This window comes from Mesorhizobium sp. M5C.F.Cr.IN.023.01.1.1 (assembly GCF_003997585.1).
In the GTDB taxonomy this organism is placed as follows: Bacteria; Pseudomonadota; Alphaproteobacteria; order Rhizobiales; family Rhizobiaceae; genus Mesorhizobium; species Mesorhizobium wenxiniae.
In genome coordinates this window covers 1-57,098 of the sequence record NZ_RZSU01000022.1, presented here as the reverse complement: position 1 = coordinate 57,098, position 57,098 = coordinate 1, and the positions used below count along the sequence as shown (strand labels likewise).

General features: G+C 60.8%; 52 protein-coding genes and 1 pseudogene (1 of these 53 running past the window's edge). 28 read left to right on the top strand and 25 right to left on the bottom strand.

Going from position 1 to position 57,098, the window contains the following annotated elements; translation table 11 throughout:
- The 3 genes from EOA78_RS11895 to EOA78_RS11885 form a co-directional block, all read right to left on the bottom strand.
- Positions 1-756 carry the 5' portion of a DUF692 domain-containing protein gene (locus EOA78_RS11895; RefSeq protein WP_065011868.1) on the bottom strand. Its footprint begins 270 nt before the window's first position, so only the first 756 of its 1,026 coding nucleotides appear in the window; it begins with the start codon at positions 754-756; its stop codon lies beyond the left edge, outside the window.
- 42 nt (positions 757-798) lie between these two features.
- Positions 799-1,068 (bottom strand): DUF2282 domain-containing protein, encoded by a 270-nt coding sequence (locus tag EOA78_RS11890; RefSeq protein ID WP_127315278.1) that lies wholly within the window; start codon positions 1,066-1,068, stop codon positions 799-801.
- A gap of 230 nt (positions 1,069-1,298) precedes the next feature.
- On the bottom strand, positions 1,299-2,159 hold the full coding sequence (locus EOA78_RS11885; RefSeq protein WP_127315277.1) for a hypothetical protein: 861 nt from the start codon (positions 2,157-2,159) through the stop codon (positions 1,299-1,301).
- Between the two features lie 430 nt (positions 2,160-2,589).
- Here EOA78_RS11885 and EOA78_RS11880 point away from each other — a divergent pair, with 430 nt between their 5' ends.
- The 5 genes from EOA78_RS11880 (at position 2,590) to EOA78_RS11860 (ending at position 6,578) form a co-directional block, all read left to right on the top strand.
- Positions 2,590-2,865 (top strand): hypothetical protein, encoded by a 276-nt coding sequence (locus tag EOA78_RS11880; protein ID WP_065011866.1) that lies wholly within the window; start codon positions 2,590-2,592, stop codon positions 2,863-2,865.
- A gap of 241 nt (positions 2,866-3,106) precedes the next feature.
- Entirely contained in the window at positions 3,107-4,021 is a 915-nt protein-coding gene (locus tag EOA78_RS11875; RefSeq protein WP_127315276.1) for a LysR family transcriptional regulator, read from the top strand.
- A 190-nt stretch (positions 4,022-4,211) separates the two neighbouring features.
- On the top strand, positions 4,212-4,712 hold the full coding sequence (locus EOA78_RS11870; protein WP_029348498.1) for a cupin: 501 nt from the start codon (positions 4,212-4,214) through the stop codon (positions 4,710-4,712).
- A gap of 92 nt (positions 4,713-4,804) precedes the next feature.
- The gene (locus tag EOA78_RS11865; RefSeq protein ID WP_127315275.1) at positions 4,805-6,007 is read left to right on the top strand and encodes an MFS transporter; all 1,203 of its coding nucleotides are present in this window, start codon (positions 4,805-4,807) and stop codon (positions 6,005-6,007) included.
- A 106-nt stretch (positions 6,008-6,113) separates the two neighbouring features.
- Positions 6,114-6,578 (top strand): DUF302 domain-containing protein, encoded by a 465-nt coding sequence (locus tag EOA78_RS11860; RefSeq protein WP_127315274.1) that lies wholly within the window; start codon positions 6,114-6,116, stop codon positions 6,576-6,578.
- Between the two features lie 140 nt (positions 6,579-6,718).
- Here the strand turns inward: EOA78_RS11860 and EOA78_RS11855 are convergent.
- Positions 6,719-6,864: pseudogene (locus EOA78_RS11855) on the bottom strand (LysR family transcriptional regulator); the annotation flags it as partial.
- 270 nt (positions 6,865-7,134) lie between these two features.
- Between EOA78_RS11855 and EOA78_RS11850 the strand changes: the two are divergent.
- The 5 genes from EOA78_RS11850 (at position 7,135) to EOA78_RS11830 (ending at position 12,750) form a co-directional block, all read left to right on the top strand.
- Positions 7,135-7,917, top strand: coding sequence for a 3-hydroxybutyrate dehydrogenase (locus tag EOA78_RS11850; RefSeq protein WP_127315273.1), 783 nt, complete (start codon positions 7,135-7,137; stop codon positions 7,915-7,917).
- Positions 7,918-7,943: 26 nt separating this feature from the next.
- Positions 7,944-9,101: a patatin-like phospholipase family protein gene (locus tag EOA78_RS11845; protein WP_127315272.1), complete on the top strand. Its 1,158-nt coding sequence runs from the start codon at positions 7,944-7,946 to the stop codon at positions 9,099-9,101.
- A 43-nt stretch (positions 9,102-9,144) separates the two neighbouring features.
- A complete protein-coding gene (locus EOA78_RS11840; RefSeq protein WP_127315271.1) occupies positions 9,145-10,539 on the top strand; it encodes an NAD(P)/FAD-dependent oxidoreductase in 1,395 nt (464 codons plus the stop codon).
- 18 nt (positions 10,540-10,557) lie between these two features.
- Positions 10,558-11,904, top strand: a complete 1,347-nt coding sequence (locus EOA78_RS11835; RefSeq protein ID WP_127315270.1) for an NAD(P)/FAD-dependent oxidoreductase — start codon at positions 10,558-10,560, stop codon at positions 11,902-11,904.
- Between the two features lie 141 nt (positions 11,905-12,045).
- The gene (locus tag EOA78_RS11830) at positions 12,046-12,750 is read left to right on the top strand and encodes a peroxiredoxin-like family protein (protein ID WP_127315269.1); all 705 of its coding nucleotides are present in this window, start codon (positions 12,046-12,048) and stop codon (positions 12,748-12,750) included.
- Here the strand turns inward: EOA78_RS11830 and EOA78_RS11825 are convergent.
- Positions 12,734-13,639 (bottom strand): LysR family transcriptional regulator, encoded by a 906-nt coding sequence (locus EOA78_RS11825; protein ID WP_164783725.1) that lies wholly within the window; start codon positions 13,637-13,639, stop codon positions 12,734-12,736. The genes EOA78_RS11830 and EOA78_RS11825 overlap by 17 nt on opposite strands.
- A gap of 208 nt (positions 13,640-13,847) precedes the next feature.
- On the opposite strand from EOA78_RS11825, the gene EOA78_RS11820 reads away from it, so the two are divergent.
- Entirely contained in the window at positions 13,848-14,075 is a 228-nt protein-coding gene (locus tag EOA78_RS11820; protein WP_127315267.1) for a hypothetical protein, read from the top strand.
- A gap of 766 nt (positions 14,076-14,841) precedes the next feature.
- On the top strand, positions 14,842-15,141 hold the full coding sequence (locus tag EOA78_RS11815; protein ID WP_127315294.1) for a DUF1236 domain-containing protein: 300 nt from the start codon (positions 14,842-14,844) through the stop codon (positions 15,139-15,141).
- Here the strand turns inward: EOA78_RS11815 and EOA78_RS11810 are convergent.
- Together EOA78_RS11810 and EOA78_RS11805 are read right to left on the bottom strand one after the other, a co-directional pair.
- Positions 15,132-16,013, bottom strand: a complete 882-nt coding sequence (locus EOA78_RS11810) for a transglutaminase family protein (protein WP_127315266.1) — start codon at positions 16,011-16,013, stop codon at positions 15,132-15,134. The two genes, EOA78_RS11815 and EOA78_RS11810, sit on opposite strands and share 10 nt — an antisense overlap.
- 78 nt (positions 16,014-16,091) lie before the next feature.
- The gene (locus tag EOA78_RS11805; RefSeq protein WP_127315265.1) at positions 16,092-16,988 is read right to left on the bottom strand and encodes a transglutaminase family protein; all 897 of its coding nucleotides are present in this window, start codon (positions 16,986-16,988) and stop codon (positions 16,092-16,094) included.
- Between the two features lie 218 nt (positions 16,989-17,206).
- Here EOA78_RS11805 and EOA78_RS11800 point away from each other — a divergent pair, with 218 nt between their 5' ends.
- On the top strand, positions 17,207-17,407 hold the full coding sequence (locus tag EOA78_RS11800) for a hypothetical protein (protein ID WP_127315264.1): 201 nt from the start codon (positions 17,207-17,209) through the stop codon (positions 17,405-17,407).
- A gap of 243 nt (positions 17,408-17,650) precedes the next feature.
- Here EOA78_RS11800 and EOA78_RS11795 read toward each other — a convergent pair whose 3' ends face one another.
- Positions 17,651-17,851 (bottom strand): CsbD family protein, encoded by a 201-nt coding sequence (locus EOA78_RS11795; RefSeq protein ID WP_095519089.1) that lies wholly within the window; start codon positions 17,849-17,851, stop codon positions 17,651-17,653.
- 207 nt (positions 17,852-18,058) lie between these two features.
- Positions 18,059-18,322: a hypothetical protein gene (locus EOA78_RS11790; RefSeq protein ID WP_127315263.1), complete on the bottom strand. Its 264-nt coding sequence runs from the start codon at positions 18,320-18,322 to the stop codon at positions 18,059-18,061.
- Positions 18,323-18,540: 218 nt separating this feature from the next.
- On the opposite strand from EOA78_RS11790, the gene EOA78_RS11785 reads away from it, so the two are divergent.
- Positions 18,541-18,837: a DUF3606 domain-containing protein gene (locus EOA78_RS11785; protein WP_127315262.1), complete on the top strand. Its 297-nt coding sequence runs from the start codon at positions 18,541-18,543 to the stop codon at positions 18,835-18,837.
- 39 nt (positions 18,838-18,876) lie between these two features.
- Here EOA78_RS11785 and EOA78_RS11780 read toward each other — a convergent pair whose 3' ends face one another.
- The 4 genes from EOA78_RS11780 to EOA78_RS11765 form a co-directional block, all read right to left on the bottom strand.
- Positions 18,877-19,797: a YihY/virulence factor BrkB family protein gene (locus EOA78_RS11780; RefSeq protein WP_127315261.1), complete on the bottom strand. Its 921-nt coding sequence runs from the start codon at positions 19,795-19,797 to the stop codon at positions 18,877-18,879.
- A gap of 94 nt (positions 19,798-19,891) precedes the next feature.
- The gene (locus tag EOA78_RS11775; protein ID WP_164783724.1) at positions 19,892-20,626 is read right to left on the bottom strand and encodes a hypothetical protein; all 735 of its coding nucleotides are present in this window, start codon (positions 20,624-20,626) and stop codon (positions 19,892-19,894) included.
- A 249-nt stretch (positions 20,627-20,875) separates the two neighbouring features.
- Positions 20,876-21,457, bottom strand: a complete 582-nt coding sequence (locus EOA78_RS11770) for a DUF2314 domain-containing protein (protein WP_127315259.1) — start codon at positions 21,455-21,457, stop codon at positions 20,876-20,878.
- 158 nt (positions 21,458-21,615) lie between these two features.
- Positions 21,616-22,389, bottom strand: coding sequence for a glucose 1-dehydrogenase (locus tag EOA78_RS11765; RefSeq protein WP_127315258.1), 774 nt, complete (start codon positions 22,387-22,389; stop codon positions 21,616-21,618).
- Between the two features lie 200 nt (positions 22,390-22,589).
- On the opposite strand from EOA78_RS11765, the gene EOA78_RS11760 reads away from it, so the two are divergent.
- Positions 22,590-23,903 (top strand): NAD(P)H-dependent oxidoreductase, encoded by a 1,314-nt coding sequence (locus EOA78_RS11760; protein ID WP_127315257.1) that lies wholly within the window; start codon positions 22,590-22,592, stop codon positions 23,901-23,903.
- Positions 23,904-24,063: 160 nt separating this feature from the next.
- Here EOA78_RS11760 and proC read toward each other — a convergent pair whose 3' ends face one another.
- The 3 genes from proC to EOA78_RS11745 all read right to left on the bottom strand — a co-directional run bounded on the left by proC (position 24,064) and on the right by EOA78_RS11745 (position 27,296).
- Complete coding sequence (gene proC, locus EOA78_RS11755) at positions 24,064-24,879, bottom strand: pyrroline-5-carboxylate reductase (protein ID WP_127315256.1); 816 nt, start codon at positions 24,877-24,879, stop codon at positions 24,064-24,066.
- Positions 24,880-25,009: 130 nt separating this feature from the next.
- Positions 25,010-26,329, bottom strand: a complete 1,320-nt coding sequence (locus tag EOA78_RS11750) for an O-antigen ligase (protein WP_127315255.1) — start codon at positions 26,327-26,329, stop codon at positions 25,010-25,012.
- Entirely contained in the window at positions 26,298-27,296 is a 999-nt protein-coding gene (locus EOA78_RS11745) for a glycosyltransferase (protein ID WP_127315254.1), read from the bottom strand. The genes EOA78_RS11750 and EOA78_RS11745 overlap by 32 nt, the downstream gene beginning before the upstream one ends.
- A gap of 174 nt (positions 27,297-27,470) precedes the next feature.
- On the opposite strand from EOA78_RS11745, the gene EOA78_RS11740 reads away from it, so the two are divergent.
- The 5 genes from EOA78_RS11740 to EOA78_RS11720 all read left to right on the top strand — a co-directional run bounded on the left by EOA78_RS11740 (position 27,471) and on the right by EOA78_RS11720 (position 32,006).
- Complete coding sequence (locus EOA78_RS11740; protein ID WP_127315253.1) at positions 27,471-28,643, top strand: glycosyltransferase family 4 protein; 1,173 nt, start codon at positions 27,471-27,473, stop codon at positions 28,641-28,643.
- Positions 28,640-29,458: a WecB/TagA/CpsF family glycosyltransferase gene (locus tag EOA78_RS11735; RefSeq protein WP_127315252.1), complete on the top strand. Its 819-nt coding sequence runs from the start codon at positions 28,640-28,642 to the stop codon at positions 29,456-29,458. The genes EOA78_RS11740 and EOA78_RS11735 overlap by 4 nt, the downstream gene beginning before the upstream one ends.
- A complete protein-coding gene (locus EOA78_RS11730; protein WP_127315251.1) occupies positions 29,455-30,372 on the top strand; it encodes a DUF6492 family protein in 918 nt (305 codons plus the stop codon). Before EOA78_RS11735 ends, EOA78_RS11730 begins: the two co-directional genes overlap by 4 nt.
- A gap of 451 nt (positions 30,373-30,823) precedes the next feature.
- Positions 30,824-31,483 carry a L,D-transpeptidase gene (locus EOA78_RS11725; RefSeq protein ID WP_127315250.1) on the top strand — a complete coding sequence of 220 codons (660 nt, stop codon included), beginning with the start codon at positions 30,824-30,826 and terminating at the stop codon, positions 31,481-31,483.
- Between the two features lie 10 nt (positions 31,484-31,493).
- The gene (locus tag EOA78_RS11720; RefSeq protein WP_127315249.1) at positions 31,494-32,006 is read left to right on the top strand and encodes an OmpA family protein; all 513 of its coding nucleotides are present in this window, start codon (positions 31,494-31,496) and stop codon (positions 32,004-32,006) included.
- A gap of 236 nt (positions 32,007-32,242) precedes the next feature.
- Here the strand turns inward: EOA78_RS11720 and EOA78_RS11715 are convergent, their stop codons facing one another.
- From EOA78_RS11715 to EOA78_RS11690, 6 genes are all read right to left on the bottom strand, one after another.
- Positions 32,243-33,895 (bottom strand): ABC transporter ATP-binding protein, encoded by a 1,653-nt coding sequence (locus tag EOA78_RS11715; RefSeq protein ID WP_127315248.1) that lies wholly within the window; start codon positions 33,893-33,895, stop codon positions 32,243-32,245.
- On the bottom strand, positions 33,885-34,769 hold the full coding sequence (locus tag EOA78_RS11710) for an ABC transporter permease (protein WP_127315247.1): 885 nt from the start codon (positions 34,767-34,769) through the stop codon (positions 33,885-33,887). The genes EOA78_RS11715 and EOA78_RS11710 overlap by 11 nt, the downstream gene beginning before the upstream one ends.
- A complete protein-coding gene (locus EOA78_RS11705) occupies positions 34,766-35,812 on the bottom strand; it encodes an ABC transporter permease (protein WP_127315246.1) in 1,047 nt (348 codons plus the stop codon). Before EOA78_RS11705 ends, EOA78_RS11710 begins: the two co-directional genes overlap by 4 nt.
- A 72-nt stretch (positions 35,813-35,884) precedes the next feature.
- Positions 35,885-37,492 (bottom strand): ABC transporter substrate-binding protein, encoded by a 1,608-nt coding sequence (locus EOA78_RS11700; protein WP_245477477.1) that lies wholly within the window; start codon positions 37,490-37,492, stop codon positions 35,885-35,887.
- A 113-nt stretch (positions 37,493-37,605) separates the two neighbouring features.
- Entirely contained in the window at positions 37,606-37,959 is a 354-nt protein-coding gene (locus EOA78_RS11695) for a Rieske (2Fe-2S) protein (RefSeq protein ID WP_023797723.1), read from the bottom strand.
- A gap of 12 nt (positions 37,960-37,971) precedes the next feature.
- Positions 37,972-39,054: an amidohydrolase family protein gene (locus tag EOA78_RS11690; protein ID WP_127315245.1), complete on the bottom strand. Its 1,083-nt coding sequence runs from the start codon at positions 39,052-39,054 to the stop codon at positions 37,972-37,974.
- A 133-nt stretch (positions 39,055-39,187) separates the two neighbouring features.
- Between EOA78_RS11690 and EOA78_RS11685 the strand changes: the two genes are divergently transcribed.
- A complete protein-coding gene (locus EOA78_RS11685) occupies positions 39,188-40,045 on the top strand; it encodes a LysR family transcriptional regulator (protein ID WP_127315244.1) in 858 nt (285 codons plus the stop codon).
- Between the two features lie 87 nt (positions 40,046-40,132).
- A complete protein-coding gene (locus EOA78_RS11680; RefSeq protein WP_127315243.1) occupies positions 40,133-41,218 on the top strand; it encodes a hybrid-cluster NAD(P)-dependent oxidoreductase in 1,086 nt (361 codons plus the stop codon).
- A 391-nt stretch (positions 41,219-41,609) separates the two neighbouring features.
- Here EOA78_RS11680 and EOA78_RS11675 read toward each other — a convergent pair whose 3' ends face one another.
- Positions 41,610-42,905, bottom strand: a complete 1,296-nt coding sequence (locus EOA78_RS11675; protein WP_127315242.1) for a lipopolysaccharide biosynthesis protein — start codon at positions 42,903-42,905, stop codon at positions 41,610-41,612.
- Positions 42,906-43,102: 197 nt separating this feature from the next.
- Here EOA78_RS11675 and EOA78_RS11670 point away from each other — a divergent pair, with 197 nt between their 5' ends.
- The 6 genes from EOA78_RS11670 to EOA78_RS11645 all read left to right on the top strand — a co-directional run bounded on the left by EOA78_RS11670 (position 43,103) and on the right by EOA78_RS11645 (position 54,240).
- Positions 43,103-45,583 (top strand): GumC family protein, encoded by a 2,481-nt coding sequence (locus EOA78_RS11670; protein ID WP_127315292.1) that lies wholly within the window; start codon positions 43,103-43,105, stop codon positions 45,581-45,583.
- Positions 45,584-45,705: 122 nt separating this feature from the next.
- Positions 45,706-46,605: a bifunctional methylenetetrahydrofolate dehydrogenase/methenyltetrahydrofolate cyclohydrolase FolD gene (folD, locus tag EOA78_RS11665; protein WP_127315241.1), complete on the top strand. Its 900-nt coding sequence runs from the start codon at positions 45,706-45,708 to the stop codon at positions 46,603-46,605.
- A gap of 127 nt (positions 46,606-46,732) precedes the next feature.
- Positions 46,733-47,722 carry a GlxA family transcriptional regulator gene (locus tag EOA78_RS11660; protein ID WP_127315291.1) on the top strand — a complete coding sequence of 330 codons (990 nt, stop codon included), beginning with the start codon at positions 46,733-46,735 and terminating at the stop codon, positions 47,720-47,722.
- 158 nt (positions 47,723-47,880) lie between these two features.
- Entirely contained in the window at positions 47,881-49,542 is a 1,662-nt protein-coding gene (locus tag EOA78_RS11655; protein WP_127315240.1) for a VWA domain-containing protein, read from the top strand.
- A 376-nt stretch (positions 49,543-49,918) separates the two neighbouring features.
- The gene (locus EOA78_RS11650) at positions 49,919-52,348 is read left to right on the top strand and encodes an AAA family ATPase (RefSeq protein WP_245477475.1); all 2,430 of its coding nucleotides are present in this window, start codon (positions 49,919-49,921) and stop codon (positions 52,346-52,348) included.
- Positions 52,345-54,240 carry a UvrD-helicase domain-containing protein gene (locus EOA78_RS11645; RefSeq protein ID WP_127315239.1) on the top strand — a complete coding sequence of 632 codons (1,896 nt, stop codon included), beginning with the start codon at positions 52,345-52,347 and terminating at the stop codon, positions 54,238-54,240. Before EOA78_RS11650 ends, EOA78_RS11645 begins: the two co-directional genes overlap by 4 nt.
- Before the next feature lie 361 nt (positions 54,241-54,601).
- On the opposite strand, the gene EOA78_RS11640 is transcribed toward EOA78_RS11645, so the two are convergent.
- The gene (locus tag EOA78_RS11640) at positions 54,602-56,086 is read right to left on the bottom strand and encodes a hypothetical protein (RefSeq protein WP_127315238.1); all 1,485 of its coding nucleotides are present in this window, start codon (positions 56,084-56,086) and stop codon (positions 54,602-54,604) included.
- 453 nt (positions 56,087-56,539) lie between these two features.
- The coding region (locus EOA78_RS11635; protein WP_206533432.1) for a dihydroxy-acid dehydratase at positions 56,540-57,098 on the bottom strand (559 nt) is incomplete at its 5' end.

The window sequence follows — 57,098 nt, the reverse complement described above, 5'->3', positions numbered from 1 at the left end:
GGTGGGGCGCGGTCCGAGCCGGTCTATCGCATGCTGGTAGAGCGTCCAAACAACCGGCGGCACGCGCGAACCATGATCATCGATGAGAACCGTGTCGGTCCCGACCTGATTGGTTGCATGGCCGGCAAGATGGATCTCGCCGATAGCCTCGGCAGGCAGCGTATCGATGAAAGCTCTCGCATCATATTGAAGGTTGTGCGCCGAGACCTGGACATTGTTGACGTCCAGCAGCAGACCACAGCCGGTCCGCGCTACGAGTTCGGTCAGGAATTGTGCTTCAACCATCGAGGAGTCCGCGAAGGCGACATAGGCGGACAGATTTTCAATGAGCACCTGCCGCTGCAGCGTGTCCTGGACGGCTTCGACGTTGCGCGCCACGATTTCTAGCGCCTCATCATCATAGCGCAGCGGCAGCAGATCGTTGAGGTAGGCGCCGTCGGCGACGCTCCAGGCGAGATGTTCTGAGACGAGATCGGGCTGGAAGCGCTCGCAGACCTTGCGCAGCCTTTGGAGATGGTCGTGATCCACGCCCCTTGCGCTGCCAAGGGACAGGCCGACTCCGTGGACCGACAGCGGGTATATCTCGCGCAGCCTTTCCAACGCATCGACGCCGGCGCCGTCTCCCATATAGTTCTCGGCATGCACTTCGAGCCAGCCCGCGGAGGGCCTGCGGGTCAGCATCTCACCGATGTGAGGCGAGCGAAGACCGATGCCCGCCGTTGCGGGGATCGCGAGGGGACGAAACGCATGGGGCATCGGTCTGCTCCTTCCAAAGGGTTGGCTCGAAGTCCGAATCGCTCAGGCTTTCGCCTTGTCGCTGCCGCCGGTGATCTTCGCGCAGGTGCCCGCGGGCACGTAGAGCCAGGAATCCGGCTGGTTATCGGCGGTGGAGGTGCCGGCGCATGAATGCGTTGCGGTCTGGCAGTCGTTCTGGCCAGCCTTGACGACGCCGTAGCACTTCTCGAAGGCGAAGTTGGGCTGATCGGCGGGGCCGCTATGGGCGGCCGTGGCGGCCAGCGAAGTGGCGGCCGCGAGGGCCGATCCGATGAGGGCTTTGGTGTTGATCACAGTCGTGTCTCCTGTTTGGGTTTCGAGGGAAAGACTGACCTTGCGGCCTGTCTGCAAGCAGTGTCCCCGATCAGACGGCCGAGCTGAAATGCTGTCTCGGCATGGATTTGATACGCATCGCTTCATTTACGAGCGGCAAAGAAAAAGCCCTCCGGCGGGGAACCGGAGGGCTTGGCGCCTGCGTCCGTGGAACGGGGCGAAGCAGGCGCGACTAGGCGGGAGGGAGGCGCCTAGACGTATCGGGTTTTGCCGTCGGCGGCGGAAGGTTCATTCACAACGAGATGACCGGCCAGAAGCCAATCCTCGGCTCGCTCCCGTCCTCTGTCACGCCTGTCGGTCAACTCACTCCAGTCGGTCCACGGCCTGGCGAACAGCGCTGCACCAGCCCGGTGCTGACGGTCGAATATGGTGTGGGTCAGCGGGGGCTTCGGCGCGCCATGATTGGCGGCGATGTTGCGATCCGCGCACTGCGTCGTGAACCCTGAAGGCTTGCCGGCGATGATCAGCAGATGGCCCGCTTCAACCGACCGCACCTGCCCCAAGGCCGCAAGGTCGCCGTCGCCCCAATAGGTCTCGCCGTCAATCTCAACGGCCGGGAAAAGGAATGGGACTGTGGCCGCCGCCACGATAGCGTCGATTGACACTTGATCGCCCGAGAACACCCTCACGGCGTCGGTGCGGGCGTTCGAAGCCGAAATGCTGAGTTTCACAGGGCAGCCTTTCTTGCGGAGCTCGGCGATGTCGATTGACTGTTCCAGTATCGATCGCAGCGGATTGGCTTTGCTGGTTGCGAACATCGACACGTGGCTGATGCGTCGCAAGAGGTTGGCGAGCGCCGTGCGTGCGCCACGGCGACCGGCGAGGGCGAGGCCGTAGGCCAGAACCGCCGCCTCCAGCGCGCTGAAACCCGACGCGGTGATGTTGCCGAAGGAAAGGCCAGGCTCATCCAGCAAGCGATCGAGCACGCCCCAGACAAAAGCGCCGTGCGCGTCGCTTGCCAGAACTATGTCGACGAGCTGTCCGCCGTCCATCGCAGGTCTTGCGCCGGCAATGACGGCGTTGTTGGTTTCGATTTCGGTCTGGACATGCATCTTTAGTCTCCATCCCAAAAACGCCAGCCAGGGCGTCTCATGGAGAAACTGCCACATCATTTCCTGTTGGCGAAATGCCAAGGTGGCATGAACTCCATAGGCAGGGTGCATTGCTGCAATCGCCTGCGCGGCGGAAGGTTTGTGCAAGGCAGGCAAAAATCCGCGTGCAACGACCCGGAGTGAGCGAGCGCCATGCCGCATTCTGCGCGAACGTGCTCGCTTTGGGTGGTGCCAATTGGCGTTCTGCCGCCAAGCATCCGCGGGATACAGAACCGGCATAAACTCCATACGCAGATGGCATTGGCAAGGTGGCCGCCAATCGCAGCAAAGTCGATCTCGGCAAGGGGGAACCGAAGAGTTTAAAATTGCTGCCGATCATTACGCAGTCGCCGATGGGACGACTGTTCAACCTCAGAGAAGGATCACCACCATGAATATCAAAGCTATCTGCCTTGGCGCGTTTGCACTTTCCGTTCTTGGCGGCGTGGCGTTTGCCGGCGCGCTGGATTCACCGTCCAACATGCAGCCGTTCTACGCCGATGCGAGCATGAAGACGATGAAGTCGGATGCAGAATTCAAAGCAGCCTGGAATGCGATGTCGAAGGACAAGCGGAACGCGATGAAGAGGGAGTGCAATGACGCGGCGATGAGCAAGCCGTATGCCGAGTTTTGCGTCAAGGTCCATCAGCTTGGCGGCAACAGCTAATCGCCGATTGGCCTTTTTGGCGCAACACGAGCATAATGGCGAGCAAATGCTCGCCATCATTGTTTTTAGGTCGGCCTGAGCGGGGCTCTGGCCGTAGCGCAATGATCCGCACCTCGACTTCAGAAAGCATCATGACGGGCCGCTATCGACTTTATAGCGGCAGTGCATTGGCACGACGGGACGCTTTGCGGCAGGCTCCGACGCCAGCACATGAACCATATGCAGTTCGGGGACAATCGGCATGGACATCCATCACATCCGCTATTTTCTTGCAGTCTGCGAGACACGAAATTTCACGCGCGCCGGCGAAAAATGCAACGTAACGCAACCGGCGCTGTCGCGCGCAATTCAGCAGCTTGAGGAAGAGGTCGGCGGCTTGCTTTTTCGCCGCGAGCGAAATCTCACCCATCTCACGGATCTAGGCGTTCTGCTGCGACCCCGTTTCCAGCAAATCCTCGATGAACTGACCGGCGTTCGGCAAGAGGCATCAAGGTTTCTCTGTCTGGAAAATGCGAATCTCAAGGTTGGTGTCATGTGCACCATCGGTCCGCGCCGGTTCACTGGTCTGCTGGCCGAGTTCAGCAGACGTCAGCAGGGCATCCAGCTGCAGCTTGTCGAGGGCGTGCCCACCTCACTTTCGCAATTGCTCGAATCGGGCGACATCGACGTCGCCATCATGGCATCGAGCGACAGTTTTCCCGAACGCTTCGATGTCACGCCGCTTTATCGCGAGCGCTTCGTCCTGGCATTGCCCAACGGCCATCGACTGGCCCGCAACGACAATGTTTCCATTTCCGAACTCGACGGGGAAAACTACCTCAGGCGATTGAACTGCGAGTATCGCGATCACCTCGCCGGACTTTGCAGCGATCGCGGCGTGAAGCTCAGGATTTCCTATGCCAGCGAGCGCGAGGACTGGATCCAGAACATGGTTTCCGGAGGCCTTGGAATTTGCTTCATCCCCGAATTCAGCGCGGTGATCCCCGGCTTGCAGGTCCGGCCCGTCGTCGACCCCGAGGTTTGGCGGGAAGTATGCTTGGTTGTCGTGGCAGGACGAAGATTCTCGCCGGCCGCTTCGGCCTTCGTGAGCAGCGTCAAGGCACATGGCTGGCCGATGAGCGCCATGCCATTGGCAGTCCACAAGACGGCGGCCTGAAGCATAGTCGAAGACTTTTAATTCTCGCCACGTGCTTCTCACACCTCCCATCCGTCGCCACGTGTGTAACCATAGTTTTCAGGTATCGAATTGAGAGCCAGGCAGCATTTCTCTTTCTTTGTGGATCCCGTCACTCTCCTCGTCATGCCCCGCCTCCCGCGTTTGGGCACCGACAAAGGAGAAATACAACATGGCTACCAAAACAATTGCATTGCCGGCGCCGCTGACCCTCGCGCTGACGCTCGGACTTCTTACTGCAACGGCTGCATTTTCCGTTGCCCCGGCCTTTGCCGGCGACTGCCCTGCGGGCCAAGCTGCCACGACTGATATCCAGGAGCATCCGAGCAAGCCAGTAGGCGTTACCGACGATGTCCTTTCCGCGATCGATCTGAGCCCGAAGGGCGAGGCTTGGAAAGGCAACATGCTGCGCCTGCGCAAGCTCGTCGTTCAGCCCGGCGGTGTCGTGCCCTGGCACGAGCACACTGTTCGTCCCGCCAACATCCTCGTCGTCGAAGGCTCGATCACCGAATATCGCAGCACCTGCAAGGTGGGAATTGAACACCAGGCTGGCGACGTGAGCGTCGAATTCGGCCAGCTCGCCCATTGGTGGAAGAACAATGGCAAGGTCCCGGCGGTGCTCTATTCGGCCGACATCCTGCCACCGGCAATGCGCGAAGACCACACGATGTGAGTCACGCATTGCGATGACCGTTTCCTAGCATCAGCTACTGAAAGCGCGTCCTCAGGTAATCACCTGGGGACGTGTGGCCACGGAGTCCTGCTATGACGACAAGCGAACAGACCGAACCAAGGCGGCTGCGGATGGTTGCCGCTGACAGTTGGCGCTTCGGTATTATTGCCGTGATTGCCTTCCTGACACTTGTCGATCTCTTCGCCACCCAGGCCATCTTGCCGTCGCTGGTGATAAAGTTCGGCGTCAGCCGCGCGACGATGGGCTTTGCCGTCAATGCCAGCACTTTCGGCATGGCCGTGGCCGGAATTGCGGTGGCGCTTTTTGGCAGGAACCTCGATCGCCGCAACGGCATCTGGATCAGCCTTGCGGTGCTGGCGATACCGACTATGCTGCTGTCACAAACAGACAGCATCGTCGCCTTTGGCCTGCTCCGTGTCGTCCAGGGCTTGTGCATGTCGACTGCGTTCACGCTGACGATGGCCTACCTGGCCGAGCATTTTTCCGCGCGGCAGACGACGGGTGCGCTTGCGGCCTATGTGACCGGCAATGTCGCCAGTAATTTCTTCGGACGGCTTATGTCGGCCGCCGTCGCAGATACGTTTGGCATCTCCACTAACTTCTTGACGTTCGCCGCCCTCAATCTGATTGGCGCGGCTCTTGTCTGGCTCACGCTGCAGAAGACATCCGCAATGACGCGCGCCGACGCGATAGGCGAGCCTGCCCGCGCGGCCTGGAAGGGCCCGCTGAACAACGTCGAGCTGCGCGCCTGTTTCGCGATCGGCTTCCTGATCCTCTTCGTCTTCATAGGCACTTTCACCTATGTCAACTTCCAGCTCGTCACCGCCCCGCTATCGCTGTCGCCAATGGCGCTCGGGCTGGTGTATTTCGTCTTCCTGCCTTCCATGCTGACCACGCCGCTCGCCGGGCGTCTCGCTGCGGGCCTGGGCCCAAGGATCGGCATCGATGCAACGCTTACGCTGGCGATCCTGGGTTTGCTTCTGCTGCTCACGACCAGCCTTCCCATTGTTCTCGGCGGGATGGCGCTGGTCGCTATTGGCACCTTCCTGGCGCAGGCAATAGCGACAGGACACGTCAGCCGGACGGCCTCGCGCGATCGCACCGCCGCAAGCGGCATCTACCTTGCTTCCTACTATACAGGCGGGCTCGCCGGCAGCTTCGTGATCGGACAGATCTACGACCGGATCGGCTGGACCGCATGCGTGGCCGTGCTCGCTACGGTCCTCGCCGGCGCGATCGGGGTCGCGCGGTCATTGAAGTCGCCGACCGCCTGACGATCGGGAGAACGTCGATCACAAGGCGACCTTCAGCCGACAATGAACAGAGATATCAACCCAATATCCAAAATCCACGCAACCCAGAAAACCAAAGGAGACCAACATGACCACCTACCTGAAAACCTTGATTGCCGGCGCCGCCATGCTGATGGCGATCGTCGTCCCGGCTGCCGCTTCGGATGGCGTCGTCACGGTGAAGAGCGACTATTCCGTCGCCGAAACCGTTGCCCGTATCAAGAAAGACGTCCGCAAGAAGGGCATCATGTTCTTTGGCGTCATCGACCAGGCAAGGCTTGGCAAGGACGCTGGCAACGATGTCAGGCCGTCGTCGCTGGTTATGTTCGGCAATCCGGCGCTCGGCACGACCTTCATCACGTCGAACCCCGAAGCCGGTCTCGACTGGCCGGTGCGCGTGCTGGTCTACCAGGCCACGGATGGTTCGGTTTACGCCGCCTACAGCGATTTCGACTGGATCGCCAAGCGTCATGGCATCACCGATCGCGCGCCGCAGTTCAGGATGGCGACCGAGGTCATCCGGTCCGTGACCTCGACGATCAGGAAAAACTGAGCGCGGATGATGTGCCGAAGATCCTCCGACCGCACGCGAGGCAGGTTGTTTGGCGCGGCAAGGCTACCCGGCGGCGGATAACGTGGTCCGCTCGCCGAACCCTTTTTGCATGGCCTGGCGCACCAGCGCGACAACTGCCGTCGCTCACGATGAAAAAGCGCGCCGCCAAAATCGTCCTCGAGCAGCTTGATCGCGCGTGAAAGCGCGGGCTGCGTGACGTTGCTCGGCCGCCCTGGTGAACGTTCAATTCCCTCGCGACGGCCAGGAAATATCTGACCTGACTGATCTACACGGCACGCCCCCGGCGGGCTGGCATACGGTGGGATCTTACTGGCTGCCCCAACGTCAAACAAACAAGGCAGCATGGTCGACGGCGGCGCCGGCATAGAGCTTGATGATCTGAGCGTCGGCTATCGAATCCATGTCTCAACGGCATTTCCACTGCTTCGAGTGGCCCGCCATACTTGACCCAGAATTCAGACCGTGGGCGCGGAGATCCGTTGCTCGCCGCCGATTGCCCGCCGTCAGGCCGCAGCTCCAACCGAAGGAAGCGACGATGCTCAAAGGAAAGACAGCACTTATCACAGGCTCGACCAGCGGCATCGGCCAAGGCATTGCCGAAGCCTTCGCGGCCAAAGGTTGCAACATCGTTCTGAACGGCTTCGGCGACGCCAGTGAAATCGAGCTCCTCAGGGCAAAGCTTGCAGCCGACCATGGGGTGACCGTCCGCTACGACGATGCGGACATGAGCAGGGGCGACTCTATAACCGCAATGATGGACAAGGCGATCGCCGAGTTCGGGGCAATCGACATCCTGATCAACAATGCCGGCATTCAGCACGTCGCGCCGATCGACGAGTTCCCGATCGAAAAATGGGAGGCGGTCGTGGCGATTGATCTGATGTCCTCGTTCTACACGATCAGACGCGCTCTCCACGCGATGAAGCAACGCAAGTGGGGCCGCATCATCAACGTTGCCTCGGCGCATGCTCTTGTCGCCTCGCCATACAAATCCGCTTATGTCGCCGCCAAGCATGGGGTCGCCGGCCTGACCAAGACGGTAGCGCTGGAAGTCGCGGAGCAGGGCATCACCGTCAATGCCGTCTGTCCCGGATACGTGCTGACCCCGCTTGTCGAGAAGCAAATACCGGATACGGCGAAGGCACGCGGGATTACCGAACAGCAGGTGATCAAAGACGTGCTTCTGGCTGCCCAGCCGACCAAGCAGTTCGTGACCGTGGCAGAGGTAGCGGCGCTCTGCGTGTTCCTGGCCTCGGACGACGCGGCCTCGATCACCGGCGCCATCATGCCGATCGAAGGCGGCTGGACCGCTCATTGAACGCCCGAATGAGGAGCGACAAAGCCATGAACAGGATCTCCCGAAATCTCTCAACGTCAGACCCGGTGACTGAGCCGAGCCGGATCGCCGATGGTCCGGGCCAGCGCCAGACCGTGTTGGTGCTGCAGGGGGGCGGCGCTCTCGGAGCCTATCAGGCCGGCGTCTACCAGGCGCTCGTTGAAGGCGGGATCGCACTTGATTGGGTCATCGGCACCTCGATCGGCGCCATCAACGCGGCGCTGATTGCGGGAAACGAGCCGCAAGACCGCCTGCCAAGGCTGCGGGAATTCTGGGACAGCGTCAGCCGGAGCAGCCCGCTCGACGAGTTCTTCCAGATGATGCTTCCAAGCAACGTCTTCGCCAATGTGGGCACAGTCGTGCGCGGCATACCGGGCTTCTTCGAGCCGAACCCGAGCGCGCTGCTCGGGGTGAACCGGGAGGTGGGAGTCGAAAAGGCATCCTACTACACCACCGACCCGCTGAAGCGGACTCTCGGCAACCTGATCGATTTCGATTACCTCAACCGGCGCCACACCCGCCTGACCGTCGGCGCCGTGAACGTCAACACCAGCGAACTCAAGTATTTCGACAGCCAAGAGTTGACGCTGTCGCCCGCGCACATCATGGCCTCAGGCGCCTTGCCGCCGGCCTTTCCGGCGGTCTGCATCGACGGCGAGCCGTACTGGGACGGCGGCATCTACTCCAATACGCCGATCGAGGTTGTGCTGGATGCGCGTCCACGGCGCGATGCGCTGATCTTCGCGGTCAACATGTGGCAGCCGCGCGGCACGGAGCCGAAGTCGATCTGGCAGGTCATGGGACGGCAAAAGGATCTTCAATACGCCAGCCGCGGCAAGAGTCACGTGGCTCGCCAGGAGCAATTACATCGTCTGCGGCACGTCGTGCGCGAAATGGGAAAGCTCGTTCCCGATGAGCTACGCGAAGATCCGAGGTTCAAGGAACTCGCCTCCTACGGCTGCCCCTCGGTCATGCACCTGGTTCGGCTGCTTTCACCGCGCCTCGACGGCGAGGACCACACCAAAGACATCGACTTCACCCGGGCAGGCATCCGCACGCGCTGGCAGGCAGGATACGAGCATGGAATGCGCGTTCTCTCGGAGAAGCCGTGGGAATGCGATGTCGACATGCTGCAAGGCATCGTCATCCACGAATCGCAAGAGTGATTTTCGAGCGCGGCGAGGCCGAGGAAAGTGACGGAGAATACCGATGCAGATCATCACTCCGGGAATACGACTGGTTCCAGAAGCCGTGCTCGCCAACAACGCCGCGCTTTTCCGCACGATACCGGAGACACCATCCCATGCGGATAGCTCGCTCCATCGCGTGGTGATCGTTGGTGGCGGTGCGGGCGGGCTCGAACTGGCAACACGCCTCGGTCGCAAGTTCGGCAAGCGGCGGCTTTCCATTACGCTTGTCGACCGTAACCGCATCCATATCTGGAAGCCGCTTCTGCACGAGGTCGCCTCGGGCGCACTGAGCAGATCGAACGATGCGGTGGAATACATAGCCCATGCCAGTCGCCACCATTATCGATATCGCATCGGCGAGGTTGTCGGTATCGACCGCGCCAAGCGCCAGGTCTTTGTGGCGCCCAGTTTCGACGACGACGGCAGGCAGATCATCCCGCCGCGTGTGCTGGGCTATGATACGCTGGTGCTGGCAGTCGGCAGCGTTAGCAATGATTTCGGCACACCAGGGGCGGCTCGTCACGCAATCACGCTCGATACGGCGGACCAGGCCGCCCGGTTCAACAAGCGCATGATAGACGCATGCCTGCGCGCCAACGCGCAATACGAACAGCTGTCGCCAGGCCAGCTCCATTGCGTCATCGTTGGTGCCGGGGCCACCGGCGTCGAACTGGCGGCGGAGCTGCACAAGTCGATGCGGGAAATTGCGTCGCACAACCTCGACAACATCGATTTCGAAAGGCTGATCCACATCACCCTCGTCGAGGCGGGGCCGCGCATCTTGCCGGCTTTGCCGGAACATCTGGCGCGCGCTTCGGCACACCTGCTTCGTGACCTCGGCGTCCAGATACGATGCGGGATCAAGGTCACCGAAGTGACAGAGGACGGCGTCAGGCTTGGCGAGAAGCTGTTTGTGCCGGCCGAACTCGTCGTGTGGTCCGCTGGAATCAAGGCGCCGGACCTTCTGAAAAGACTCGATGGCCTCGAGACGGACCGCATCAATCGCCTGGTCGTGGATGAAACGCTGCAAGCCAAGGGCGACGAAAACGTGTTTGCGATCGGCGACTGCGCGAGCTGTGTCCTGCCCGGCGAGAACAATCCCTTGCCGCCGCGCGCCCAGACAGCCCATCAGCAGGCTGATCACCTGGTCAAGGTGATTGCCGCGCGTCTCAAGGGACGGGCCGCGCCGGAATTCCGTTACCGCGACTACGGATCCCTTGTTTCGCTCGCAGACTACGGCTCGTTTGGCAGCCTGATTGGTGGGCTGAAGATCGAAGGTCTGCTTGCCCGGCTGATGTATCGCTCGCTCTACAAGATGCATCTCAAGGCGGTGCACGGCTTTGCGAAGACCGCGCTGGATTCGATTGGTGAGATAGTGGCCAGGCGCACCAGGCCTCGGATCAAGCTCCATTGAACATGTGCAGGTGGCGCGATGGAAAAGTATGATGTCGTGATCCTCGGTGGCGGCAATGCCGGGATGGGTGTGACTGTGCCTACGCGCGCCGCCGGGATATCGGTGGCCATGATAGAGGCACGTGACCTCGGCGGCACTTGCCCCAATCGCGACTGCACGCCGAAGAAGGTCCTCGTCGCCGCGGCCCACGCGCTCCACGAGATCGAACGGGCACATCCGCACGGAATCATGGTCGACACGCCGAGGCTCGACTGGCGAGCCCTGATCGAACGTGAAAAGGATATGATCAGGGACATTCCCTGCCGCCTGTCCGGATTGATGGCCAAGCGCGGCGTCGATGTCATCGTCGGCGAGGCCGCATTCATCGGCAGCAATACCATCAGCGTCGACGGCCGCGAGCTTGAAGCCAGGAACATTGTGATCGCAACTGGTTCGAAGCCGCGCTCACTGGCAATTCCAGGCTCTGAGCATTTGACGATTTCGGACGATGTCCTGAACGACCCGGTGCTGCCCCGAGCGGTGGTGTTCGTCGGCGGCGGCGTCATTGCCTTCGAACTGGGCCACGTTTATGCGCGCGCCGGCGTCGACGTGACGATCCTCGAAGCGCTGCCGCATTTGCTTGGAGGATTCGACGCCGATGCCGTTGCCCAGATCCGTGGCGAGAGCGAACGCATTGGCATTCATGTCCGCACCCTTGCTTGGGTCAAGAGGATCGACAAGGTCGATGGGCGATTGCGCGTTACCTTTGTGGCGGATGGCATCGAATGCACCGTGGATGCGGATAGGGTTGTGAATTGCGCCGGACGTGTCGCCAATGTCGAGGGGCTCGATCTTGGCGCCGGCGTTATCGTGCATCGCGAAGGCCGCATCGAAATCGATGATCTCCTACGCTCGCGTTCCAATCCTGACGTCTACGTCTGCGGCGATGCGGTGTGGAATTCTCCGCAGCTTTCGCCAGTAGCGACCTATGAGGGCGGCATGGTCGGACGAAACATCGTCGATGGACCGAGACACCGGCCAGACTATGGGCAGATACCGGCGTGTCTCTACACGGTCCCCGCTCTGGCCAGCGTCGGGCTGACCGAGGCCAAAGCGAAAGAGCAAGGTCTTGGCGTGAGGGCCCATGTGAACGACATACAGGGCTGGTTATCCGCGAGGACCTATGCCGAGACCGCCGCGTGGTCGAAGATTATCGTGGATGCGAAGACGGATAGAATCCTAGGTGCCCATATGGTCGGACACGCCGGCGAGGAGTTGATCCACATTTTTGCGCTTGCCATGAAACACGGCATCACGGCATCGCAGCTGTCCGACATGGTCTACGGCTTCCCTACTTTCGCCTCGGATGTCAGGAACATGATGTAACGAATTGAGCGGAGGCAGCGAACAGACTATGAATCTCGCTTGCGCTCGATGCACGTGGGACATCGAATCCATGCAAGAAAAGCATGGCCGTAGCCGAGGGGCTTCGATGATAGGCTGCACGCAAGCTATGAAAGTGCAGAAATGGCACCCGACAACCAGACAATGACACTTGAACAGTCCGTGCAGGCTGCCGTCGAACTCGATGCGTCGCTGAATGAGCGGCTGGAGGTGGTCGCAAAGGCTGTTCGCCGTCTAAACGGCGATTTTGCCGATGCGGTCGACCGCCTGGTGGCACGCTTGCAGGAGCAGGGAGCGGGGGCGATGGCGCCGGCGCCTGGCGATCTCATGCCAGCCTTCCTCTTGCCTGACGACAGCGGCAAACTGATCGGATTGGTGGACCTCCTGAAGCAGGGGCCGGCGGTAATAGCCTTCCAGCGGGGTCACTGGTGCCCTTATTGCCGCTTGAACGCGATCGGGATCGTAGAGGTCCAGGAGGAGATTGCCGCACTGGGTGGCCAAGTGGTGGTGATCATGCCCGAACGACGCAAATTTGCGAAGGCGATGAAGACTACGGTAGGTGCCCAGTTTCCATTCCTGACCGACATGGACAATGGCTATGCGCTCTCACTCAACCTCGCTATCTGGGTCGGGGCTGAAATGGAACGGTTGATGGGAGTTGGTTATGATCTCCCTAGCTATCAGGGCAACAGCAGCTGGTTCCTGCCGATCCCGGCGACTTTCATCGTCGGCACGAACGGATTGATCACAGATCGCTTCGTCGATCCCGATTACCGCCGGCGAATGGACATCGACGATCTGATTGCGGCGCTCAAGCGGGCTCGCTAACACCAAATGGTGACCAGTCGGTTGAGCGCAACAGGTTGAGCAGCGTCGTGGCGACCGGGGAACGATGCCGGCCGGCGACCGCATAGACAGCGACGGTCCGTGAGATGTTGACGTCTCGCAGCTTAAGCCTGCGGATGTTCGGCGACTGTGGTGCTGTCAGGGAGACGAAGCCCACGCCGGCGTTGGCCTCCAGCAGTGCCAGCAGATCGTGGTCAGTCTCAACTTCATGCGCGGTCCGAGGCGTAAAGCCTCTCGCTGCGAGGCAGCGCGATAGCTCCTCGCTCGTTTCCCAATCGACGCGGCTGAGCACCGGTTCTGCGGCAAGCTGGCTGAGGGCCACGTCGGATTCGTTGCGACGGGCAAGAGGGTGATCGGAATTAACGACAAGCTCGATTCCCTCCTGAAAAAGCGGCCAGGTGTCGAGCCGATCCCAGGCCCGCCCCAGAGGACCGGCAACGGCCAGCTCCACATCGCCTTTCTTGAGGGCATCGACGACGGCGGTCGGCGAGCCGCGGCTGATCTTGAGGTGAACCCCGGGATAGGCCCGGAAAAGCTCCGCGAATGGTGATACCAGCAGGGCTATGTTCACGCTGTTGGAAATGGTGACATTAAGCGGTGCCACGTCGCTGCTTTGCACTGCTTTGGCAAGTGACTTGGCGGAAGCGGCGGCATCGTAACATTGCTGCAGCAAAGGCAGCATGCGCCGGCCGAGTTCGGTCAGGTGAGAATGCTGGCGCTCGCGCCGAAGGAGCTCTCCACCCAGCTCATCCTCGAGCGTCTTAATCGCCCGGGTCAGCGCAGGTTGCGTGACATTGCATTCTTCCGCGGCCTTGGTGAAGTTGAGCGTGCTGGAGAGCGCCAGGAAATAGCGGACCTGCTGCATTTCCATGAACTCTCGCCCCCTCCGCGAATCCGATTCATCAGGCATAGCTAATTTGTGCCTATGCTAACGCAACAGGGGCCTGAGGCAAAGACGGAGGCTTGCGGCGGGGTAGGCGGTGCAAGCAGCTCCCGGAAGGTGCCCGCAGGCTCACATCGGCGGGTTAGTATGGCTCCAGTCAGAGCATACCCCGCGGCATCTTTGCGCATCACTGGCCATGGGCGCTGGTCTCGCAGCACGCTCGGCCTGGTCTTCGGCGCTGGGCTACGACGCAGCTCGCATGATCTCGCACGAGCCGCTCTATCACGCATTGTCGCGGGTGTTCTTCGCTGAGGCGGTCAGATCGGCGCAGGGCGAAGCCGTCCATGAGTGGACAGACCCACGGAGGCAATCGGCTGCGTTGGAAAACGAGCAGCGCCGCCCGAGAGTTATCCCTCCCGTGTGAGACCTTGCCAACTGAGCGACGGAGGTCATTTTGTCGGACGTTACAATGTTACAAAATTTCGTCTAAGCCTTTGATTTCATCATACATTCCCAGAGTTCAATCCTCTCTCGCAGCACCAGTTTTCCCGAAGATTTTCAATCGTGCGCTGCGCCTGGTCACTTTGCGTTTGCGAGTCGGGAGCAATCAGCCTTCCGAAACGATGACATGCGCATATCGAGATACTGACTTTTCGGCTTTCCAGCGGCCGTTGCCAGCGAGATCGCCCAATCTATGCCGGCGCACCGACGCATTCGCGTCGCCCAGCTGTGGCAACGGTGTGGAAGGTCACGAGATGCGTTCAGATCTTGCGAACCTCGCCGCAAACCTGTCGAGCGCAAGCTGATGATGGGGTCAATCCTAAGCGGGATCCTGCTATAATCCCGTATGGCCGCTCGCATAGTGGTTATCCTGGCGCTGCTTTCCGCCTTCGCCTACGGATTCGCAAAACTCGTGGAACGTTATGGCGACGCTGGCGACAAGCCCTCTCCGTGTGAAAAATGGCCACATCCTGATTGTCCAGTCCCAAACGCGCCTCCTCCGGAAGAACCTAAGCCTTGAGCGGGAGCGCGTTCGGCGGGCGGCCTCGAACGACGGCGTTGATATGCCGTGGCAGCGGGTTCGCGCACTACAAAATGGAACAAGAATTGCGCCGCATCGTTCAAATAACTATGCAACCCCGTCGCGGCAGCAATCAAGCACCGCAGCTGAAGGTTGCTTGGAGGCTATTATGGGTAAGCAACTTACATCGGCTGCGGCAGGCATCCTTCTGTTCGTTGGCGTCAGCGCCGCCGCCGCTCAGGACGTCATTATCCAACCCGAGCAGGACACTGTGATCCGCGAATACGTGAAAAAGAAACCAGTGGCATCACTCAGCCTTCCCGGCGTGGAGCTCAACATCGGCACCCCTCTGCCCGAAACAGTCGAGCTTTACGAGGTGCCGGACGTTCAATACCGCTACGTCGTCGTCGATGGCCGAACCGTCCTGGTCGATCCAGGTACCCGCAAGATTGTGAAGATCTACGACTGACTTGACCCCTCACGCTGAAGCCCGTCATGCCGAAAGGTGCGGCGGGCTGACGCCTTCTCAGGCTCGGCGTGGATTTCTTCTGTGATGACTTCGAAGCGGGTGAGCCGGGAAAGACCGAAGCTCGTTGAGATAGCGACGTCATTGGCATCGCATCCCGTCGCCATCAGGATTCTGCCTATGCGAGGCTGGTTGTGCCGTGCATCGAAGGTGAACCAATGGCCGCTGAGATAGGCTTGGAACCATGCGTTGAAATCCATGGGGTACGGCATCGGCGGTATGCCGATGTCGCCGAGATAGCCGGTGCAATATCGCGCCGGAATATTCATGCAACGGCACAGCGTGATTGCCAGATGCGCAAAATCGCGACACACGCCGGCCCGATCGGTTAGCGCGCCGTAGGCGGTCCGCAGCGTGTCCGCGGCCTGGTAGTTGAAGGTGATGTGTTCGTGAACGAAATCGCAGATCGCCTGGACGCGCGCCCATCCGGGTGCGGTATTGCCAAAATTGGCCCAAGCGAAGTCGCCAAGCCGATCGGTATCGCAATAGCGGCTGCCGAGAAGAAACCTGAGCACGTAGTCGGGCAGCTCTTTGATGTCGTGCTGGACGGCGCCCGCGGCCACAATTTCCGGCTTGCCGGTGTCATAAATTTCGAAGTTCGTTGATATCGTCGTAAGCCCGGCGGGCGCCTCTATTCTCGTGCACAAATTGCCGAAAACGTCGATGTAGCCGCGGGCGTCGACCGGGCGATCGAAGCCGATGATCTGTTCCGTCAAAAGATCGACGCGACGTGAAGGATGGATATCAAGGACGAGCAGCATCGGTGTCGGCTGCGGACATTCGTAGGCGAGCTTGAAACCTGCGCGGATACGCATCGAAGCTCCAATGCGTTGATTAAAGCAAACTCCGGATTGCCGCGAACAGTTCCGAACACATTTAGAGGATGCTAATTTTTATAGATGCCGGTTATTGATACCAGCCTCCTTCACCACCTTGACCTCCACCGTCATGCTGAGAAAGCTCGACGCGCTGCCGCAGTAGCTTCCGGAAAGAGGGATGGCTTGCCCAGGATGCCTGGCCACAGCCACCCTGATAAGGTCCCGGTTGCCGACAATGCCATTGGTGGGGTCGAACTCGACCCAACCCGCGCCAGGCAGATAGACCTGGCACCAGGCATGCGTCGAACCGCCGCCGAGGACAGAAGCGCTGTCGCGGTTCGGCACATAGACATAACCAGTCACAAAACGGGCAGCAAAACCGAGCGAACGAACCGCTTCCATCATGAACAGCGCAAAGTCTCGGCATGTGCCTCGACGCAGGTGCAAGGTCATGAGAGGCGGTTGCGTCCCTGATTCAGTTCGACGGGAATACACAAAGCTCTCGTGGATGGCGTAGCAAAGTGTCATCAGCAATTTGCCCGTCTCGGTGTGGCCTCTGGCGCTCACGAACTGTCGTGCCCATTTGCCGATCTCGTCGCCGTCATCGAGATGATGGCGCTCGATGGTCTGGGTGAGGTCGGTTGCCTCGTCGGGATCATAGGAAAATGGATAGCTGAGTGCTGCTTCATCGATACGGAAATCAGGCGCATGCTGCGGCGTGTGGTCGAGCCGAATGTCTGTCACGAAACGCAGTTCGTCGCCGGAACCCTGGAAGTCGATTACCGCAACGCAGTTTCCAAAAACGTCATGGATCCAGCCAACCTCTTTCGGCTCGGGGTCCACCAACAGCGCATGATCCAGAAGTCGCTGATCGAAACTATCGCGCGGCCTGAACATCAGCCGATGCTCGCCAAACGTCACCTGTTGCGTGTAGCGATAGACGGTCGTGTGCTTGACTGAAAAGATCGGCATTGGCTTGCGTCGACCACCTGCGATATCAGCGCAATTATATATCTTTTTCGATGTGCAGCGGACAAAATGGAGTCTTTGGCCTCGACGCGCCGCATCAGGCGGTCGTCCACCGTAGGCCTATTGCAATCTCCAATTGGTAGACTCTCTCAACTCCCCGTAAGTTAATCTTTGCGCCAAGGAGGGGCCAAGGCGAGGAACGTCGCAAACGGGAGGAAGCAATGAACGAAGACCACGGTCCGGCCATAGACCACGACAAGCCTTACGAAATAGCTGCATTCGCTAAAAAGCATGGCCTTACGATAAGGGCTGCCGAACTGATCCTTTTTGCCTATAGCCCGTCCCGAGCGGCGTGTGATACTGCCGCAACGGCTTTCCTCACGGCCGTCGCCGCACAAGCCAAGAGACAATCGGCGCGCTAGCTCTCGTTCCGAAGATCCTGAAGCGACGGCTGGCATACATCAACCCGCCGTCGCATCTACCTCGCCCGCCGCTCATTTCGGAGCGGCAGGCTTAGAGCATTTTCAGCCAAGTGGAATCAATGGCGTCGCAGAGATGCGGCTAAACAAATAGATAGAGCGAAATGCCCAGTTCAATTCGAACCCATCCCGCTCTAGGACTGTCGAAGCTGCGCCGATCGACGGTGCAGCCTCGATACTAGACGCTCAGGTGAGGCTTCTGGACCAGTCGTCTATCTGGCGCTCTGCCTCTTCCTTGGCGATTCCATACCGCTCCTGAATGCGGCCTGCGAGTTGATCACGATTGCCCTCGATGCGATCAAGGTCATCGTCGGTAAGGTCACCCCATTGCTCCTTAGCCTGGCCTTTGAACTGCATCCATTTTCCCTTGATTTGATCCCAGTTCATGAATTCCTCCTTTGTTGTCTAGAGGAAATGCAACTGGACACCAGATGTTCCAAAACAGCGGATCGTCCGTGACGATTATTGCCCATGACGATTAGCCTTGGCGACGCAGCAAAAAGCCGCCGGCCGGAGCCAGTGGCGCGAATTGGAACAGGATACGAACGATCCGCGTCTCGAAATCACACTCGACGGAAAGGTCCCTCAGCCGGATCAACTGGCGCGCGCCAAGGCGATCGATATGACGTTGTCTGCATCCGCCCCCGGTAGATCGAACAGCATCGGAAGTTGGCGGGTCATGGCCATTTCAACGATCAACTCTTCGATGGAAGCTGTCGGCAGATCGGTCTCGACACGATTCGAGATCATCAAGGCAAGCTTGTGGACTGGCACTGGTGCCGACTTCGCATGGTCATCGAGCAACCTGCTGATTTCGATTACAACGTCTGCGTCAATGCTCTTTGGCAATTCGCGCATGGCTTTTCCTCCCTGCCAATATCATGCGCGTGCCAGAGGGCTGAGTCTCGAAAAATCTGCATATCGCTTAAAAGCGCGTCGGTCCGGTTGCTTTGGCCGGGCGTTCGGGCCTGCGGCGAAAAAGCGAAGCGCGCTGGTGTCGCATCCGGCAACGAATTCGCCCGTTTTGCGTTGGCCAATCATAGATTGTGCGCAAACGGGACCAAAGGAGAGTAAGCATGACAGCCGACGCGGCGAAGCTCTATCCCCGCCACCGGGATCGGATCTCCGGCAGCGAGGATTACGTAGTAAGGTATTTTGCCCGGCAAAACGGCATCACCCCCGCGCAAGTCCATCAGTTGATCAAGAGATATGGAAGCAACCGCGCCAAGCTGGTGGCTGCGGCGAAGGAACTTCGCAGGTCGCTTCGACCGGATGTCCCCCCAGATGTCCCCAAGACCATGCTCGCCTCGGGCCGCCGCGCCGGACGTCTCAGCGCCGGTGTTGATGCCAGAAATGGCTTAAAACGGTGGTAAGGAGACTGCCGAAAACAATCCCGCCGAGGACTTCGTTTCTCAGACTTTTCGATCCTGGCCGGCGTCGCCGGCATCTGTTCGCGTCTTACTTGCTTCAATGGTCGCCTCCAGATCGGATCGGCTGCCGTATCGAACCGAGTAGGCTCGTGTAAATTCGGCGCCCAACAGAAAGATCTCCGACGAATAAAAGACCCACAGCAGCACGACGAGCAGCGCACCGGCTGCCCCGTATGACGATGCGACGGCGCTGGTTCCGATATACCAGCCAATCAGCGACTTGCCGATCGTAAAGAGAAACGCCGTTACTACGGCGCCCACGCCAACGTCGCGCCATTGCAGCGCGCGGTCGGGCAGGACCTTGTAGATTGCCGCAAACAACAGAGCGATCAGGGCAAACGAAACGATCCAGTTGATTGCGCTCAGGATGAGGGTGCCAAAGGGCAGATATGCGTTGATGATATCTCCAAGGGCCGAAATTGCAGCGCTTACGACTAGGGACACCAGCAGCAGAAAGCCAAGCGCCGCGACGAGACCGAGGCTGGCAGCGCGTGCCCGCACGAGCCGTGAAATCGATGTGCCACCCGGTTTGACTTTCCAGATCTCGTTCAGGGCAACCTGCATTTCGCCGAACACGCCGGATGCGGTAACCAAAAGTGTGACGAGCCCCAAAATGCTGGCAAGAGTTCCCGCCTCCTTGTTCGACGCGTTCTCGATTGTGGCTTGCAGAAGCTCGGCGCTCTGCGGACCCATCAGGCCCGACAACTGGGCCGAAAGCGCCAGCTGTGCCGCATCGTTTCCGAAGGCCATGCCAGCGATGGCAACAACGATGAGCAGGATCGGTGCAAGCGAGGTCGTGGCATAAAACGCCATAGCTGCCCCGTGGCTCAAGGCATTGTCATTGATGAAGCCGAGGATGCTCTCCTTAAGAAGTGTCCAGCCGTCTTTCGCCACATTCCACATGTTTTGCCTCACCTGTTTCCCAAGCAAATAGAGGCAACACCGCGGCGGACCAGAGCATCACATTCGAGAAGTTCTGGCCCGTTGGATCCGGCGTTTAGGTGACGGATCTGGGGTTGTTTGGCGTGATCTGTCCCGAGGCCCATTTTGCGAGACCATCCTGCGTCGGGAAGGCCGAGAACGCCGCAATGGCTAGGAAGATCGGAATCCCCAATTCGAGGATTTCCTCGAACACTGTGGAGGTATAGATCCGGGTGAACTGGATGCTGAGAAATGTGAGATTTGATGGCGCCCCGTCGATGACCTTGGAAAGGACGGCGCAGCCGACCGCTGCGGCAATGGCCACGGCAGTCGCCTCGCCGTGGCGAAGCCCGTGCACAAAGCTACGGAAGCCGTTCTTCAGGAGCAAATAGAAGGCAACGCCGAGGGCAATAACGACCGTCGCGCCGATTAGCTTTTCCAACAGCGGAACGTCAGGCGAGATATAGAGGGTGGTCTTGGTGATGTTGTGGGTGGTGAAATGCGCATGAAAGTCCAGCTCGCGCAGGCACATCGCGATCAGGATGGCGACAAGGTACCACCGCTTGAGCAGGTCCCGATAGGACGTTTCCCGGACAAGCGTTGCCACGACGATCAGATAGCCTGCGGCCGAGAAGACCTCAATTGGACCGCCCTCGCTGAGGTAAAACTTCCGTATGTCTTCGGGAAAGAAAGCGAGCGGCAGGGCGATGAGAAAGACGAGCACCAGCAGGGCAAGGCCCATTTGGTTGAAATAGTGGCCTTTGCCGTAACCGGTCTTTCTTTCTCTCCACGCCATATCTGTCTCGCCCATCTGTCTTGTGCCGACTCTCTATTGATCGTGATTTCACTCAATTTGAAAGACTGGGCCATTGTCAAGTTGCCGTTCCGTAATGCCCGGCCGCTTGCCGGCGCTCTGACGGCATTACCGCGTAAGCGTGACGAGGCTATCCGGCCTAGCGGGTGTCGACTGTCTTGTCCAGGAACGTGTCTTTGGGCGGCTTGGCGTATCGAAGATGACTGCAGTCAGAATGCTCGACGAGGCCATAAAGCAGGCGTCGAGTCAGGACGGCAGTGGCTCGTAAACTGAAACGCCGACGTATCGATCGTATGAGCCACGATCTTTCTCAGGAAGCTTGTCTCGGGCTACGCGCAATGTGAATCCCCCATGCAAGTGCCCCTCGTCGAGAATCATCCAATCGAAAATATCGTCGCCTTCAAATGCAAGTCGCTGGCCGACCTGATGCCATTTCTGAAGCTCGGGTGGCAGCTCGAAAAACGCACCCGAAAATAGCCGCTCCTCAGCATGATAATGCACGGCGGTAAGCCAAAGAAAAAGAAAGCTGTCCTCCCCAAGACGTTCGGACTCGTCGGGATCGCGAAACCGAAGCTTCGCAGAACACAGGGCGTCTGCATTCCTCTCTATATGTTCGATAAACAACGGCACAGTCGCAAGCGCTCGGTCGTAAGCAGCTAGGGTGGCGGCGTCTGTTTTCGAGACAGCCACGAAGAGGGGCTCATCCCGCAGTTCGTCGAATTTACCGTTCGATTGAGATTTTTCGCTCGATTGAGCTTTCGGTAATGGCAGCCAGTTACAGCCGGGCCGTTCCAGCAGTTGGTGCCAGCGCTTCAAGATCTCAGCCATCTGCCTTCGTGTCCTTCATCAATCTCCCAGCCCGGGCGTGAACCAGTAGCACAACCTTAATTGCTCTTCCCGCATCTGCGTTTGCTGCTCATCAGAAAGCGACGTATTGGAAGCCTTAACGCTCGCGAGGCGGTGTCGCAGCGCCAGCCAAAGAGGGCTCACGCCACCGACCAGCCGCCATCCACCAGTATATTCGCGCCGGTGATCATCGACGCTGCCGGCGAGGCGAGGAACACCACGGTTCCCGCGACATCGATCGGGTCGCCGATGCGGCCGAGCGGGATGTGCCCGAGCACATGGGCATGAAAGTCCGGATCGGCGAGCGAGGGCCGTGTTCCGTCGGTCCAGATGAAGGTCGGCGCGACGCTGTTGACGGTGATCTTGTGCTGCGCCCATTCGGCCGCGAGGCAGCGGGTGAGGTGGTTTATGGCCGCCTTGGACATGCAGTAGATCGCTTCGCCCTTCAGCGTCACAGTGCCGGCTTGCGAGCTGATGTTGATGATGCGCCCGGATTTTGCCGCGATCATCAGCCGTCCGACCGCCTGGGTGGTGAAGAAGGTCCCCTTGAGGTTGACGTTCACGGTGAGGTCAAAATCCGCTTCCGTAACGTTCTCCGCGAGGTTTTCCGGCCCAAGCCCGACGTTGTTGACCAGCACGTCGATGCGACCGAAGGCGGCGTGGGCGTCGGCGACAGCTTTTCGCACCGTCGTCAGATCGGTGAGGTCCATCTGTACCGCCAGCGCGCGCCGGCCGATGCGCTCGATCTCGGCAGTGATATCCGCGCCGTCGGCAGCGCTGCGCACGCCCACGATCATGTCGGCGCCGGAGCCGGCGCAGGCGAGCGCGCAAGCGCGCCCGATGCCGCGCGACGCGCCGGTGACCAGCACCACCTTGTCAGCCAGATCGAATTTCGGCGTGAACTCGTTTGTCACCTCAACCTCCCCTGAAAATCCCGTCGGCACGCGCCGCCCCGACAGGACGGTCGCTTCGCTAGACACTATCTGGGCGGAAGATTATCCGCTCGCAGTGCGAAAGCCAGCCACAAGAAATTGCCGACGGCGGCCGGTTTCGTTGGCAAAAGGTTACCATTCCCTGCTATTCCCCCTTCAAATCGAAAGCAGTGGACTTGCGCATGACCAATATCGCCCTGACCGGGCTTGCCAGCGATCTCGCCAAGCGCGCCGCGGAAGGCCGTCCGGTGCGCATCGGCGTCATCGGCTCCGGCGAGATGGGCACCGACCTGGTGACGCAAGGCATGCTGATGCCGGGCATTTCGGTGTGCGCCGTCTCGACCCGCCGCCCCCACACGGCGCGTGATGCCGTCCGCATCGCCTATGGCGACGAGGCGATGGCACGGGAGGCCGATACGCCGTCGAAGGTCAGCGAGGCGATCGAGAGCGGAAAAATTGCCATCACCTCGAACGAGATGCTGGTCACCAATCCGCTGATCGACGTGGTCATCGACGCCACCGGCAAGCCCGGCGTCGCCGCCGATTTCGATCTGATGGCGATGGAGCACGGCAAGCATCTGGTGATGATGAATGTCGAGGCCGACGTCACCATCGGCTGCTATCTGAAGCAGCAGGCCGACCGGCTCGGCGTTGTCTATTCGGTCGGCGCCGGCGACGAGCCGTCCAGCTGCATGGAGCTGATCGAGTTCGCCTCCGCGCTCGGCTACACCATCGTCTCGGCCGGCAAGGGCAAGAACAACCCGCTCAACCAAGACGCCGTCCCCGACGACTATCGCGCGGAAGCGTTGCGCCGCAACATGAACCCGCGCATGCTGGTCGAGTTCGTCGACGGCTCGAAAACCATGGTCGAGATGTGCGCCATCGCCAACGCCACCGGGCTGGTGCCCGACATTGCCGGCATGCACGGCCCCAAGGCCAATCGCGATGAATTGGCCAAGGTGCTCATCCCGCGCGCCGATGGCGGCATCCTGTCGAGGAAGGGCGTCGTCGACTACACCATCGGCAAGGGCGTGGCGCCCGGCGTCTTCGTCATCGTCGAGGCGACGCATCCGCGCATCATCGAGCGCATGGACGACCTGCATATCGGCCACGGCCCCTATTACAGCTTCTTCCGGCCGTATCATCTGACCTCGCTGGAAGTGCCGTTGACCGCCGCGCGCATCGCGCTCTATGGCAAGCCGGACATGGTGCCGCTGCCGAGGCCCGTCGCCGAGGTCTGCGCCGTGGCCAAGCGCGATCTCGCCGCCGGCGAGATTTTCGATGCCATCGGCGAAACCTGCTACCGCTCCTGGACCATGACTGTCGAAGAGGCTCGCGCCAACCGCGCTGTGCCGGTCGGCCTGCTCGAAAGCGGCAAGGTGCTGAGACCGGTCAGGAAGGGCGAGCTGCTGACATCAGACAACGCCGCACCCGACCCGACGACCAAGCTTTTCGCCTTGCGCCGGCTGCAGGACAAGATGCTGTACGGGGGCTGACAGGGTTCGATGTGTCGGCGAAGGCAATTGCCGACGCTGGCGCTGCCCTTTCAGGCAAAGCCGCAGGGCTGGGTGGGGCGGTACTACGAGCCCCAGGCGGGCTTTGTCATCCGGATCAACTCGGTTTGCCGATTGATGTTTCGCCTGAGCGGGCCGCCGCCTACTTCCCCAACTCGATCGACCGCAACCGCGCTGCTTCCACCGCTTCGGTGAGCAGATGGATCAGCCGGTCGCCGCCCATCAGCACGGCAAGTGCGGCGGCCGTGGTGCCGTTGGGGCTGGTCACCTGCTGACGCAGCACGCCCGGCGCCACGCCGCTTTCGGCGGCGAGCGAGGCGGCGCCATAGACCGTCTGCATGGCGAGCAGCCTGGCGGTCTTTGTTGGCAGGCCAGCCTTCTCGGCAGCCACAGTCAGCGCTTCGATGAAATGGAAGATATAGGCGGGGCCAGACCCTGACACCGCCGTCACCGCGTCCATCAGGCCTTCGTCGTCGATATCAGTCACTTCCCCGCTCGCCGAAAGCAGATCGGCAACGAAACGCTTAGTGTCGTTGGAAACCAGTCGGTTGGAAAACACCACCATCATGCCCTTGCCAATGGCCGCCGGGGTGTTGGGCATGCAGCGCACGATCGGCGCGCGATTGCCCAAAATGGCCTCGAACGTGGCCACCGGCGTTCCGGCGGCGATGCTGAGGAAGGCCGTGCGGCCATCATTGAAGCGCCTGTACGCGGCGGTCACGTCGCGGATCACTTGCGGCTTCACCGCAATGACGACGAGGGCCGGCACCGCGTCCGCCGGAATACCGCCGGCATCGGCGGCAGCACTGCAGCCGAGCGCTTCGGCACGCTTGCGCAGATCGGCATTCGGCTCGACCACGAAGACCGCCGCCGGGGGGAGCTTGCCCGATTTCAGCCAGCCCGAGAGCATGGCGTAGCCCATATTGCCGCAACCGGCGAGAACAAGCCTGATCGTCATAGAAAACCTCCGCTAGAGCATCGGACGCAAAAGTGGGGTACCGGTTTTGAGAAAATCCGATGCTCAAACAAAAAGATGGCTTCCCATAGACGCTCGCGACCAGGCGGGGAAGCCCTGTGAGGACGGAGGATCAGGACGGACCACGAACCGCCATCGGCCGCAGCGACGCCTGCCTGAGGCCGAACATGCCGAACACGAAGAACAGCCAGACCGGGTCGGCGCGATGGAAGAAGAAGCTTTCGAGGAAGGCGTTCAGCGCTGCGAACAGCACCACCATCATGAAGAAGTCGCCGAGATAGATGTTTTCCTTGCGCAAGGGGATGCGCAAGTAATCGCGCAGCGGCGCGATCAGGAATGTGTAGACCGCCACGCAGAGCGCCGGGATGCCCATCAGCACGGCGATGTCGAGATAGCCGTTGTGGCCGTGCACGATGGTTCTGATGTCCCAGGCCCGGTCGAAGGGCTGATCCTGGTTCAACAGCAGCGGCGTGCCCCAGAAGCTCTCGAAGCCGTAGCCGGTCCACGGCCGCTTCGCCAGCATCTCGTCGGCGAACTCCCACAGCGTCGTGCGCCCGGTGTAGGTCAGGTCGGGAAAATAGAGTGCCGCCAGGTGCTTCACCGGCGGCAGGAAGACGATGCCCAGCGTGCCGATCGCCGCGGCGATGATGGCCAGCGCGAACAGGATCGGCGTCCCGAGCCGCATGCCGATCAGGCTCGGCAGCACGACGATCAGGATCGAAAACGGCACCAATCCGGCCGTCGTCTTGGAACCGGTGTGCAGCATGAAGATCATCGCCGCGCAAAAGATCGACGCGCCCCAGAGCCGCTGTCCGCGCCGGTAGAGGTACAGCCCGGCGAAGCTGAAGCAGGCCATGACAGGACCGGCGATGTTCTTGTGGGTGAACACGCCGCGCCACAGGCCGGCATGTTCCGGCTCCAGCGAATCGGTGGTGTGCAGCGCCTCGTGCGGAAAGACGATGAGCCCGATATAGGACAGGCCGATGACGACGACGATGGTGAAGATGATGACTTTCGAGAAAGCCTCGGCGTCGCGCGGAAGCGCCAGGATCGTCGCCATCGTCAAGATGCCGATCAGCGTGAAGGAAGCGGCGCGCATGGCCGACGGCGGGTCGGTTGCCATCACCACCGACAGCACGAAGAAGCCCAGCATCAGCAGCCAGGACGGGCTGAGCAGCGAGCGCACCACGCGCGGGTCGGCGAAAGCCAGCAGCGAAAAGATCGAGATCGCGCCGAGCGAGCCGAAGCCCAGCTGGTTGACGATGTCGCCGCCATCGCCGGTCATTTCGGCGCCGGCCGGCTGGAAGGGACGAAACGACACCAAAATGACGGTGAACAGCAGCGCCGCGATCGCGGTCGCGACGCCGTCGCGTGTGAACGCCGCGCTGAGCGGCGCGCGTTCAGTTCTTCTCAGGCTGCCGGTATTGCTCATTGGCGTATCCGAATTCGGCAAGCACGCGGCCGACAGCTACATGGATGGGGTATAAGGCCGTCGCCAATGACCCTGTCCGCGCCAGCCTGGCCGCGCCGCGAAACGGCGAGGCGGCAAGCAGCGCCAGGCTCTTCAAGAAAACCTTGGTGCCGGCGAACGGCGTGCCGGCCCGTTTCTTCTTCTCGACCAGTGTCGAGATGACACCGTTGCGCAGGCTGCGGGCACGGATCCAGTCGGCTTCGACGCGCCGGGCCGGAACGCTTTCCCGCACTTGCGCCTCGGCGCACCAGCCAAGCACAAAGCCTCTCTGTGCGGCCCGGCTCAGGAAATCGGAATCGCCGCCGCCCATGAAGTTGAATTTCAGGTCGAGGAAGGGCGGCCCCATGGCGGTGAGCACGTAACGCCCAACCAGCAGATTGCCGGAGGAATAGAGCGCGGGCACACGCCGGGTCTCCCGGTAGGGTGGCGCAAAGACCGGATGATCGGCCCATCTGGCATGGGCCGCGTCGGCAAACACAGGCCTTTGCGGGCCGCCAACGATGTCGGCACCGAGCGTCTCGGCCGCCTTGCACATGCGCTCGAGCCATTGCGGATCAGCGATCTCGTCATCGTCGATGATCAGCAAGTGCCTGAAATTTGGAAAATGCAGGATCGCCATCTGCCAGCCGGCATTATAGGCGCTGCAATTGCCGCGCTCATGTGCAATGATGACCATGCCTGATATCTCGCCGCGCGCGAACAGCGGCAGCGCCGCTTTGGCGCCGGCCCGCGCCTCGGCCTCGTTCTCAATGACGATTATTGCGAAGCGTCTGCCGGTGTCCTGGGCCTTGAGCGACGCCAGCGTCGCCAGAAGCTGCTCGGGCCGTTTGAAGGTCGGCAGCGTCACGACCGCCTCGACGGCCGTCGTGACAAGTCTCGGAGAGCGCCCCGCGATCGATACCGAATCGTCCGATGGCAATGGGATCATCCGTGTTCAGCCCGGGATGGTGAGTTTGGTTCTCGATAGCATCGCGACGATAACGTTTCGTTAATCACCTTTCGCGGACGAGCCTGCAAATCCGCAACGCCGGGCCACCAAATACTTTCACTTAATCAACGCTTCACCGCGCTTTGCTAGCTGGGTCAGCACTGGATAGGTGAGATGCATCTGCTGTTCGCCACATCGATCGTGCCCGACGGCGCTCTTGCCTCGGGTTATGAGATCGCCAATGCCGCGATCATCGCCGCGTTGCGGCGGGCCGGTGCGCGCGTCACAGTGATCGGCTTCACCTGGCCGGGCAAGCCTGCGAGCGATCCGCAAAACACCATCGTGCTCGGTGCCGTCGATGTGCGCACCGAAAGCGCGTCATCGCTGCAAAAGCTCGCTTGGGTTGCAAAGGCGATGCTCTCCGGCCTAACTTTCGCCTCGGTCAAGCTGCGCGTGGTCACCGACAGCGAGGTCCGCGCCGCCGTCGAACGCGCCGGCCCTTTCGACGGTTATGTCTTGAATTCCGTGCAGTTCGCCGGCGCCTTCGAAAGGCTGTTTGCCGACCGGCCGTCGATCTTCGTCGCCCACAATGTCGAGCATCGTTCGGCGCAGGAGAACGCCGCTGCCGCGGGCGGCCTTTTCCAGCGCCTGTTGTTTCGCCGTGAGGCCAGGCTGCTCAAGGCCATGGAAGAACGACTCTGCAGCCGGGCACGCTTCGTCTTCACGCTGGCCGAGGAAGATCGCTCAGCACTCGGCGTCGCCTCCGATCACCGTTCGGCGGCGCTGCCACTGGTGACTTGCGCCGAAGCGCCCGTGCAAAACGAACCGCGCCGTATCGATTGCGACGCGGCGCTGATCGGTACCTGGACCTGGCAGCCGAACCGCATCGGCCTCGACTGGTTCCTGAAAAAAGTGGTGCCGCATCTCAGGCCCGATTTCCGGGTCAGGATTGCCGGCGGCGTGCCATCGGGCCTCACGTCCGCGCATCCCGGCGTCGAGTTCGTCGGGCGCGTGCCGGACGCGCAGGCTTTCGTGCGGGGTGCCGCCGTCATCCCGCTGATCAGCACCTCCGGCAGCGGCGTGCAGCTCAAGACGGTCGAAACCTTCGAACTCGGCCTGCCTTCCGTCGCCACCAGCCATTCGTTGCGCGGCATCGACCATCGCCCGGTCAATTGCGTGGTGACCGATGATCCGGCCGCCTTCGCCGGCGCCCTGGAATCAGCAGTGGCCGATGTCAGGGACGTCGACGGCAGCGCTTTCCACCGCCGGCAGGTGAAGGCGCTCGATGCCGCAATCAGGCTCGGCCTGGAAAAGCTAGGGCCCGTCAGCAAGGAGGTGTTTGCATGAATATGCACACCGCCCGCGCCGCTTTCGGGGTCGACACTTTGAAATCGATCCTGGGCATCTCGGTCCTCGCCATCCGCTGGGACGACGCGGTCGCCCTGCTGACACGGTTGATTGCAGAGCGGCGCTTCACCAAGGTCACCTTTCTCAACGCTCACAACGCCAATGTCGCCTATACGGACTCGGTCGTTGCCGAGGCGCTCGACGATTTTCTCATCCTGCCGGACGGTGTCGGCGTCGATCTGGCGGCGAAACTGCTTTACGGGGCATCGTTTCCGGACAATCTCAACGGCACCGATTTCATCCCTGCCTTTCTGCAGGCGTCCAGCAGGCCGCTGACCGTGGGGCTGCTCGGCGCGACGCAGGTCAACGCCGAAGCGGCGTCGAAGAAGCTGGCGGCGCTCGCGTTGCAGCACCGATTCGTGGTCATCCATGACGGTTATTTCTCTTCCGCCGAGGAGCCGGCGATCGTCGATCGCATCGCCAGATTGAGACCGGACGTGCTGCTTGTCGCCATGGGCGTGCCGCGCCAGGAATTGTGGATCGCGCGCCATATCGATGCGCGCCACTGCACACTGCCGATCGCCGTCGGCGCGCTGCTCGACTTCCTGAGCGGGACGGTGCCACGGGCGCCGCTGTGGATGCGCCGGCTCAGGCTCGAATGGCTGTTTCGGCTGTGGATCGAACCGGGCCGCCTCTGGCGCCGCTATGTGGTCGGCAATCCCCTGTTCCTGTGGCGCGTGATCGGCCAGAAATTTTTGGGCCACCCCGCGCTTGCCAGGACTCGCCCTGGAGCAGGCCCCGGAGCAAGCCGTTGAACAGCCGGTTCGTGCCGAGCCCCGAGACCGATGTCCTTCGCCAGACGCCGACGGCCGCGATCGTGACGGCAAGCTATGCGCCGGATTTGGAGCGTTGCCGCCTGCTGTGCGACACCCTCGACCGCTACGTTTCCGGCGTGGCGCACCACTATATTCTTGTCGAGCATCGCGACGTGGCGCTGTTTCGCCAGCTGGAGAACAATCGCCGCACGATCGTCGACGAGCGGGACCTGTTGCCGCGCTGGCTGCATGCCTTCGACGATCCGCTCAGCCTGTTCCGCAGGCGCATCTGGCTCAGCCTGAAGACCGTGCCGCTGCGCGGCTGGCACGTGCAGCAGCTTCGCCGCATCGCGATATCAGCGCACGCTGGGGAAGACGTGCTGATCTTCTGCGATTCCGACGTGGCCTTCCTCAAACCTTTCGACTGCAGCGCCTTCTGGCGCGATGGCAAGGTGCGGCTGTTCCGCCGCGACGGCGTGCTGTCCGGTGAAGGCCATGAGGAACATCGCAGCTGGTCGCGCAATGCGGGCTTGGCGCTCGGCATCGAACCATCGGAGGTTTCGACCCATGATTACATTTCGACGCTGATTGCCTGGCGCCGCGAAACCGTGGCAGCGATGTGCGCCCGGATCGAGAAGATCCATGGCCGCAACTGGGTCGAAGTCGTCGGCGCGGCGCGGAAATTCTCCGAATGCATGATCTACGGCCGCTATGTCGACGACGTGCTCGACGGTGCCGGCCATTTTCACGGCCCGGAGGAGTTCTGCCGCGTCCATTGGACGGGCGAAGCGCTGTCGGATGATGAGTTCCGCCGCTTCGTCGCCGCCATGGCGCCGGAACAGGTGGCCATCGGCATGCAGTCCTTCATCGGCACGGATATCGGCCGCATTCGCCGTCTGATCGGGCTGGACTAGTCCTAGGGCAAAACGTCGATCACTCTGAACGGCCGGGTTCAATCCGGTTGCCGTTTTCGGCCATCAGCTCGATGAAGGGCTCGATTTGGCCCTAGGACGACCTTTGTCTTTCGCACGGCGAGTGGCCGCTTTGCGCCTTATATCGGCCGTGGAGGGCGCTTTGCCACTGGCTGAAAGCAGATCTCGCCGCCGGGAAGCTGTAGGTTTGCGCTGAAATGCTCGCCGACGGTTCCCGATCTCGAAGCGGCACGTGCCATTCTCGGCCCGAATATTTGAACCTTTGTTGATGTAGCTGACTGTTTCCCGAACGGCTGCTTATTGACAGCATCATCCCGGAAACCGACTGACTGCTGTCGGCGGACTGAAGCAACGCAGCATTTTCCACTTTGAGGCGAAGTAATTCTCAATTATGGTTCCGCCAGGCTTTTGGCATGGGGGGGGAATATTGCCGATGGTTTTATCACGCAGGGGTGTCGTGCTCGGCGGCCTGGCGCTGGTCGCGGTGGGTGCAACCAGCAATATTGCTCAAGCCGCGGCGGCAAAATCCTTTTTCGCCGGTACCGCCAGCGACAACAATTTTGTCTATCGCAAGACCAACTTCGCCAAGATCGACAAGAGATGGCATCGCCAGATCGTCAAGTATTTCAGTAGCGAGCCGGTCGGCACCGTCGTGGTCGATACCCGCCACCACTTCCTCTACGTCATCATGGAAAACAAGACCGCCATCCGCTACGGCGTCGGCGTCGGCAAGGACGGCTTCAAATGGTACGGCCGCGCGACGATCGACCGCCGCGCGCTGTGGCCGCAATGGGTCCCGCCCCCCGAAATGCGTAAGCGCAGGCCGGACCTACCGCACATGGTCGCAGGCGGCGCGTCCAACAATCCGCTGGGGCCGCGCGCGCTCTATCTGCACCGCAACGGCGCCGACACCGGCTACCGCCTGCATGGCACGCTGGAGCCATGGAGCATCGGCACCGACGCTTCCAGCGGCTGCATCCGCATGTTCCCGGAAGACATCATCGACCTCTACCAGCGCTGCCCGATCGGCACCGCGGTGCAGGTCCTGCCGCACATCGCCGACCAGGCGCCCGCTTCCACCACTGTCGAATGATTGGCGCCTCATGAACCGCATGATTGAAAACACGCGCCGGCTGCTCGCCGCCGGCCTGCTGGTGCTGGCCGCATCCTGCTCGACCAGCAACACGCTGGCCCCTTCCACGCCCAACATCACCAACACCGAGGTTGCCGGCTTCCAGAACGTGCAGCCGGGCAGCGAGGAGGATTTTATCCTCAATGTCGGCCGCCGCACCTATTTCACCCAAGGTTCGGCCGCGCTCGATTCTGTCGCCAAGGCCACCCTCGACACCCAGATCGCCTGGTTAGCAAAGCATCCGCGCTGGCTGCTCAAGCTGCAGGGTTTCGCCGACGATCCCGGCGCAAGTGAAACGGCGCTGTCGCAGCAGCGCGCCGATGCGGTGATGGATTACCTCGCCGCCGGCGGCATAGACCGCAACCGCATGTGGGCCAAGGGCTACGGCAAGGACAGGCTCGTCCGCGACTGCCCCGACACCGCCTGCAGGTCGCAGAACCGCCGCGTTGTGTCTAATTTGCGCGATGTGAGGGACGAGCCGTAGGGGGCTGCTGTTCTGCTTGTGACCCGAAGCAGAGTCTCACACGCGACGGCGGCATGGCTGCTTTGCGCCAAATATCGGCCGTTGAGGTGACCGTTGCTACTGCCTGAAAGCAGACATTGTTGCGACCATTCTGGACGTCGAGGTTGCGGCATAACCGGTGATTCCCGCCACCCCTCAATATCGGACGTTCGCGCGAGAACTGGAGCCGGAGTCTCAAGCAGTCAATACGTTGGGATTCAGTTCGCCGCGCCGACCCGCTTGCGCTTCCGGGTTTCCAGCAGCTTCGTCAGCCAGTCTGGATCCATCTCCGGCACCGAGGAGAGAAGCAGTTCGGTATACGGAGCATGCGGCGGCGTCAGGATTTCGGTCTTGAGCCCCTGCTCGACGACTTTGCCTTGGTGCATGACGACAATTTCGTCGGCGATTGCCCGCACCGTCGCGATGTCGTGCGTGATGAAAATGTAGCTGACTCCGAATTCTTGTTGCAGCCGCATAAGGAGCTTCAGGATCTCTTCCTGTACGATCTGGTCGAGGGCCGAGGTCACCTCGTCGCAGATGATGAGCTCCGGATTAGCAGCTAGCGCCCGGGCAATGCAGATGCGCTGCTTCTGACCGCCCGAAAGTTCGCCCGGCAGACGGTCGAGGAAGCTTTCGTCCATCTCGATCATGTGCATGAGTTCGCCAACGCGGCGGTCGCACGCCGCCCCTTTGAGGCCGAGATAGAACTCGAGCGGCCGGGAGATGACTTCCTCGACGGTCTGACGCGGATTGAGCGCGTTGTCAGGCATCTGGTAGATCATCTGAATGCGGCGCAGAATGTCTTTAGGCCTCTCCTTCAGTGTTTTTGGCAGACGTTGTCCCGCAAATGAGATCGAGCCCGAGACCGGCGGCAGCAGGCCGGTTATGACGCGGGCGAGCGTCGATTTACCGGAACCAGATTCACCGACGACCGCTACCGTCCGTCCGCGCGGCACCTTGATCGATACATCCTGCAGAACCTTGACTGCCCCGGCGTAGGCGGCGGTGATGTTATCGATCGTGAGCAGATGGTCCGCGGCCGGCACTTCTGGTTTGGCTAGCTTTCGCACCGCCCAGAGCGTCCTCGTATAGTCTTCAGTCGGCGCCGCAAGCATCTGGCGTGTTTCGGCCTCCTCCACAGTACGGCCATGGCGCAGAACCATGATCCGGTCCGCCATTTGCGCGACGACGGCCAGATCATGCGTGACGTAGATCGCGGCAGTGTTGAACTCTTCGACAATCTTGCGGATCGAGGCGAGGACCTCGACCTGTGTGGTTACGTCAAGCGCCGTCGTCGGCTCGTCGAAGATGATGAGGTCGGGCCGGCAGGCCATCGCCATCGCCGTCATCGCCCGCTGCAACTGCCCTCCGGAGACTTGGTGAGGATAGCGGAAGCCGATGGTGTCCGGATCCGGTAGGTGAAGACGCCGGTAAAGCTCGATGGCATCCCGATTCGCTGCCTCGCGACTGGCGATCCCGTGAGCCACGACTGTTTCGACGGTCTGATCGAGGAGCCGATGCGCCGGGTTGAAGGAAGCGGCCGCGCTTTGTGCGACATAGGCGATGCGCGAGCCTCGGAGCCGCCGCCGTGCGGTTTCGCTCATGGCGAGGAGGTCGATCCCGTCGAACAGGATTGACCCTTGCGTGATTCGGCAACCTGGCTTGGCATATCCCATCGCGGCAAGCCCAATAGTGGACTTTCCGGCGCCGGACTCGCCTATGAGGCCGAGGACCTCACCGCGCCTTAGCGAGAGATTCACACCGCGAACGATCGGGTGCCAGCGCTCGTCGGAAAACCCTTCGACGTGAAGGTCGCGAATGCTGAGGAGTTTCGTCCCCTTTTCGCGTAGGCCAGAATCCTTACTTTTCATCGCGCAACCCGCTTGTCGCGTGCAGGAACCAGTCGACAACGAAATTCACAGAAACCGTGAGAAGGGCGATCGCGCCTGCCGGCAAGAGCGGAGTGATGTCGCCATAGGTGATGAGAGTGGCGTTTTCCCGCACCATCGAACCCCAGTCGGCTGTCGGCGGCTGGATGCCGACGCCGAGAAAGGAGAGCGCGGCGATGGTGAGGAAAACGAAACAGAAGCGCAGGCCGAATTCCGCGATCAGCGGCGGCAGCACGTTGGGCAGGATCTCCTTGGTCAGAATCCATCTCGGCCCTTCGCCACGCAGTTGCGCGGCTTCGACGTATTCCATGACGGCAACATTCAGCCCGACCGCACGCGCCAGCCGGAATACGCGGGTCGAATCGAGCAGGGCGATGATGAGGATCAGGCTGGTGATCGAGGAACCGAAAATGGACAGCAACATCAGCGCGAAGATGAGGCTTGGGATCGACATCAGCACGTCTACGGCGCGCGACAGAATCTGGTCGAGCCACCCCCGGTACATCGCGGCCAGCAAACCGAGCGTGACGCCGACCGCGAAGGACAGAAGCGTAGTCGCGAAGGCGATGCCGATTGTATTGCGCGCGCCATAGATCAGCCGGGTGAGCACGTCGCGACCGAGTTGGTCAGTCCCGAGGATGAACTCCTGGCTCCAAGGCGCGAAAGCCTCGGTGAAAACCTGCGTTTCTCCGTATGGCGCTATCCAGGGCGCTAACAGCGCGAAGAAGACATAGCCAAGGATGACCACGATGCCGAACCAGGCGCTGAATGGAGCCTTTTTGAGTGCGGTTTTTACCCGGGAGGCGCGCGTGCGCCTCTGTCTCGGAACCGCCACGACATGTTCGGTGCTGGTCATCGCGGGTGCAAAAGCCTCGGATTGGTGGCGATGGAAATGATGTCGGCGGTCAGGTTAAGCAGGATGTAGGTTGCCGCGAAGATCAAGGCACAGGCTTGCACGACCGGAACATCCCTGGACTTCACCGCATCGACCATCAATTGGCCGATGCCGGGATAGACGAACACCACCTCGACAACGACCACGCCTACGATGAGATAAGCGAGGTTGAACGCAATTACCGTGACGATAGGCGCCCAGGCATTGGGCAGGGCGTGTCTGAGAACGATTGCCATCGGCGACATTCCCTTGAGCCGCGCCATGTCGATATAGGGGCTTGCCAGCATGTTGATAATCGCAGCGCGCGTCATACGCATCATATGGGCAACAATCACCAGCGTGAGGGTGATGGACGGCAGCGCCGCGCGCCAGACGTGCTCCCAGAACGGCGTTCGGTCGCTGATGTTCGCCAGTGTCGGAAATTTGGGAACCAGGTTCAGGACCCAGTTGATCGAAGCCGCAAGCCACTCGGGCAGGGATTGTGCGAATTCGGTTCCAATGAACGTGTCGCGCGAGATGATGAGATAGGCCAGCATATAGGCGACGAAGAATTCGGGGAATGAAATCGTCGTCAGCGTCACCGTGTTCACCACGCGGTCGAACCAGCTGTTGCGGTAGAGAGCGGCGAGAATGCCGAGTCCCAGCGCGAGTGGAACCGCTATAAGGGCAGTCATCACGGCGAGGAACATCGTGTTGTAGAGCCGGGGCGCAATGATCTCGGCGACCGTGCGCCGGTAGCCGGTGCGGCTTGCGAAGGAAGAGCCGAAATCCCCCTGCACGATCTGTCCGACCCAGGCGAAATAGCGCTCAACCGGCGGACGATCGATCCCGATCTCGCGCTGGAAGGCCGCGACCGTCTCGGGCGTCGCGGATTGCCCGAGCATCGCCCTGGCGAAATCGCCCGGAAGCATGGCAATCGCCGAAAAGATGATGATGGAGACGATGAACAGCGTGATCAGGCCGAGACCCAGGCGCTGCAGAACCGTCCTAACGACCGGGTTCATGGGCGGTGCCTTCGAGCGTTTCCCCTGAAAAGAGCGAACCGCCCGCGCCGCCGGCGGTTCGCCTCGCGAACGTCACGCGTTGGCTTCCCACCAGCGCTCGGCCATCTTCAGTCCGTCATTTTCCCAGTTCGGCGCCACCTCGCCATGCGCCAGTTTCTTGGACTTGGCACTGACAAAATTGTTGAAGACCAGGACGATGGCGCCGCCGTCGTCATGCGTCAACTGCTGCATTTCGGCATACAACGCGGAGCGCTTGGCCTCGTCGGTCTCCGTGCGTGCCTGAATCAGCAGTTCGTTGAAGCGGGGATTTTTCCAGAACGTCTCGTTCCAGCTGGAATCGGCCGAGTAGGCCTGCGTGAACATCCAGTCGGCCGTTGCACGACCGCTCCAATAGGAGGCGCACCACGGTTTCTTGAGCCAGACATTGTCCCAATAGGCGTCCTCCGCCTCGCGCACCACATTGACATCGATGCCGCATTGGGCCGCTGTCTCGCGGATGAGGGCGGCCGCGTCCACGGCGCCGGCGAAAGCGGCGTCGGCGACGGAAAGATCGACCTTGAGATTTTCCATTCCCGCTTTTTTCAGATGGAAGCGCGCCTTTTCAGGATCGAACTTGTGCTGCGGCTCCGGATTGATGGCGAACTTGATAGCCGGTGCGATCGGGTTGTCATTCCCGACGGTTGCATGGCCAAGGAAGATCTTCTGCGCGATTTCCTCGCGGTCGATCGCCCATTTCAGGGCCATGCGCACATCGGGGTTGTCGAATGGGGCGACCGTCACGTTCATAGGCAGCGTGTAGTGGCCGTAGCCGGTGACCTCGAGGATATCGATATTCGGCTTGCGCTTCAGCATGCCGAGGGTTTTCAGGTCGGCGCGGCCGATATAATCAACCTCGCCGGTCGACAGCGCGGCCATACGCGCGGCGAGGTCCGTGATGGCGATAAACTCCACCTCGTCAAAATAGGGTTTGCCGTTCTTGAAGTAATTGGGATTGCGCTTGAGCTTCGCCGAGACGCCTGGCTGGAAGTTCTCAAGCACGAAGGCGCCGGTCCGGACACCCGATTCCCAGTCCGCCTTTCCGTCCTTGGCAGGCATGACGACAAGGTGATAGTCGCTCATGATGTAGGGAAAGTCTGCATTCCCGCTGTTTAGCGTGAAAACGATCGTTTCCGGGCCGTCTGCCTTGATGTTGGTCACCGATTCGAGCAGCGACTTCGCCGCCGATTTGGTGTCGGCTCCCATGTGATATTGCATAGAGGCGACCACGTCGTCCGCGGTGATGGTCTTGCCGTTGTGGAAGGTCGCACCTTTGCGCAGCTTGAAGACCCACGTCGTCGCGTCGTCCGAGGTCTCGAAGCTTTCGGCAAGATCCGGCTGGATGCTGCCTTTCGCGTCGACCTCGGTCAGGCTGTTGGACATGGCACCCGAAAAGGCGGTTTGCGTGAAGGTATCGGGATAGCCGGCCGGATCGATCGAATCCGTCGTCGCGCCATGCGCCATGCCGAGCTTGGCGAAGCCGCCCTGCTTGGGTGCGGCCCGCGCCACGCTCACGAAGAGCATATTGGCGGCGGCGACCGTCAGGCCTGCCGCCAGCCCTAGATGGATGAAATCACGGCGCGAAACCTTGCCGCGGCCGATCAGGTCTTGCGCCAAGCGCAGTTTATATTCAGATTCCGACACTGCTTCCTCCCATTGCGGATTTCCCGCATTCTTGTTGTTGCCTTTTACCGAGCAGATCTGGCGGATTCAGCCGATTTGCCTCCTTTCGATTTTTCCGCGGTTTGACGCAAATCTTACGCCGTTACATAGATTTCACCAGCTTCCACCGTGACAGGGAATGTTCGGGCACGCACGCCCGGATCGACCAGGGCGGCACCGGTCTTTATGTCGAATTCCCAGCCGTGCCAGGCGCAGCGCACGATTTCGTTCTCGCGGTGGTAGATGAATTGCGCTTGGTCGACCGGTGCCGTGGTTCCGCATTGCGGTCCCTCGCAAAGCGGAGCGCCGCGGTGCGGGCAAACGTTCAGCAAGGCATGGAATGAATCTCCGATACGGAAAACCCCGACTGAAAGGCTGCGGATCTTGGCGATGTAGGGAGTTCCGGTCTCGATTTCGTCGACGCGGCAAATGTATGTCTTCTCAGCCATGGTTTGCTCCCGTCACGCGGCATTCGCCGCTTGCGTGCGGGGAATGCGTTTATAGACCTCGAGCGCATTCATTCCCATGATCTTGCTTTTCCAGGCGGGCGGGATGTGCAGCGTGTTGGCATCGTCATAATCCCAATGCGGGTAGTCGGAGGCAAACATCAGTGTGTTCTCCCCGTCCATTGCTTCGAGAGTGGACCAGAGATGCTGTATGTTCGCGGGCTGCTCCAGCGGCTGCGTGGAAAAGCGGATGTTGCGCCGGCAATACTCTGAGGGCAGCATCTTCAGCCACGGCGTTTCCTTGCGCAGCGCTTTGTAATCTGCGTCCAGGCGCCACAATACCGACGGAACCCAGGCCACGCCGCACTCGATGATCACGAAATACAAATCCGGCCATTTCTCGAAAACGCCATGCGCGATCATGCTCGCCACATGCGACAAGGCCGACATGTGAAGAATAGCGTGCGTCTCCCAGAAAAAGGTAGTCGGAGCTGGCGCAACCGCGTTCCAGTTGATGCCGCCATGGCCGCCCAGGTGGATCGCGAATGGCAGCCCGACTTCGGCGCAAGCCTCGAAAATGGGATGGTAGAACGGATCGCCGTAGGGTTTGACCGAGCCTTGGGAGGCCAGAACCTGTACCATACGGGGATGATTGCCGAGGCGGCGGATCTCGGCTGCTGCGAGCTTCGGATCCTGCGGCGCGATGATGATGGAACCCATAAAGCGACTGTCTTTGGGAAGCCACTCGGCGATCTGGTAGTCGTTATACGCGCTGACCAGCGCGCTGGCGTAATAGGGGTTTGCCAGCGTGGATGCCTCTATCGGCTCGTCGCCGGTGAGGATAGCGGCCCCGACATTATATTTGTCGAGGTGCTTTTCCTTCATGATGAGATAATTGTCGGCTTCGGTCTCTGGCCTGACATCCTTGCGGGAGAAGTCCTGCGGGTGGAACCACGGACGGTGCCCGTGCGGGAAGGCGCCTCTCGGACCGGTTTTCTCGCCTTCCACGAACATGTCTTTCCAGACGCCGGAAAGGTAGGGCTCGAGCACCGTCGCGCTCGACCAGTAATTGTGACAATCGCAATCGACTATGAACACCCTATCCAACTCCCTGGCGTAGCAGGCCGGCTAACCTAGCCGGCTCCTTCAACCGCAGCTTCCGCCTTGGGAATTATTTGATCAAGCTTGTAACTTGGGGTAATACGATCGAATTTTCCGATTGCGAGGTGACATGCAGCTGGATCACATCGAGACCTTTCTCGACATCATGGAGTCGCGAAATTTTAACCGCACTGCGGATCGTCTGGGCGTAACGCAGTCAACAGTCAGCACCCGCATCAAGAACCTGGAGCAGGCCATCGGTTCGGAGCTCTTCCTGCGAGGACGAGCCGGCGCCGAACCGACCGCGGCGGGGCGGCGTTTCGAAGCCTATGCGCGCGCCGTGCTGTCGACATGGTCACAGGCCCGCCATGACGTGCGGGCATTTAACCGGTTCGAAGGCACCTTGCGCGTCGCTGCCCAGGTCGGGATGACGCGCTCGATATTGCCAGGTTGGGTGGAGACGTTGTTCCAAGTGCTGCCAAAATCGTCAATTCACGTGGAATCCGACTATTCGCCGCAGATGATTTCCGATTTGAGCTTGGGAAATCTGGATATTGCTGTGGTCTACGCGCCCCGATACCTGCCTGAAATCTCCTACGATCCTCTTATGGTCGAAGAATACGTCATGGTATCTACGTCTGCCAGGATCCTGTCGGAGGTCAACCCGGATACGTATATCCGGCCAGGCTACACGGTCGCGCTTGAAAAAGCCCACGCCGTGGCGCTACCGGAATTGGCGATAGGCCGCCTTTCGATGGGCTCGGAAACGCTCGCCGAAGCGATGCTGCGGCGCATGGGTGGCACTTGCTATATGCGCAGTGACGACGCTCGGCGATATACCGCCGAGCGGCCGTCTTTTGTGGTCGAGGGTGCGCCCGCGCTTCAGCAGCCCGTTCACACCGCTATTTTGGCGCGCCGCAAGCACGAGCCGATCATCCGTAGAGGGATTCGCGCGCTCCATCTGGCCGTTATGTCCATGGAAAGTTAGATCGAAATACCCGATTGTAAAGGGGGACATCTGCCGCTTTTTTTAAAGCATCCCGGCTGCCATCCTGGCCAGGTCAAGCAGAGTCAAATGATGAACGCGCACGCTTCCTTTTCGACCACCGACTTCGCTCCGGCGATGCGTCAACGGCAATGGGCGGAGAGCGCAAGACAGTTCGTGCGCTGCCGACGCGTCATCGATGACACGTCCGATGTCAGGACATTCGTGTTTTCGGCCGCTTCTGGCCACATGTTCAGTTTCAGTGCAGGCCAGTATTTAGTCCTGCACCTGACGATCGACGGCACCCGAGTAACAAGATCGTACTCGGTGTCGTCTCCGCCGACTCGACCGCTCGACCTGCAGATCACGGTGAAGCGGGTGAAGGGCGGGCTTGTTTCCAACTGGCTTCACGACAATCTCCGGCCGGGCCACGACATTGAAATCGAAGGGCCGGTCGGGCGTTTCAACTTCGACGATCTGCCATCCGAGAAGCCGCTTTTCCTTTCGGGCGGCAGCGGCATCACTCCCGTTATGTCGATGCTGCGGGCGCTAACCGACCGGGCATCTGGTCATGACATCCGTTTCATTCACTGCGCTCGGACGGCGAACGACATCGCTTTCCGCTCCGAGTTGGAGGCGCTCGCCGCGCGATTCTCCAATGTCGATGTAAGCTTCATCTGCACTCAGGAAGGTTCGGCGTGGCAGGGCCCTAGGGGTCGGATCGACGGCCCCATGCTCTTGCGGCTGGCTCCCGACCTTCACCAGCGCACGTCTTACGTTTGCGGCCCCGAGCCGTTTATGCAGACGGTTCGGGCCTGTGTCGCGGAGATCGGCATCGCACCCTCGCAGTACCACGAGGAAAGTTTCGGCGGCGCTGTGGGCAATTCCATGCCTCCGCAATCGGCTGTCGCTGGCCAAACGCGCGTCCGCTTCGCCCGGTCTGGCGTGGAGCATCTTTGTGCGCCCGGAGAGACCCTGCTCGATGCGGCGCGCAATTGCGGGCTGTACATTCCCACCGCATGCCAGCAAGGCATTTGTGGTACCTGCCGGATTGTCAAGCTGTCGGGTGAAGTCGCGATGGACGACCTCGGAGGGCTCAGCCTTGAAGAAAAGGCTGCTGGTTACGTGCTGGCTTGCTGCAGCCGGCCGCAAGGCACCGTTTGCCTCGATCTCTGACCTCATTGCGAATTGATGGCCGAGCCCGGCGCTGCGGGCATGCCGGTGGCTCACATGATTGGATAAACGCCGCGCGCACTCATGAGTTGGTTCCAGCAACCTGCGCTTGGTCGCTGGATCCTTTGATTGTCGGCTTTCGGGCGCATCGTGCGGCGGGAATGGTCGGATTGGGTCAGATCACGTCGGTACCCGCGGGGGCCTGAAGGGCCGCTTCTTATAATCCGAGCCTCAAAGCCGCCAGTCAGCAATCGGCCCCGTTGCGGTCATTCCACCACCCGCGCCGCAACGACCGCTTCGCCCGCTTCCCGCATTGCGGACCTTCTGGCCGCCGACCCCGCATTGCCGCTCTCCATCGGTCGCGGCGATCGGCGGCAGCCAGCTAGTTTTGACCCTAGACTGGCTTCGCCGGTTTGCGCATCGCCGAATAGGTGAGCAGCGCCGAGGCGAGATAGAGCAGCAGGAAGACGACGTTGAGCGACAGCACCAGATCGGGCGTGTCCAGGATCGTGGTCAGCACATAGGTCAGCAGGACCGCCTTCAGCCCGGCAAGCAGGGCCAGGTTGATCGCCCGCACCAGTGTCTGGCCGCGCGCGAACAGAAGCTCGGCCTGGTATTCGACCAGATTGCGCAGGCCCGGCACGCAGATCGCCAGCGCCACCAGAGGGGCGGCCTCCGCAACATTCCTGCCGAGCGCATTGGGGAAGAAATGCAGCACGACGCCGAGTGCCGCCAGCGCCAGCGTCGAGACCAGGAACACGCCGCCTTCGATGCCGCTCTTGACCGCGAGGCGTGACAGGAGTTCCGGCGCCCGCATCATGCGCTGTACCAGCATCATCGAGAAGGTGCGGATCGGGATCGCCGTCAGGTCGACCAGCCGCATGATGATGGCATAGATGCCGGCGAGATGCGGCCCGCCGATCGCCAGCACCAAGAGCTTGTCGAATTCCATCTGCAGGTAGAACAGCACCTCTGCGCCGGCCACGTAGATGGAATCGGCGAGCCGCCGCAGATAGAGCTCCAGCCCCAGCCGCAGCCGCTGACGCGGATAGAAAAATCCGAAGGCGATGAGCAGCGAGGCGGCGTTGGCCAAGATATAGTACCAGGACCAGACCCCTATGGTCGGCTGCGCCGCGAGCATGAAGAGCACGGCGCCGAGCGCCCGCAAGGCCGTCGCCAGGATCGTCAGCAAGGCGGCGCGGCCGAATTTGCCGAGACCGTTGTTGACGATCAGCGCGACCTCGACCGGCCGCCACAGCAGCGCCTCGGCAAACACGATCGCCGCAAAGACCGACAGCGGCACGGTGCTGGCAAAGAAGACCAGGTAGACGCCGTAAGAGGCGGCAGCCAGCAACGGCAGCGATATCACGCCAAGCAGCAGGAAGCCGGCCGTGAAGGTGCCGATCAGATTGGGGCGGATGGTAGCGGTTCGGTAAAGCGCCGAGATGAAACCGAAGGCCAGGATGCGTGACAGCATCACGCCGGCCGCCGAAGCGGTGGCGAACATGCCGAACTCGGCGATGGACAGCGTGTTGGCCAGCGCAATGAAATAGGCGAGCGAAAACACCAGCCGCCCGCCCGCGCCGCTGATCGCCGAGAGATAGTCGCGAACCAGCCCCCGTCGCTCGGCCACGAAAGCGCCGATCCGGGCGAGGGGCCGCCGTTGCGGGATGTTGCCAGCCTGTGTCATGTGTCGGAGACAGCATAGGCTGGAAAGTTTAACGCGCGGTTCTGGGCGCTTTCGCTGCGTTCAAGAAGGGCACGACCGAAGAGGGAAACGTCGCCTTTAGAGCAGGAAAATTAACCTTTTGTTTCCTATGCCCGTTTAGCATGGCTTAACGAATGGCTGACCGGGCGTCCAAGCCGGCAAGGGCAAGCTCCGCGACAATGGTCGACAGGCAAAACCGTGAAGATTGGAAGCGCGAGCGGTCGTTGCTGGCGCTCGGCCAGGCGATGCGCGGCGAAGACGACGCTGAACCATCGCTGGTTTCGATCGGGGATCGGGCAGACCCGTCATGGCGCGAAGATGCCGCGACGCGCCATCGTCTCGCGCGCTTACGCCGCGAGGGGCGAGCGGATCCGGAACTCTCGGCAGCCCCGGAGCCCCCAGCGATTCCGGAACGCCCGGCAACTCCGGAATTCTCGGCAGATGATGAAACAAGCCAGTTTCAAGCCGAGGATGCATTCGCTTCGGCCATCCGGATGCCGCCTGAGACCGACGACGCCATTGAAGCGGACTATGCGGACGTCAGGCCGCGGGAGGAGCCGGTTGCTGCCGGCGCCTCCAAGGACCGCCGTGCCGATGCCGATCCTCAATACGCCGCGTTCGATTCTCGATACGCCGCATTCGAGCCTCGATACGCCGCGGTCGAGCCTCGATACGCCGCATTCGAGCCGAGATACGCCGGTGACGAGCAGCGGTCTTTCCGTGAGGACGACGACGGATGGAAGCCGTTGATCGATCCGATGCAGGTGGTCCGCGGCGTTGCCCGGTCGAAGCTGCTGATCGTCGCCATGACGATACTGGGCGCCACGCTTGGTGTCGCGATCGCGCTGTCGACGCCGAAGAAATACGAAGCCACCGCAGAGCTGATCGTCGACCCGCGCGACCTGAAGCTCACCGACCGCGACCTCACCCAATCGGTGGTTGCGTCCGACGCCACGCTGGCCATCGTCGAAAACCAGGTTCGCGTGCTCACCTCCGGTACCGTTCTCAACAAGGTCGTGGACAAGCTCAATCTGGTCAACGATCCGGAGTTCAACGGGCAGGGTTCCGACGGCCTGGGCGTGATGACGCTCATCCGGTCGATCCTGTCGCGCAATGACGGGCCCGGTGCCGATGAGGGCCGCCGCCGTGCGCTGGCCGTCGCCAATCTGGCGGAGAGCCTTTCGGTCGAGCGTGGCGGCAAGACCTTCGTCATCTCTGTCAGCGCCACCACGCAAAATGGCGAGAAGTCGGCGCTCATCGCCAATACGATGACGGACGTTTTCCTGCAGACCTTCGGTCAGATCCAGTCCGACACCGCTGGCCGCGCCACGAACGAACTGACCGGCAGGCTCGACGAATTGCGCAAGGGCGTGGAAGTGGCCGAGCGCAAGGTCGAGGATTTCAGGGCCGCGCACGACCTCGTCGACGCGCAGGGCCATCTGATCAGCGATGACGAGATGCTCAAGCTCAACCAGCAGCTTGCCATCGCCCGCGCGCGCACGCTGGAACTCAACGCCCGCGCGGCGTCGGCGCGCTCGATCGATGTGAATTCGGTTCTGAGCGGCACCTTGCCGGAGGAGATCAACTCCAACACCATGAGCGACTTGCGCTCGCAATATGCGGCGCTCAAGCAGGAGGCCGACCGCGCAGCGATCCGGTTCGGGCCGCGCCATCCCGAGCTCCAGGCGCTCAATGCCCAGCTTGCCGGCTCGCGCGAGCGTATCGCCGCAGAACTGCGCCGCATCGCCTCGTCGCTGCAGGTCGACCTCAGGCGCGCCGTGCAGCTCGAACAGGATCTGGCCTCCCGGCTGGCGCAGTTGAAGGTCCGCAGCGGTGACGTCAACAGCGATCTGGTCACGTTGCGCGAACTGGAGCGCGAGGCCGCCGCCAAACGCTCCGTCTATGAACAATACCTTCTGCGCGCCAGGGAAACCGGCGAGCAGAAGGACATCAACACGGCCAACATCAACGTGATCTCCAGGGCCTTCGCCCCGCTCGAGCCGAACGGACCGTCGCGCGCCGTGACGGTGCTTGCCGGCCTGCTGGCGGGCCTCGCCTCTGGTGTCGGCCTTGGCGCCATGCGCGGCGCCTATGCAAGCCTGCGCGATACCGCCAATTCACGGCCGCGCCGCCGGACGGACGAGCGCCGTTTTGAAGACAAGGCATACCAGCCGTCGCCGCCGCCCGTTCCGCCAGTCGAGGCCACCAGGCATTCAGGTCCGATCAGTGCGCTGCTGTCGGCGGTGAGCAGGATCGTGCCGCGCAAGGCGCGCAGGGAAGACTCTGCCACTTCGCGTTCCAGTGACTCACCGGCCAGTGGCGCATCGGCAGTCGCCGGAGGCGCAAAGCGGGATCCGGTCAAGCAGCAAGCGATGTATCCGGCCCCGCCTACGCAGGCGTATGCGCAACCGCCGATGGGCTATCCCTGGCAGATGCAGCCGCCGCCGGCCGGCTATCCCTATCCGCCGGCCATGACGCCCCATGCCGGCCCTTATCCGCAGCAGCAGTCCGCCTATCCCCGAGCCTCGTCGGACGAGGCAAATCAGGCTTCGAAAGCCGCCGAACAGCAAGCCTCCATCGAGGAAATCCGAGCCAGCCTGCGCGAATTCCGCGAAGCGGTTCGCGAACTCACCGAAAGCCGATCGCGGCGCTATTTCTGAGGGCCGGATAGAATAAAAGCCATCGGTTTCGAGTTAGCGGCATAAGACGGCGCTTTGACGGGATTGCCGGGTCGGATTTTCGTGAAAATGCCGCCCGAAGAAGAACGATGTTGAGGGTGTTCATGGCCGAGTTGATTGACGGAAAGAACGTCGCCGAAGACGTGGTGCGGCGCGTCAAGGCCTTGACGTTCGAACTGATGGAAAAGGGCGCGCAGAAGCCCGGTCTCGCAGTGGTCATCGTCGGCGAGGATCCGGCGAGCCAGGTCTACGTCGCCTCCAAATCCCGCACCGCCAAGGAATGCGGCTTTCATTCGGTCCAGCACACGCTGCCGGCCGAGACCTCCGAACAGGAACTGCTGAAGATTATTGGCGAACTCAACGCCGATCCCGGCATCAACGGCATCCTGGTGCAGCTTCCGCTGCCTGGCCATATCGACGCGGGCAAGGTGATCCAGACCATCGCGCCGCAAAAGGATGTCGACGGCTTCCACTTCATCAATGTCGGCAAGCTCGGCACCGGCGAACTGGAGACGGCGTTCGTGCCTTGTACGCCGGCCGGCTCGATGCTGCTGATCGAGCGTGTGCGCGGCAAGGATCTTTCCGGGCTCAATGCGGTGGTCGTCGGCCGCTCCAATATTGTCGGCAAACCGATGGCCAATCTTCTGCTTGCTGCCAACTGCACCGTGACCATTGCGCACAGCCGCACCAAGGACTTGGCTGCACTGGCGCGCACCGCCGACATTCTCGTTGCCGCTGTCGGCAGACCTGAAATGATCAGGGGCGACTGGGTCAAATCAGGCGCCACCGTCATCGACGTCGGCATCAACCGCATCGCGGCGCCCGAAAAGGGCGAAGGCAAGACCCGCCTCGTCGGTGACGTCGCCTATGCGGAAGCGGCGAAGATGGCCGGCGCCATCACGCCGGTGCCTGGCGGCGTCGGGCCGATGACCATTGCCATGCTGATGGCCAACACGCTAGCTTCCGCCTATCTCGCGGCCGGATTGAAAAGGCCGTCTTTCTGAACCTGGAAAGCCTCACTTTGCCGAACCTCACAGTTCCCCGAGCATTTTGCAGCCAAGTGGGATCACTTGGCGTTGCATAAATGCGGCTGAAATAAAGAGATAGAGCGGGATGCCCCACTCGACCCAAATGCATCCCGCTCAAGAGCGGCCGGTCACCAACGATCCCGTTCACGGCGGCCGGCAGTTCGGGTTCCTGCTGGTCGACAAGTTTTCCATGTTCTCGCTGGCCGCCGCAATCGACACGTTCCGGTCGGCGAACCGGCTGCTCGGCCACGACTTCTATGGCTGGACGACGGTGTCGGCCGACGGCGATGCCGTCATGGCCTCCAACGGCCTGCCGCTCAAGATCGACTATGCCGTCGCCGATCTGCCGCCGGTCGATATCCTTTTCGTCTCGGTCGGGCTGACGACCGAGTTTCCCGGCAAGAGCAAGGTGCTGGCGGCGCTGCGCAGCTGGGGCCGGCGCGGCAACGCGCTCGGCGCACTGTCGGTCGGCTCCTATCTGCTCGCCGAGGCAGGCCAGCTCGAAGGCTATCGCTGCACCATCCACTGGGAAAACCGCGCCGGCTTCGTCGAGCGGTTTCCCGACATCAACTGCACCGGCAATGTCTTCGAGATCGACCGCAAGCGCTACACCTGCGCCGGCGGTACCACCTCCATCGACCTGATGCTGGAGATCGTGCGTGGCGATTTCGGCTCGAGCCTCGCCAACGGCGTCGCCAACCAGTTCCAGCACGAGCGCATCCGCTCCGCCGGAGACCGCCAGCGCGTCGGCCCTGAGCGCGACCTGACCGGCAAATCGGAAAAGCTGCGGCGCATCGTCGAACTGATGGCCGACCATCTCGACGAGCCGCTGTCGGCGGTGCAGCTCGCCAAGTCGGCCGGCCTGTCGGTGCGCCAGGTCGAGCGCCTGTTCCTGCGTCACCTCACGGTGACGCCCGGCCGCTATTACATGCGGCTCAGGCTTGAGCGGGCTCGCGAATTGCTGCGCCAGACCAACATGCCGATCCTCGACGTGGCGATCGCCACCGGCTTCACCTCACACTCCTATTTTGCCCAGAGCTATCGGCTGCAATTCGGCCGGCCGCCATCCGAAGAGCGGCGCACGACATATTGAGTGGTTTGGCTCAAGGCTTGTGGCCGACCCTCCCATGCCCTGCGTCCGGGCTTGTGTCCTGACGCGGCGTCAAATAGCTTCCCCCGGACTGGCAGAGACTGACTGGCAGAGACTGACTGGCTGCGACGAACTGGCAGCCACTGACTGGGGGAGATTTCATGGCGGGACTTGCGCGGAGCGTCGCTGCGGCGGCCCTCCTGTTGGGGATGACGACGCTCGGCCTTGCCGCCGACCGTGTCGTCATCGTTCTCGACGCTTCCGGCTCGATGTGGGCGCAGATCGACGGCAAGCCCAAGCTCGAAATCGCCCGCGAATCGCTGCGGACCGTGCTGCAATCGGTCCCCGCCGATAGGGAAATCGGCTTCATGGCCTATGGCCATCGCGAGAAGGGCAGTTGCGAGGATATCGAGCTCATCGTGCCGCCGCAGGCCGGCTCGACAGCTGCTGTTTCCGCTGCCGCCGATAGTCTGAAATTCATCGGCAAGACGCCGCTGACCGCGGCGGTCAAGCAGGCGGCCGAGGCGCTGAAATACACCGAGGACAAGGCCACTGTCATCCTGATCACCGACGGGCTCGAGACCTGCAAAGGTGACCCTTGCGCGCTCGGCAAGGAACTGAGGGCTGCCGGTGTCGATTTCACCGTAAATGTCGTTGGCTTCGGCCTGACCGCGGAGGAGGGCAAGCAGGTCGCCTGCCTCGCCGACAACACCGGCGGCAAATACATTCAGGCGTCCGACGAGCAAGCCCTACAGGACGCGCTGGTCGAAACCATCGCCTCCGCACCTGCACCGGCGCTCGAACCAGCGCCTGCGCCGCAGCCGGCCCCCGAGCCGGAAAAGCCGGAGTTCAACTTCATGCCGGCCGTGGTGCTCGCCGAGGGCGGCGATCCCGTCACCGACGGCAATTCCTGGGAGATCTACAAGGCAAAGTCCGACGGCACCCGCGGCGATTACGTCACCACCGAATACGGCGCCTACAAAGGCAATCTGGAGACGGGCGGCTACATTGTCGTCGCACGCTATGGCGAGGCCAGGACCGAACAGAAGATCACGGTCGAGGCGGGCCAGGTCTACAAGCCCCTTGTCACGCTGAATGCCGGCACGCTCATCATTCATCCGCGGCCAAGTGAGGGGGCGGACGTCGCCGATGGCGCGGCTGTCGTGATCGCCTATCCGGGCGTCGATACGCCCGCGACCTATTATGGCGACACCAAGGTCGTGTTGCCGGCCGGCGACCAGAAAGTGACGGTCAGGATCGGGCAGGGCGAGGTCACCGAAACCATCCCGCTCACTGCCGGCAGGATCGTCGACAAGGATATCATCGTCGGCGTCGGCCATGTCGTTGCCAACGCCTACTATACTGCTGGCGGCGACAAGGCCGACGGTTCGGGCATCGGCTTCAAGGTGTTCGAGGCAAGAAAGAAGATCGACGGGACGAGGCAAGAGGTGGCTCATGCCTATGGTCCCGACAGCAAGTTCGATCTGCCGCCCGATGACTATGTGCTGACGGCGACGGTCGACCTTGCCGTCGTCGAGCAGTCGTTCAGCGTCAAGGCCGGTGAGCATCAGGATCTGAAGGTCGCCATCAATGCCGGCGTGCTGGCGATCACCGCGCCAGGGGCCTCGAAGATCGAGATTTTCGATCCGAAGAAGGACGTCAACGGCAACCGCAAATCGCTCGGCTACGCCTATGACGAGAAGTATCAGGCGGCGCTGCCGGCCGGCGACTATGCGGTCGTCTCGGAGAAGTTGGACAACAGCTCAAAGGAGGCCGCAGTGACGGTCAAGGCCGGCGAGCGAGCCGAGCTGACGGTACAGTAGGGACGTAGTTCGACGCCGATGTCGATTGCTCGCGACGGCCTTGAAGGCGCAAGGTACCGAGGCGATCGACGGATCGTTAGATAAGCAAACGCCCGCAATTGCCGAGCTTGACCTTGGAATGCGGCCGGCGCTGTGGTCGACGGACTGGCATTCGCATTTTTTGCCCCGCAGGCAGCGTCGACGCGAATCAGTCGGCTGAACGTCTGAAATGGGTGGTCATTCGTCTCGTCGAGGGAACGAGCAGGTAACGCTAGGAACGGCCATCCCGTTTATGTCTGTCGAATGACCGGAGTGGGGCCGATTGCTGACCGGCAGGTTTCAGTCGCCAACTGGCAAGAGCGGACATTCGAATCCCTTAGCAGCAACGGCGCCCCTAGTGCGCGCCGAGATCGCACTAAATGAGCCGAATTGCCACACCACCTTCATTGCCAGCATTCTCTCTATCCGTATACTTCCCGCAGGGGAGCGGGCCATGCGCATAGATTTCGTCGAAATTGCAAATTTTCGAAAGCTGATTTCGACGCGCGTTGGCCTATCGCCCGAGAAAACGGTCTTCGTGGGCGCAAACAATAGCGGAAAAACCTCGGCCATTACCGCCTTGCGTTATTTCTTGGTGGATCGGGAGAGCTCTAACTTCTGTTTCAACGACTTCACGCTGTCTCATTGGCCTACGGTCAACAAGATGGGGGCGCAATGGGAAGCCGCGCACACTGCTGGGCAGGAACTGCCCGCGCCGGAGTGGGACGCGGTTCTGCCATTTCTCGATGTCTGGCTGAATGTCGCAGAAGACGAAGTCCATTACGTCCAGAAGATTCTGCCGACGCTCGATTGGGACGGTGGACGATTGGGGGTCCGCATGCGCCTCGAACCGAAGGACGCCACCCAGCTCCAAAAGGAGTACGTGACGGCCCGCGCCGAGGCACTCGCGCTGCAAACTGCGGGCGCTGCTCTGGCGCAAGAACAGGGAACGGCTGCCGAAGCGTTTCAGGTTGCGATATGGCCGCAAACGCTTGTCGAATTTTTGCATCGCAGGCTCATGAATTATTTTACGACTAGGTCTTACGTGCTGGACCCAACCGTTTGCACGGATCCCGTGCATGGCGTGGCCCAACCGCAAGCTCTGAACGGAGGCGAACCGATCGATGGCGATCCGTTTCGCGGGCTGATCCGCATTGACGAGATCAGCGCTCAGCGAGGCTTTGGACACGCGGGCGAAGACGCCGGAGCAGACGACGAGGTCAAAATCGCGCCGGCTGGATCACGCAAGTTATCCGTCCAGCTTCGCCACTACTACGCCCGGCATCTCGATCCCTATGACAAGCCCGATGCTCAGGACTTGTTGGCTTTAAAGGCAATCGAGGAGGCTCAGAAAGCGTTCAACCTGCGCCTCAGTGACGGCTTCAAAACCCCCCTGAAAGAGATGCACAAGCTGGGCTACCCCGGCGTCACCGATCCGAAGCTGAATATTTCGACCCGCTTGCGCCCGGTTGAAGGCCTCAATCACGACACCGCCGTGCAGTTTGTGGTGGCGGCGGGAGATGGCGAAAATGCCAAAGACCTCTTTCTCCCCGAAGACTCCAACGGCCTCGGCTATCAGAACCTCATCTCGATGGTGTTTCGCCTGATGGCCTTCCGTGACAGATGGATGCGCGTTGGGAAAGCCAAACACAAAGCGGCGGATGACAGTATTATACCGCCCTTGCATCTTGTCCTCATTGAAGAACCCGAGGTTCACCTGCATACGCAGGTTCAACAGGTCTTTATCCGGCAGGCACATAAAATCCTCCGGAACCATGCCGAACTAGGAAACGGGACAAACTTCGTCACGCAGATGGTAGTTAGCACCCATTCCAGCCACATTGCCCATGAGTGCGACTTTGATTCTCTGCGCTATTTCCGGCGACTGTCGGCCGGCGAAAAATCTGTTCCGACCTCGTGCGTCGTAAACCTCGAAAGCGCATTCGGTGCTGATCCAGACACGAAGCGGTTCGTCACGCGCTACCTGAAGGTCACACACTGCGACCTGTTCTTCGCCGACGCCGCAGTGCTGATTGAAGGCCCCGCAGAGCGGATTTTGGTTCCCAGCTTTGTGAACAACCGTCCGGAATTCTCCAAACTCGGTGAGAGTTACATTACGTGGCTAGAGATCGGTGGGAGCCATGCCCACAAGCTGCGTAGCCTGGTCGAAAAGATTGGCCTCGTGACGCTAGTCATTACCGACGTTGATTCCTGCGACGCGGCAGGTGGTACTGCTCCGCCGGTCCGTGGCTCCAACTACACGACCCGCAACCACACCCTGAAGACGTGGTGGCCCGCCATTGAGGACCTCGACGCGCTGCTCGACAAGCCAGAGGCGGATAAGGTGAAGACCTACACCGAAGAGAATTTCGATATTCGAGTGGCCTACCAGTCCCCTGTCCAGGTCGAGTTTAAGGGAGCTACTGTTGAGGGTCTGGCCTATACGCTTGAAGACGCAATCGTCCTCGAAAACCTCGCCCTGTTTGCCGAGCTACCAGGAACAGGCTTGATCGCTAAGTTTCGGGCAGCCATCGCCGCCAGCGCCGACTTCGCCGCTTTGTCTATGGCATTGAAAGCTGCCGTTGCCGGGGGAACGAAGGCAGAGTTCGCTCTCGACCTCTTGGAGATCGAAGATCCGCTGGCCCTTCAACCGCCTACCTACATTCGTCAAGGGCTCCTTTGGTTGGCCGCGAAGCTAGAACAAAAGCAGAAGGAACTAGGGCTCGCCGCGATTGGCGGGACAGATGGGGGGGAAGCCGTCGCCGGGCCGGCGGAGATTGCCGCGTGACCGAGACCGATCTCCCTGACTCAAATGTCACGCTCGACGACCATGTCGAAGCGCAGTTGGCAGAGTTCTTGAACCTAGAGAACCCCAAAAGCTTTTTCCTGTTTGCGGGGGCTGGTTCAGGGAAGACTCGTTCGCTCGTCAATGCACTCAGATATCTCGCCGACCGGTACCGCGATACGCTTCGCTTACGCGGCCGACAGGTGGCCGTTATCACATACACCAACGCAGCATGCGAAGAGATCACCCGCCGCACTGAGTACGATCCGCTCTTTCTGGTCCGCACCATCCACAGTTTCGCATGGCTGCAGATTCAAAGCTTCCACACCGACATCAGGAAGTGGCTGCGTATTAATCTCCAACAGGAAATCACGGAGATCAGCGAGGAAGAGCAGAAGGGGCGCGCTGGCACGAAGGCATCTGCTTCGCGCTTGGCCCAGATCGAATCCAAACAGCGTCGCTTCGCGCGGCTCGATGATATCAAGACATTCACCTACAACCCGAACAGCGACAATCGGGAGCGCAACGCCCTCAACCACAGTGAAGTCATCAAGATATTCGCAGCTTTCCTATTATCGAAGCCGCTCATGCAACGCATGTTTGTGGAAAAATACCCGTTCCTTCTCATCGACGAGAGTCAGGACACCAGCAAAACGCTGATCGACGCTTTGCTCGCCGTCCAGCAGGCTCATGCGAGCCGGTTCGGCCTTGGGCTTATCGGAGACACGATGCAGCGAATATACCCGGATGGAAAGGAGCGGATTGAAACGATTATTCCGCAGGATTGGGCCACCCCGGAAAAGAAACTTAACCACCGTAGCCCGCAGCGCATAGTTCGTCTCATCAATGAAATCAGGGAAGGCGCCGACAAGCAAAAACAGGAACCGCGAACCGATGCCGAAGATGGCTGGGTGCGGTTGTTCGTGTTTCCCGTCGATGTCGACGATAAGCCGAAGATGGAAGACGGCGTGCGCGCCTACATGGCGCAACTCACAGGCGACACCGGCTGGAACGACGCCAACAAATGCAAAATTCTAACGCTTGAGCACCACATGGCCGCGAAGCGGATGGGCTTTCAAGACCTCTTCGAAGCACTGGCATCGGTGGATGATTTTCGTACCAGCTTCCTCGATGGTAGCTTTAGTGCGACGCGGTTTTTCACCCATAGCGTCCTGCCGCTCGTCAACGCTCAAAAGAAGAACGACAAGTTCGCTGCTACCAAGCTTGTGCGAGAGGACTCTCCGCTTTTGAGCAAGGACAGCCTCAAAGGTTCGGAAAGGCCCATCGATCAGCTGCGGGTAGCGCAGAATGCGATTGATAGCTTGATGGCGCTTTGGGCAGATGGCGTCCCGACGTGCGGGGCTATCCTCGAAAATGTCGCGAGCACTAATCTGTTCGCCATACCGGATAGCCTTAAGGCAGCCTTGGCCGCGAGGCAGGCCGAGCCAACCGATTCCCCTGAAGATGATCAGGAAGACCCGGTAAGCAGTAAGATCGGAGCACTCATTGCTTTCCTCGAATGCTCTTTCGCAGTGATCAAGCCGTACGCTGCGTATGTTGCGCGCGAGGCTTCTTTCGACACCCACCAAGGGGTGAAAGGCTTGGAATTCGATCGCGTCATGGTCCTGATGGATGACGGGGACGCCCGCGGATTCCTGTTCGGCTATGATAAGCTACTTGGCGCCAAAGCCCCAACAGCCGCCGATCTGAGGAACGCGCAGGAAGGCAAGGAGACTTCCCTCGATCGCACAAGACGATTGTTCTACGTCACCTGTAGCCGCGCCAAATCAAGCCTTGCCCTCGTGGCATATTCCCCGGACCCTGCGGCTGTTCGAACTCATGTGATTGCAAATGGATGGTTTGAGGAGAACGAGGTCATATCCGAACTGAATTAACGGACGAGTAGAGCGGTTCCTCGCGACCTTAACGCAGCAATTTTGATCCGCTATCGCGCAACGCGATTCTGCTGTTAGTGCCCGGTGTAGGCATAAGGCTGATGAACGGTGGATGACCTGTATTGGGCGCGAAGCTGTCCGCGGCCCGGGACGCTTCACCTGGCAGATCGGCGACAACGATCCCGACGTGTCCTGTCTCGACTTGGATGAAGAGCCCATCGTGGCACCCAGCACGACCGTTCGACGGGTGTTCAGGGGTTTGACCGGTTCAGGCGGTTGTGCGCCAAACACGACATCAGCACCGACGAGGTCTGACTTTAGCCGGATCCTCCGGCCGGAACGTGACCGGCAGAAGCGCTGGTTATCGGCGCTTCTGCCGCTTGACACGAAATGGACTTTTTATTCGGCGTCCACGTCTGAACGTGCTCTCCAGATCCTTCGGATCTGCAAGGCCAAACGCTTCTCTGTTGGTTGCGAAGCTCGCTTCTAGCTCTGGCGTCCAATCAGGGGCATCCATCACGAGCAGATCCTCTGATCTCGACCTAATCTCTCCGTTTCCACGGTAGATGTCGAGGGCGATACCCACAACGGTTTCAAGCTGTGGCTGCTCGGAGAAAAATGCCAAGCAGTAGGTCTCCAGCATTCCCCCTCTATATTTGCGGTACTCATCTACCGTGCCAAGATTCTTGTCGTACGCCACGCTAAGGAAGACGTAGCCCACGTTCCTCTCACCGCGGCTTCTCGCGATCATGGCTCGCCGAATGAAGCGTGCAAATCCTTCATCGACCGCGCGCTCAAGCGCCGACCACAAGATTTGAGCAAGGTGGATACGGTTCATTCTATTCTCAGCGGCCATAACCCGCAGACCACGCTCCGATAACTCTGTGGATGGAGCGTGACCAAGAAGCTCGATCGACGTCCCTTTCAGAACGTCGTCAGAGATCATCTCAATCACTCGGTCCCAAAGACGCGATGATTCCTTAGCGCCCATGAATTCCTGATACAAAGTGGAAGAGACGTAGGTCTCATACTGGCCTTCGGGAATAGTGACGACGTTACGTCTTGCCTTAATTCTTAACTTTTTGGGGACGAACGCAGCTTTGCCGTCTGTGAAAGCGTTCATCATGTACGTGGCGATCAGGTCGTCCTCGCCCGCAGCAATTGCCAGTCGGCCGGATCTGAGAAACCGAGCCCGAGCATCGAGGTAATTTGTGAAATCGGTGACGGTGTCCAGCTCGCGCATCACTGGTTCGAGGCCTGCCTGATCGAACACATGCACGAACGTGCCGTCCGGGTTCGCGTCCCCCACTGTGAAGGGTCGGAAGTTCTTGCGATCGAGATCGACATGACTCCCGCCCTTTAAGGACGGTTCAATCATGAATGTTCCGCGTGCATGCCCAAAGTACTTTCGGCTTGCGGCGTTGCCTCCGTTCGCCACGGCAATGAGATAGGTGATCCGCTCTTTCTTTGGTGGGAGAGCAATCGGAAGTCTTTGCTCGCATTGTTTGTCGATGAAAATCCGATCCGGATGCAGGTCAAGCCAACGCTCAGCTCCCACCAACTGACCGATCGAAGCATTCACTGCGCGCCTGTACCATCGGCTCCAGGCCAATCCTGTCGGATTATCTGTCTGCCAAGTTATATCCTTGTCGCTGAAGATAAGGACGTGCCGAGCAAACACGACCATGAGATCAGCAATTTCCTGGCCCCCTCCGCTTGAGCTCTTTGTGCGATCGTTAAACGTGTTAGGATATGACCAAAGCCGCAGGAAAGATCGATTGGCAAATCCCGCCAACGTCCGCTCGGTTGCTGTGAAACCCTCGCCCCGTTTGATGCTCGTGCTCATTGCCCCCCCTTTGCGGCTTCACGCATAAAGCGGACGCATTGCTTACAGGTAAAGTTGTTCGCCGTTATGCAAATAAGCGGACTATCCGGAACGCCCCAAGGGCGGTCGATCGGGCCGCTTTGGCTGCGCCAATAAGAAACGGCAGGCTTCAGGATTGTCCCCACCCGACAGTGAGCGGCGACATTTGGGCGCAAACTCGACCTCTTTTACGCCCAAACAGAATGACCGCTTCTAACCGAAGGCATTGTTTGCCTCTATGGCCGAGATGCGGCGCTAAGCGGCCATTCGCGGTGGGGTCACGAGCTTCCGCTTGGGGTCGGACTTTGCCGTTTCTGGAAAACGTAGAAGCGTTCGATCCCGCTCCCCGCTGCATCGGCTACGAATGACCGGTCACGAGAGATAATTGCGTGGCAATCGACAGCCGGTGTCAGACGGCCGCGAGCCGCCCTTTTTTCACTGCAGCGCCAACTCCGCCACGTTGTTTCCGAAGGCGCTGGCGCCATGATCGGCGCGGCCGACCATTTGCCGGAACCCGGCGAAAAGCTCCCGGCCGAAGCCGAATTCATTGCCGATGAGGTCGGCGTCCGCCGCCCGGCGCAGCGCGAAATCACCTGCCGGCACCAGTACTTCCAGCGTTCCGGCCTCCGCGTCGAGTCTGATGATATCGCCTTCATGGATCCTGGCGATCGGCCCGTCCTCGACCGCCTCCGGCGTCACATGGATCGCCGCCGGCACCTTGCCGCTCGCGCCCGACATCCGCCCGTCGGTGACCAGCGCCACATGCTGGCCGCGATCCTGCAGGACCCCGAGCACGGTGGTCAGCTTGTGCAGCTCCGGCATGCCGTTGGCTTTCGGCCCCTGGAAGCGGATGACGGCAATGAAATCGCCGGTCAACGTACCGGCCTTGAACGCTTCGTTGAGCCCTTGCTGGCTGTCGAACACCTTGGCCGGCGCCTCGATGATGCGCCGCTCCGGCTTCACGGCGGCAGGCCTGGTGACGGCATGGCCGAGA

What these genes read in the sequence shown, in the direction of transcription:
- EOA78_RS11865 (WP_127315275.1), top strand. Translation starts at nt 4,805, where the DNA reads ATGACGACAAGCGAACAGACCGAACCAAGGCGGCTGCGGATGGTTGCC.
- EOA78_RS11885 (WP_127315277.1), bottom strand. Translation starts at nt 2,159, where the DNA reads ATGCATGTCCAGACCGAAATCGAAACCAACAACGCCGTCATTGCCGGC.
- EOA78_RS11860 (WP_127315274.1), top strand. Translation starts at nt 6,114, where the DNA reads ATGACCACCTACCTGAAAACCTTGATTGCCGGCGCCGCCATGCTGATG.
- folD (WP_127315241.1), top strand. Translation starts at nt 45,706, where the DNA reads ATGGCCGAGTTGATTGACGGAAAGAACGTCGCCGAAGACGTGGTGCGG.
- EOA78_RS11795 (WP_095519089.1), bottom strand. Translation starts at nt 17,851, where the DNA reads ATGAACTGGGATCAAATCAAGGGAAAATGGATGCAGTTCAAAGGCCAG.
- EOA78_RS11850 (WP_127315273.1), top strand. Translation starts at nt 7,135, where the DNA reads ATGCTCAAAGGAAAGACAGCACTTATCACAGGCTCGACCAGCGGCATC.
- EOA78_RS11815 (WP_127315294.1), top strand. Translation starts at nt 14,842, where the DNA reads ATGGGTAAGCAACTTACATCGGCTGCGGCAGGCATCCTTCTGTTCGTT.
- EOA78_RS11825 (WP_164783725.1), bottom strand. Translation starts at nt 13,639, where the DNA reads ATGGAAATGCAGCAGGTCCGCTATTTCCTGGCGCTCTCCAGCACGCTC.
- EOA78_RS11680 (WP_127315243.1), top strand. Translation starts at nt 40,133, where the DNA reads ATGATGAACGCGCACGCTTCCTTTTCGACCACCGACTTCGCTCCGGCG.
- EOA78_RS11800 (WP_127315264.1), top strand. Translation starts at nt 17,207, where the DNA reads ATGAACGAAGACCACGGTCCGGCCATAGACCACGACAAGCCTTACGAA.
- EOA78_RS11820 (WP_127315267.1), top strand. Translation starts at nt 13,848, where the DNA reads ATGGGCGCTGGTCTCGCAGCACGCTCGGCCTGGTCTTCGGCGCTGGGC.
- EOA78_RS11725 (WP_127315250.1), top strand. Translation starts at nt 30,824, where the DNA reads ATGGTTTTATCACGCAGGGGTGTCGTGCTCGGCGGCCTGGCGCTGGTC.
- EOA78_RS11775 (WP_164783724.1), bottom strand. Translation starts at nt 20,626, where the DNA reads ATGGGCGAGACAGATATGGCGTGGAGAGAAAGAAAGACCGGTTACGGC.
- EOA78_RS11745 (WP_127315254.1), bottom strand. Translation starts at nt 27,296, where the DNA reads ATGATCCCATTGCCATCGGACGATTCGGTATCGATCGCGGGGCGCTCT.
- EOA78_RS11710 (WP_127315247.1), bottom strand. Translation starts at nt 34,769, where the DNA reads ATGACCAGCACCGAACATGTCGTGGCGGTTCCGAGACAGAGGCGCACG.
- EOA78_RS11835 (WP_127315270.1), top strand. Translation starts at nt 10,558, where the DNA reads ATGGAAAAGTATGATGTCGTGATCCTCGGTGGCGGCAATGCCGGGATG.
- EOA78_RS11740 (WP_127315253.1), top strand. Translation starts at nt 27,471, where the DNA reads ATGCATCTGCTGTTCGCCACATCGATCGTGCCCGACGGCGCTCTTGCC.
- EOA78_RS11735 (WP_127315252.1), top strand. Translation starts at nt 28,640, where the DNA reads ATGAATATGCACACCGCCCGCGCCGCTTTCGGGGTCGACACTTTGAAA.
- EOA78_RS11675 (WP_127315242.1), bottom strand. Translation starts at nt 42,905, where the DNA reads ATGACACAGGCTGGCAACATCCCGCAACGGCGGCCCCTCGCCCGGATC.
- EOA78_RS11770 (WP_127315259.1), bottom strand. Translation starts at nt 21,457, where the DNA reads ATGGCTGAGATCTTGAAGCGCTGGCACCAACTGCTGGAACGGCCCGGC.
- EOA78_RS11840 (WP_127315271.1), top strand. Translation starts at nt 9,145, where the DNA reads ATGCAGATCATCACTCCGGGAATACGACTGGTTCCAGAAGCCGTGCTC.
- EOA78_RS11845 (WP_127315272.1), top strand. Translation starts at nt 7,944, where the DNA reads ATGAACAGGATCTCCCGAAATCTCTCAACGTCAGACCCGGTGACTGAG.
- EOA78_RS11785 (WP_127315262.1), top strand. Translation starts at nt 18,541, where the DNA reads ATGACAGCCGACGCGGCGAAGCTCTATCCCCGCCACCGGGATCGGATC.
- EOA78_RS11760 (WP_127315257.1), top strand. Translation starts at nt 22,590, where the DNA reads ATGACCAATATCGCCCTGACCGGGCTTGCCAGCGATCTCGCCAAGCGC.
- EOA78_RS11660 (WP_127315291.1), top strand. Translation starts at nt 46,733, where the DNA reads ATGCATCCCGCTCAAGAGCGGCCGGTCACCAACGATCCCGTTCACGGC.
- EOA78_RS11720 (WP_127315249.1), top strand. Translation starts at nt 31,494, where the DNA reads ATGAACCGCATGATTGAAAACACGCGCCGGCTGCTCGCCGCCGGCCTG.
- EOA78_RS11810 (WP_127315266.1), bottom strand. Translation starts at nt 16,013, where the DNA reads ATGCGTATCCGCGCAGGTTTCAAGCTCGCCTACGAATGTCCGCAGCCG.
- proC (WP_127315256.1), bottom strand. Translation starts at nt 24,879, where the DNA reads ATGACGATCAGGCTTGTTCTCGCCGGTTGCGGCAATATGGGCTACGCC.
- EOA78_RS11655 (WP_127315240.1), top strand. Translation starts at nt 47,881, where the DNA reads ATGGCGGGACTTGCGCGGAGCGTCGCTGCGGCGGCCCTCCTGTTGGGG.
- EOA78_RS11805 (WP_127315265.1), bottom strand. Translation starts at nt 16,988, where the DNA reads ATGCCGATCTTTTCAGTCAAGCACACGACCGTCTATCGCTACACGCAA.
- EOA78_RS11695 (WP_023797723.1), bottom strand. Translation starts at nt 37,959, where the DNA reads ATGGCTGAGAAGACATACATTTGCCGCGTCGACGAAATCGAGACCGGA.
- EOA78_RS11880 (WP_065011866.1), top strand. Translation starts at nt 2,590, where the DNA reads ATGAATATCAAAGCTATCTGCCTTGGCGCGTTTGCACTTTCCGTTCTT.
- EOA78_RS11870 (WP_029348498.1), top strand. Translation starts at nt 4,212, where the DNA reads ATGGCTACCAAAACAATTGCATTGCCGGCGCCGCTGACCCTCGCGCTG.
- EOA78_RS11640 (WP_127315238.1), bottom strand. Translation starts at nt 56,086, where the DNA reads ATGAGCACGAGCATCAAACGGGGCGAGGGTTTCACAGCAACCGAGCGG.
- EOA78_RS11685 (WP_127315244.1), top strand. Translation starts at nt 39,188, where the DNA reads ATGCAGCTGGATCACATCGAGACCTTTCTCGACATCATGGAGTCGCGA.
- EOA78_RS11750 (WP_127315255.1), bottom strand. Translation starts at nt 26,329, where the DNA reads ATGAGCAATACCGGCAGCCTGAGAAGAACTGAACGCGCGCCGCTCAGC.
- EOA78_RS11670 (WP_127315292.1), top strand. Translation starts at nt 43,103, where the DNA reads ATGGTCGACAGGCAAAACCGTGAAGATTGGAAGCGCGAGCGGTCGTTG.
- EOA78_RS11875 (WP_127315276.1), top strand. Translation starts at nt 3,107, where the DNA reads ATGGACATCCATCACATCCGCTATTTTCTTGCAGTCTGCGAGACACGA.
- EOA78_RS11705 (WP_127315246.1), bottom strand. Translation starts at nt 35,812, where the DNA reads ATGAACCCGGTCGTTAGGACGGTTCTGCAGCGCCTGGGTCTCGGCCTG.
- EOA78_RS11790 (WP_127315263.1), bottom strand. Translation starts at nt 18,322, where the DNA reads ATGCGCGAATTGCCAAAGAGCATTGACGCAGACGTTGTAATCGAAATC.
- EOA78_RS11715 (WP_127315248.1), bottom strand. Translation starts at nt 33,895, where the DNA reads ATGAAAAGTAAGGATTCTGGCCTACGCGAAAAGGGGACGAAACTCCTC.
- EOA78_RS11830 (WP_127315269.1), top strand. Translation starts at nt 12,046, where the DNA reads ATGGCACCCGACAACCAGACAATGACACTTGAACAGTCCGTGCAGGCT.
- EOA78_RS11780 (WP_127315261.1), bottom strand. Translation starts at nt 19,797, where the DNA reads ATGTGGAATGTGGCGAAAGACGGCTGGACACTTCTTAAGGAGAGCATC.